The following is a 54,729-nucleotide window of genomic DNA, read 5'->3' as shown; positions in this document are numbered from 1 at the left end:
GTTGAGCCGGATGTGGATGTGGAGGAGGTATGGGACGATCACGATCATGAGGGTGCGAATGCGAGAGAGATCGTGCCGATCCTGATATCCGGTTTGCTCTTTGTCGCTGGCCTGCTCCTTGGAGAGTCCCTCCACTCAACTCCCGTCCTTGAGTATGGGCTCTTCCTGACCGCATACCTCGTGGCCGGGTGGAGGGTGCTCAGGAAGGCTGCCGGCAATCTGGCAAGGGGGAAGGTGTTCGACGAGAACTTCCTGATGACCATCGCGACCTTAGGTGCGATAGCGATACACGAGATGCCCGAAGCTGTGGGTGTTATGCTCTTCTTCAGGGTCGGAGAGTTCTTTCAGGATCTGGCCGTCGGAAGGTCGAGGAGATCCATCAAGGCTCTGCTGGAGATAAAGCCCACCTACGCGAACCTCAAGGTGAACGGGGAGGTTGTGAGGGTCAGACCGGAGGATGTAAGCGTTGGAGACGTCATAGTCGTGAAGCCCGGTGAGAGGATCCCTCTGGACGGTGTGATCGTCAAGGGCTCGACGGTCGTTGACGCCTCGGCTTTAACGGGAGAGTCCGTGCCAAGGAGCGTTGAGGAGGGCAGCGAGGTTCTGTCGGGAATGGTGAACTTAAGCGGGCTGATAGAGGTCAGGGTGACGAGGCCCTTCAGGGACTCAGCGGTCTCGAAGATTCTCCAGCTCGTGGAGGAGGCATCCGGCAGGAAGGCCAAGGCTGAGAGGTTCATCACGAGGTTCGCCCGCTACTACACTCCTGCTGTAATCGCTCTCGCCGGTATGGTGGCAGTACTGCCGCCGGTTCTCACGGGCTCGCCGTTCGAGCCCTGGATCTACCGTGCCCTTGTTCTGCTTGTCATCTCGTGCCCGTGTGCGCTCGTCCTCTCAGTCCCCCTGAGCTACTTCGCCTCAATCGGGCGTTCCGCGAGGGAGGAGGTGCTGATCAAGGGTGCAAACTTCGTTGACGTCTTGAACTCAACGGAGATCGTGGCGTTCGACAAGACAGGAACCCTGACAAAGGGAAAGTTCAGCGTCTCAAAGATCGTGCCAAAGAACGGGTTCAGCGAGGACGAGGTTCTGATGCTTGCCGCTGTTGCTGAGGTTAACTCCAACCACCCGATCGCGAGGTCAATTGTGGAGGCGCTTGGGGAGAGAATGGAGGCCATGGAACCGGAGAGCTACAGGGAGATCTCGGGGAGGGGTGTCATCGCCAAGGTTGACGGGAAGGAGATTGTGGTGGGCAACGACGCGCTCATGCACGAGCTCGGAATAGAGCACGACTCGTGCGACGTTGGTGGTACTGCTGTCCACGTGGGCGTGGATGGGAGATATGCGGGCTACATAGTCGTTGAGGACGAGGTCAAGGAGGATGCGGAGAGGGCTGTGAGGGAGCTGAAGGAGCTCGGCTGCAGGGTCGTCATGGTTACCGGAGACAGCGAGGAGGTGGCGAGAAGGGTTGCGGAGAGGCTCGGGATTGACGAGTATCACGCGGAACTCCTACCCGAGGGGAAGGTTTCGGTCGTCGAGGGGCTGAAGAAGAATGGCAAAGTCGCATTTGCCGGAGATGGGATAAACGACGCTCCTGTAATAGCGGCAGCAGACGTTGGAATTGCTATGGGCGGACTTGGCAGCGACGCGAGCATAGACGTTGCCGATGTGGTGATAATGGACGACATGCCCTCGAAGGTTCCGCGCTCGATAGCGTTCGCCAGAAGAACCCAGAGGATCGTCTGGCAGAACATAGGGTTTGCACTCGCAGTCAAGGGGTTCTTCATAGCCCTCGGGTCTGTCGGAATTGCGACGATGTGGGAGGCGGTCATCGCGGATGTTGGGGTTACTCTCATCGCCGTTCTCAACGCCATGAGGCTTCTGAGGTGAACGCTTTCTACTTCTCCACAGTTAACCACGTTAATTTTATAAAGTGACAGCTGTTGTAATGAACATGCCTTACAGGTTCAATTTCACAGAGTTCAAGAAAAAAAAGCTCGAGGAGAGGGACGAGGCCTACGACTACTACTGCAAGTGCGATTTTGAGGGAGAGATGGAGCTGTATACCGAAGGCGAGCTGAAGGATCACTCACACTTTCTGAAAATTCTCGGCAACCCGCTCAGGCTTCAGATTCTGAAGATACTCTCCCATGCCGAGTTCTGCGTCTGTGCGATTTCCGAGATCCTCGGGCAGCAGCAGACCCTCGTAAGCCACCACCTCAGCAAGCTCAAGTCTGCAGGAATAGTTGAGGAGAGGCAGGAGGGGAAGTACAGGATATACTCGATCAGGGACAAAAGAGTAAAACAGATTCTCGCAACTCTTGTTGATGGAAGCTGATCACTTTTTCTGCTCCAAGTGCAGGAGGCTGAAGAGCAGGTGCATCTGCTCGAGGAAGAGCGTAAGGCAGAGGAACCTTGAGCTTTTTGAGGAGAGGTGCAGGGATGAGGAGCTCAGACCTCTGTTCGAGATAGACCACGAGGTCGTCTTCTTCCTGAGGAACAGGTATGGTGGGGGAGATTTAGCCGAAATTCCATCCGAAATCCCTGAGCCCCTCAAGAGGGCTTTGGCTGAGAGGGGCATCGAGAGGCTGTACGGCTTTCAGAGGGAGGCCATTCTCCAGATATTGAGCGGGAAGGATGTGGTCATCGTCGCTCCGACGGGTGCGGGGAAAACAGAGGCCTTTCTGATTCCAGCCATCCAGATCCTTCAGAATGGTGGAAAGGGGGCGATAGTGTACCCGACAAAGGCCCTCGCGAGGGATCAGCTGGAAAAGATCAGGTTCTACGCGAGCAGAGCCGGAATCAGGGTTGCGAAGTTTGACGGGGACTCGGACTTCAGGGAAAGGAGGGAGGTGCTCTCCGGAAGGGCAGACCTGATCCTCACCAACCCCGACATGCTCGACTACCACCTGCGAAACACGCCGGAGTTCAGAGAGTTCGTTGAGCATCTCAGGGTCATGGTTTTTGACGAGCTCCACAGCTACTCGGGACTGCTCGGCACCAACATCTACTGGCTCATGAGAAGGATTGAAAGGTTCTCCAGCCCACAAATAGTCGCGTGCTCTGCCACAATAGCAAACCCCGGCGAGTTTGCCGGGCAGCTATTCGAGAGAGAGTTTAGGGTCGTCAGCTACGGCGAATCCTTGGGAGAGAGGAACGTGGTCATGGTTTACGGAAACCTCTACTCTGCGATTAGAGACCTCGTGATGAGGCTTAAGGACAGGAAGGTGCTTGTGTTCGGGAACAGCTACAGGACTGTCGAAACGCTCGCGTGGATTCTTGAGAGAGAGGGTGTGAGGGTAGGGGTGCACAAAGCCGGCCTGCCGAGGAGTGTGAGGGAGAGGGTTGAGAGGGACTTCAGGGAGGGGAGGCTGAGGGTCCTCGTATCCACGTCAACCCTCGAGCTCGGGATAGACATAGGTGATGTGGACGTCGTGATAAGCGAGCTCGTCCCCTACCCATACTTCGTCCAGAGGATGGGGAGATCTGGAAGGAGGAAGGGGAAGAGCGTCGGCGTTGTGGTGATGAGGGATGAGGACTCGATAGCGAACTACTACAGGAGGCACCCCGAGGAGTACTTCAGCGAGAGGCTCTACTGCTACGTGGAGAGGGACAATGAGGTTGTTAAGAGGCACCACATACTTTCGATGGCAAGGGAGATGCCGATAGTCAAGGGCGAGATTGAGGATGAGGAGGTCGAGAGGCTTGCGGAGGAGGGGAGCCTCATTGACGCGGGGGACTTCTACATAGCCGGCGATATTCAGACGAGGTTCAGCATGAGGGGCATAGGTGGGAGGGTCAGGATGATCCATCAGGACAGGGTTATCGGGGAGCGCAGCCTGCCTGTTGCAGTGAAAGAGCTTCACCCCGGTGCCATCGTCATCCACAACCGCAGGAAGTACAGGGTCAAGAACCTCGACCTTGATGAGATGGTGGCTCACCTCGAGGAGGTGGGTGGGGAGGAGTTCACGACCCCCCTCTACACGGCCATTCCATCAATCAGGAGGGTGATCGAGCGGAAAAGCAGCCCGGTGGAGATGGCGTACTGCGACATGGACATAACGATCTTCGTGACGGGTTATGTGGTGAGAAATCCGTTTGACGAGAAGTTCAGGAAGGTGAACTATCTCGACAGGCCGGTAAGCTACACCTTCAGGACGAAGGGCTTCGTGCTCGCCAGCCCGTTTCCGGACGAGGGTGATGGGGAGGAATACTACGCGGGCTCGTTTCACGCCCTCGAGCACGTCATAATCGAGGCGAGCGATGGCATAACAGGCGGGGGGAGCATGCACATGGGGGGCATATCCACGCCCGACGGCTACATATTCGTCTACGACTCAACAGAGGGAGGAAACGGGTTGAGCAGACTCCTCTTCGGCAGGATAGAGAGGGCCGTGGAGATTGCCCTCGACGTCATGGAGAACTGCGAGTGTGGTAGGGAGGACGGGTGCCCCAAGTGCACGTACAGCTACCAGTGCGGCAACAACAACCAGCCTCTGAACAGGACTGGCGCGATTGACGTTGCGAGAAAGACTCTTTCGAGAAGGGTCAGGAAGGCGGAGCTGTCAGCCTTCGAGGAAACGAGGGACTTCGTCTACTACCCGTAAAAAGAAATTGAAAGAAGGGTTTATGCCTCGACCTCTTCTGAACCGAAGGCCGACTCGTAAACGAGCTCTATCACGTCCATCACTGACATCCTGTCGTCCAGCTTCTCCATCTTCACTCCGTCCTCGAGCATAATCATGCAGAACGGGCATGCAACAGCCAGAACATCTGCTCCAGTCTCCCCAGCCTCTCTCGCCCTGATGTTGTTTGGCCTGTCCTCTCCGGGGTACTCCCTGACCAGATTTCCTCCACCGCCACCGCAGCAGAAGGCCCTCTCCCTGTTCCTCGGCATCTCCACGAGCTCAAGTCCCGGAATTGCCCTGAGTATCTCCCTCGGTAGCTCGTACATGCCGTTGTACCTCCCGAGGTAGCACGGGTCATGAAACGTGACCTTCCTGTTCACGGGGTTCTTCAGCTTGAGCCTCCCGTCCTTAATTGCTTCGTAGATTATCTCGAGGATGAACTTCGCCTCTATCTCCTTGTACTCGTTCTTGAACGTGTTGTAGCAGTGCGGCGAGGTGGCGAAGACTTTCTCAACCCCGTACTTTTCGAATGTTGCAACGTTCTCCTCCTTGAGAACCTGGAACAGGCCCTCTTCTCCGACCCTCCTGACATCGTTTCCGCAGCAGCCCTCCTCCCTGCCGAGTATCGCGTAGCTCACGCCGATCTCGTTGAGGATCCTGACGAGCTTCTTCGCGACCTCCTTGTTCCTGTTGTCGAACGCGTGGCCACAGCCAACCCACCAGAGCCACTCGAACTCCGAATCCTTCGCCCTCGGCACATCAACGTCCTTGGCCCACGCATCCCTCTTGTACTTCGCCTCGCCCCACGGGTTCTTCTGCTTCTGCACGTTGGTCAGAAAGTCCCTGATGTCCGGCGGCGCTTCTCCGCTCTCGACTATGCCCCTCCTCATCTCTCCGATTATCTCCATCTGCTCAACGTAAACAGGGCACATCTCCATGCACGCCCTGCAGGTTGTGCACGCCCAGACAGCCTCCATGTCGAGAACTGTGTCGAGGAGCAGCACGTCCTCGCTCTTTGGCCTTCCGAGCATGTCGAAATTCTCGTCCAAGGTCTTCCTGATGTTCTGCATGAGGTACATTGGCGAAAGGGTTGTGCCCGAGTTTGCTGCTGGACACATGTCTTGGCACCTTCCGCACCTCATGCACGCGAGGCTCGAGAGCATGTCCCTCCACTGCAGATCCTTTGGCTCAATCACCCCCATGTACTCCTCATCCTCAACGCTCCTCGCAGCAGCCCCTCTCTCGCTCCTCGTGAGTATGTTGAGCGGCGCTGCAATAACGTGCGCGAGCTTCGTGTAGGGTATCAGGGCAATGAACATGAGCGCGAGCAGCGAGTGCAGGCTCCAGAGCGTTCTGTAGGCTGCGAGGTCAAAGGGGAGCAGCTTGGATATTGCCTCGCCTATTATGGCGGTGTAGGCGGGCATGCCGCTTGCGAGCCTGAAACCCTCAACCAGAAATCCGAGCACGGTGATGGTCAGCAGTAGCGCGAGAACTCCACCATCATCCTTGGCATACGGCCACGGCTTCGAGAACCTGCTCGGCTTCGCGACATACCTGTTGAGAACCGCCATTATCAGACCGATGAGCAGTGCCAGACCGGCGAGATCCATCAGCGCCTCGTGGATCAGGTAGAACGTGCCCCTGAAGAACGAGGAGTTTATGTCTGCGGCAATCGTCAGAATGAGCGTACCTATTGTGAGGACTATGAAGCCCCAAAGAATGAGCACGTGCATTACTCCCATCTGCGCCTCTCTCAGGTAGAGCCTCACGAAGAGTATTCCGTCCCTGATCAGGTACCACATCCTTTTTCCGAAGTTGTCGAACCTGTCCTCGTCGTTTCTGCCCGTCTTCAGTATCCTGTACCACCTGTACGCCCCTATCAGGAAGATTATCGTCGCTATCAGGAACAGTCCGTAATGGAGGTAGTAAGGCAGTGATTTCCCAATTCCCCACAGCAATTCCCTCGTTGGAGTCGCCAAAGCAATCACCTCCAGCAAATTGACTAAACCGGAAATTTACTGAAAGGTGATTCAACAAATATTAATAATTTTCTCTTTAAATTGGCCAAAAAGCCCGGAAAAGGGAAATTTTTTAAAAACGGAGAAATTTGTAAGGATTTTTAATAAAAAATCACTCCTCGACAAGAACGGCGTTAATTATGCCCTCCTGCCCGGGGCGGTTGGTAACGATCGCCTTCCCAAGAGAGGTCTCGATGACAGCGCCCTTGGTTATCACGTTCCTTCTGGCGAAGTGGATGTGAGCCTTGTTCTCAACGACCGTCTTTATCTCAGCCCTGACGACCTTCTTCTGTGAGGGTATGTACACGTTGGCGTACTGATCCCTGAAGAGCCTTATCTTGTAGTTTCCGCCCCTGACCCTGATCTTCTTTATCTTCCTCTCTCCGATGAGCGTCTCGATGTACTCCCTGCCGAGCTCATACTTCCTCTTCTTCCTGAATCTCCTGTAGAGCTTTCCGGTGTACTTCCTCTTACTCCTTCCCTGCCAGATCACAGTGACACCTCCTGTTAGTCTGGAGAGTCCAGTCTATTTAAATAGTTTATGCCCTACACGTACTTTCTGACGAATATCTCCGGATACGCAAGCGGGGTTATGTGGTACTGCATCAGCACGCCTATCATGTCCCCTCTGAGTATTTCTCCGTCGAAGGGGGAGAGGATTACTGCCGAGTCAATCACCCTGTCCTCCTCGACGAAGCCCTGCCTCTCGAACTCGACGTCTATTGTTATCCCGTAGGCATGTCCCTTCCCGCTCATTGGCTGGATTATTGAGCCAGCGGGAACGTCTATCTTCTCTATCTCTATTTTCTCGGGCTTGTTGGTCTGAACCCTCTTCGTCTCCGCCGCGATTATGGGCTTCAGGTATCCAACGGAGCTCCTCCTGAAGACGAAGGGCCTGTGCTCGAACTCGACCCTCCTTATTCCCTCTCCGCTCCTCAGGACAACATTGCCCCTGCTCCTCTCGGTCAGGAACGGCGTTAGCCTCGCGACCATCTCCCCAACTCCAACAGCGTAGATGTTCAGCACACCTATGACATCTCCCTTCCTGACCTCTCCCTCCTCCGTTGGCATCAGCAGGGCGTGGGTGACGAGCTTCTTCTCCTCAATCTTCCTCGGCCTTCCCGGGGCGTATATGTCGAGGACCGTTCCAAATGGAGTGCGGTATCCGTAGAGGGGGACAGGAATAGTGTTTGGCGGAAGCTCTATGGCCCTTATCTTGACAAGCCTCGCATCTCCGGGGATGAGCTTCACGTCCTCGTCGGCAACCATCATCCTCCACTCTCCGAGGTTCCAGCGGGAGTACCACGTCTCCTTAACCCTCACTTTCTCCCTGACTATCTCATCCCCCTCCCTGAAAACGACGTTACCCTCAACATCCTCAAGCCTCGGCTTCACGTCAGGAGCCCTTATGAACTCCTGCTCATCCGGACTTCCGACGTTTATCGGGTAGACCTTTATCACGCCGATTATGTCCCCCCTCTCCACGAATCCGTCGTCAATCGAGTAGAAGAGGACGTGCGTCACCTCTCTCGTCTCCTCAACTTTCTTGATCTCCGAGGGAACTATGTCGAGGGTCGTTCCGAGAGCGTGCCTCATGATTGAGAGCGGGGCGATTGTGCTTTTCGGAGGGAGGTGCAGCTTTCTGACCCTTATGATTTCCAGAGTGTTTTTCCTGACCTCCACACTTTCATCGGCTATGAGCACTTTCCAGTAAGCCTGACCGGCGCTCTTGAAAATCGCGTTCTTGAATGACAGCTCCCCTCTTTCCGGAATCTTTTTGTCAATGTCTCTGAAGTAGGCAATTCCGCATCGCATGATGTATTCATAACAATTAAATGTTATAAATTTTTCTGGCTTTTGACGGCATCTTTTAAATAGCCATGCTCAGAAGATTCTGGTGGCGATGATGAAAGGGCCCCGCTGAAAGCGATGATGAGGGTCTTGAGTGCTGAGCCATCTTAAATGCTTAATAGTTATGAAAAAGCTTTATATTGACAGTAACACAGTAAATACCATGGACAAAAGCGGCAAAATAAAGCTCCTTATCGGCGTATCGCTGATTGCGTTTTCCATACTCGTTATAGTGTCTTTCAACCAAGGCATAAGCCCCTATCTCACGGTAACCCAGGTGATGGAAAAGGGATACGCTGAAAACGTTCAGGTCAACGGCACGATAGTTCCCAACTCGACCGTGTATTTCTTTGAGAACAACACGAGGGTGTTCAAGCTCACCGACGGTAAAAACACGATCGTCGTCAAGTACACGGGCGCGGTCTCAAACTATCAGGAGGGGATTCCTGCTGTTGTTAAGGGCGATTACAGGGACGGTGTGTTTTACGCCGAAGAGCTTTTGCTCAAGTGTCCGAGCAAGTACCAGGTGGGTGAGAACAAAGAGGTGAGCTGATGGACATCGGCTACCTGCTCGCAGTTCTCGCCTTCGTTGCCAGCGTGTACTCTGCCTACAGCTTTTACGGTTCCATCACCTCGAAGGGAAAGCGAGCGAGAAGGCTCGCGCTGAACGGTGAGAGGACGGTTTACGCGTACACAGTCCTCGTCGCGCTGGCCTACCTCCTCCTCACCTACTACTTCATCGTCAGGGACTTCAACGTCAAGTACGTCTACAGCTACTCAGACACACACCTGAACCTCGCCTATACGATAAGCGCCGTCTGGGCCGGCAGGGAAGGTTCCCTCCTCCTCTGGATCCTCTTCCTCTCGATACTCAACGTCCTCTTTCTGAAGGTCGAAAAAAAGGACAGGCTCTCCGCCATGACGCTCGCGATCTCAAGCGGAGTCGCCTCGTTTTTCCTCCTTGTTCTCCTGACGTTTTCAAACCCCTTTTACAGGTGGGAGTACTTCCCGCATGAGGGTTACGGGCTCAACCCGCTGCTGAGAACTCCTGAGATGGCCCTGCACCCGCCCACGGTCTTTCTCGGTTATGCTGGAGCAACTCTTCCATTCGCCCTCGCCATCGCCTCCGCGTACCTGAAGTCTGAGGGGTGGCACCTGAGGGCGAGGCTCTGGGCGCTGATTTCATGGCTTTTCCTGACGATCGGAATCTTCCTCGGGGCGTGGTGGGCATACAAAACCCTCGGGTGGGGTGGGTTCTGGGCGTGGGATCCCGTGGAGAACGCCTCGCTTCTCCCGTGGCTCACGGTCACTGGGCTGCTCCACGGCATAATGAGGCAGCGCCAGTTCTCGAGGTGGAACTACTGGCTCGCCTACGTCTCGTTTGCGCTCGTCGTCCTCGCAACTTTCATAACGAGGAGCGGCGTGATAGAGAGCGTCCACGCGTTCGGTGAGAACCCGGAGGGGTGGCTGTACCTGATCCTGATCGCCGCTGCCGGGCTGCTCGCTCTCTACGTGTACTCGAAGCGCAAGGACTTCTTCAGCGAGGAGGGTTACGAGCTGCTGAGCAGGGACTTCGCGGTCTTCCTGAACATCCTCCTGCTGATCCTCTCAACCGTGACCGTCCTCATTGGGACGCTCACCCCATCGGTGTTCGAGGGAGTGTCGATTGACAGGGCGTACTATGACAGGGTGGAAACGCCGCTCGCGGCAATTCTCACGCTTCTTCTCGGCATCTGCATATCGCTGGGCTGGGTCTACAGTCCGGAGAGGACAAAGAGGATTCTGATCGTCGCAACTCCTGTTGGCCTTGCATCTCTTGCCGCAACGTATCTTGTCCTCGGAATGCCTCTCGTCGCACTCGCCGCTGGAATTGCCGCGTTCTCCATAACCAGCCACCTGATGACGTTCAAGCCTGCAGACGCAAGAAATCCGAGAAAGCTTGGAGGCTACCTCGTGCACATCGGGGTGCTCCTGATCTCTGTTGGTGTTGCAGGCTCGTGGATGTACGACGAGGTGTACCAGAACGTCCATCTCGGCATACACGACGAGAGCGCCGTCATACACTCAAAGCACTTTGGAGACATAAGGCTCGAGCTCGTCTCACTCGACCAGGTGTCAACACCGGAGAGCGTGGACATCGTTGCCAGGATAGACATCTACGAGAACGGGGTTTACAAGGGCACGGTAACCCCGACGACGAAGTTCTACAACCTGATGCGTGAGGACAGGGTAGTGAACGGTGTTGACATACTCAGCACGCCCTTTAAGGACTACTACGTTGCCATGAGCGGGTTCTCGCAGAACCAGATATTCCTCGAGGTGCACCTCATTCCGCTGATCTTCCTTGTGTGGATCGGATCTGCGATGATGATCGTCGGAGGCTTTGTTTCCGCTGCAGTGAGGATGAGGAATAATTAGAAATTTTCTATACCATTTTACATGCTATTTTTCGCCAAAAAGTATTTTAACGCGGCATTTTAACCACCAAGCATGAAGCCTGATGGCTTGCTTATGATTCCGGGCCCGGTAAAGCTGCACGAGAGGATAATAAACGCGATGGCCAAGCAGATGATAGGCCACAGGAGCAAGGACTTCGAGGAGGTTTTTGAGTACTGCATAAACGCAATAAAGCCACTCTTCGGCACTCACGGAGATGTCGCGATCATCTCTGGCAGCGGTACAGCCGGGATGGAGGCCGCCATAGCTTCATTCTCCAAAGTGAGGAGGATCACCTGCATAGACAACGGGAAGTTCGGCGAGAGGTTTGCAAAGATAGCAAGGAGGTACACTGAGGTAGATCACCTGAGGTTCGAGTGGGGGGAGAGCGTAGATCTGGAGAGGGTCGAGCAGTCCCTCGCCAATGGGAGCGAGGCGGTTGCATTCGTCCACAACGAGACCTCCACGGGCATACTCAATCCAGCTGAGGAGATCTCGAGAATAGCGAAGAAGTACGACGCACTCGTCATAATGGACGGAATCACAAGCGTTGGTGGAGATGAGGTTAGGATGGACGACTGGGGCGTGGATGTGGCCGTGGTGGGGTCGCAGAAATGCCTCGGAGCTCCTCCCGGACTCGCGGCTGTAGCGGTTAACGACAGGGCGTGGGACTTCTACAACGAGAACGTGCCGTTCTATCTCGACCTGAAGGCCTACGTGAAGAAGGCGAAGGACAACCAGACCCCGTACACTCCAGCCGTCCCGCTCTTCCTCGCCTTGGCAGAGGCTCTCAGGATAATCGAGGAGGAGGGGCTTGAGAACAGGATCGCGAGGCACAGAAAGCTCGCAAACGCCACGAGGAAGTGGGCAGAAGAGGCTGGATTGGAGCTGTTCCCGAAGCTGAATGAGCACTCGCGGTACTCCAACACCGTCACGGCCATAAGGATGCCTGAAGGGGTGAGTGACAAGGAGCTCAGGGGTACGCTCAGGGAGGAGTACGGGATAACGATCTCCGGAGGTCAGGAGCACCTTAAGGGCAAGATCTTCAGGATAGGGCACATGGGCAACGTCAACAAGAGAGATCTCCTCGCAACCCTCGCCGCGGTTGAGGAGATCCTCCTCAGGAAAGGTGCCGTAAAACCCGCAATTCACGCGGCCATGGAGGCTCTGAGATGAAGATCGGCATCGTGGACACAACCTTCTCGAGGATAAACATGGGTGCGATAGCCATAGACGAACTCAGGAACTACGCGGGAGTGAAGTATGTAAGGAGAACAGTCCCGGGAATAAAGGACTTGCCGGTGGAGGCGAAGAGGCTCATAGAGGAGGAGGAGTGCGACATAGTCATAACCCTCGGATGGGTCGGGAAGGCTGAGAAGGACGCGCTGAGCTACATCGCCCTCTCGGTTGGGAAGATAATCGCCGAGCTGATGACGAACAAACACATAATCGACGTCACCATCCACGAGGATGAGGCGGAGGATGAGAAGACGTTACTCATGGTCGCCGAGAACAGGGTCAGAGAGCACGTGAGAAACGCTGTAGACCTGATCAGGAATCCTGAGAGGCTCGTGAAGCAGGCGGGAACCGGGCAGAGGCAGGGTTACGAGGACGTTGGCCCCATACAGAGGTAGCCCAACCTTTTTCTATTTTCAAGCCACAGCATTTTTGTGGAGTGCATCATCTGCTCCGGCCCGAGGCCCTCAAGGACAATTCCAGTCTGCCAGAGGTGTGCCAAGACGAGCGGCTGGGTGGCGAAAGAGATCCACGAGGGCCTTGACGCGATTGGAGGAAACAAGTGCAGCCTCTGCTCCAACAGGTGCGGGACGGATGAGGGGCTGTGCGGTGTTAGGGGAAGGGTGAGCCCAGAAACTGCCCGCTGCCAACAAACTGCTGCAACTCCTGGTTCTGCAACGGCTCGAGGCTTGAGGGCTACAACCTCGCGGTCTTCTACTACGGCTGCAACTTCGACTGCCTGTACTGCCAGAACTGGGAGCACAAGCACGTTGAGAGAGCTCCAGCCGTGAAACTTGAGGACGCGGTTAAGGCGGCGCTGGACCCGAGAGTCAGGTGTATATGCCACTTTGGCGGGTCTCCTGAGCCCCAGATGCCCTTCGCGCTGAGGTTCAGCGAGGAGGTTCTGGAGAGGAAGCCCGACACAATGATCTGCTGGGAGTGGAACGGAGACGGCAGCAGGAGGCTGGCCATGAGGGCGGGAGAGATCAGCAGCCTGAGCAAAGGCACAGTGAAGTTCGACCTGAAGGCGTGGAGCGAAGACCTGCACCTCATTCTCACAGGATGGAGCAACAGGAACGTTCTGAAGAACTTCGAGGCTCTGGCCGAAAGGTACCCTGAGGTGATCTCGGCAACCACCCTCCTCGTACCCTACTACGTTGATGCGGAGGAGGTGGAGGGCATAGCGAAACTCATCGCCAGCATAAACGACGAGATCCCCTACTCGCTACTCGTCTTCCATCCTGACTACAGGCTCTCAGACCTTCCTGTGACGCTGAGGGAGCAGGTCCTCGAGTGCCTGAGGGCTGCGAAAAGGCACCTGAAGAACGTTCACCTGGGCAACAGGCACCTTCTGGGGTGGTAGGGTGGAGAAATTTTTGAGGGCCCTCGAGGTGCTTTGTGAGAGGTTAGGAGGTAAAGGGATCAGGTGGGTCGTTGGCGGTAGCCTGAGCCTCGCCCTGCAGGGTGTTGATGTCCAGCCGGAAGACATTGATCTGATAACCGACGAAGAGGGCGCGTACAGAATTCAGGAGATCCTGAGCGATTTTCTGGTCAAACCTGTGAGATATAGCTCGATCGGAGCGTTTTCCTCCCACTACAGTATTTTCGAGGTTGAGGGTGTGAGGGTCGAGGTGATGGGTGGCCTGAGAGTGCATGCGAAGGGCAGGGCTGTGGATCTCACGGAAAGGCTTGACAGGCCAGTTTACGTCAAAATCGGTGACCTTACAGTCCCACTCTCAAGGCTCGATGACCATCTTGAGTCATACAGGCTGCTCGACAGACCAAAGGATAGGGAAAAGATCCAGAAAATTCTCGAGCAACTGAAAAATCAGTCCCTGAAGTAAACCGTAGCGGTTTGGGGAGTTTTACCCTTCTTCAGATAGTGGTAGTCCGCGTACGTAAGAGGCTCTCCCCCGCCAAGCACCTCCGCCTCGACAACCTCTCCGACGAACAGCGTGTGGCTTCTGACATCCATCCTGTCCACAACCCTCGCCTCGATGTAAGCTATCGCATGCTCCCTCACAACCGGAGCACCGCTCTTTCCCCAGAAGAAGTCCACTCCATCGAACTTGTCGAGGTCCCTCCCGCTCCTGAACCCGAACCTGCCTATGAACGCCATGGGCGTCTGCTTCTCGAGAACCGAGACTGAGAACACTCCCGATTTTGAGACATACTCGTGCGTGAGGTTCTGCTTGTTAAGACAGGCTGCAACCATGACCGGGTCTGAGGTTACCTGAAAGACCGTGTTGGCGATCTGGCCGTTCGGCCTGCCATCGAGGTGGCTTGAAACAACGTAGAGGCCGTAGCTTATCCTGTACAGGGCCTCGGGGTTCATGAGAATAAAAGGGAAAGGAGGTATAAAAATGGTGCCTCAGTACGGCAGGGAGTCTATGAACCTCAGCCTCTTCGGGATTGGCGGGTGTGTGGACATGAACTCCTGCAGCGGGGATACCTCCATCCTCTTGAGCGCCTCGATGTCCCTCATCGAAACGTACGGGTTCGCCACCGCATTAACGAACGCGTAGATGAAGAGGGTCTTGAAGCTGCTGTCCTGTATGTCCGCATACGCCCTCGGAGCCCTGAAGTAGAACGCGTGGATCTTGGCGAGTGAGCTCTGCATCGGGAGCTTTCCTGCAACCCTCACGCCTTCTGTGTCCGCGTAGTACTCCCTCAGCCTGCTGAACGCGAGCACGAGTATCTGAACGACGAAGCTTGCTATCACTGCTGCGATCCCGATTATGGCCAGCTGCTTTCCGTTCCTGTCATCCCTGAGGGCGGAGTGAACCATCGCGTAGCCAAGGTAGAAAATCACCGACGGCAGCAAACCGAGGAGGAGCATCACCGCAGAGTCTCTGTGTCTGTGGTGGCCGATCTCGTGGCCAACGACTGCAAGAAGCTCGTCCCTCGACAGCATGCTCACGAGAGAGTCCGAGACCGCGACGAATTTTCCGGTCAGGAAGTTTCCGTAGGCAAAGGCGTTGGGCGGTGAGTGGACGAGCATGGCCTTGAACCTTCTCCTCTCACCAAGCCTCATTGCCGCCTCATCGACGATGGCCTGAAGCTCCGGACTGTGCTTTGCACCGTACATCATGTTGATGATGTACGGGGAGGCGAGGTACATCAGGAAGTTTATGATCACGAGGAACGCGATGAGTCCTGTAAAGCCTGCAGAGATGCCAGCGTAAACCAGAATCACGTAGAGTATTGTCGCGCTTATGCTGAGTATCAGCAGGGCGAGCAGGAGCATCGAGGTGTACAGGGAAAACCTCCCTGCGACCCTGCCCGCTACCTTCGGCGCTATGAAGCCTGCGAGCAGGAACATTACCATGTATCCCGCCACGGCCAGCACCATGTATATCGGATCCAGTATCAGGAACATGTTTACATCTAATGTCGAATGGGTTTAAAATCATTATCCCACAGAATTTCGGATTTTGCAGCCCTTTAGCAGCATTTTTAAGTTTGGCTGAGAAATGGTGGGTGTGAAGGTTGGCGGGATAGATGTGGGGCTGAAGCGATCGGTCTCAGCCCTGATTTCCGGCAGGAGTGTGAGGGTTTTTCACGACCCTTACCGGCTGATAGATGAGGGTGTTGAGGCGGTGGGAATCGACTCTCCCCTCTCTTTTCCCGAGAATGGCCCCTTCAGGGAGTGCGAGAGGAAGCTGATTGAGATGGGCATCAGGCTCTTCCCGTCTGGTGCAGGGTTCTTCAGGAAGGTTGCTCTGAAAGGCATGGAGCTTGCAAAAGCCTTTGAGAGCGCGGGTGTGGAGGTCTACGAGGTGTACCCGTACGCCACGAGGGTCATACTGAACTTAGCCCCTCACGCAAACAAAAGGAGGAGAGAGGGTTTGGAGGAAATAAAAAGAGAACTGGAAAGGTATGTTGATGCTATGCTGCTAAGGGATCACGATGAGGTGGATGCTGCGATATCCGCCCTGACCGTCCTGCTCTACAGGAGCGGTCACGGGACTGTTGTTGATGGCACTGACGGAGCAATAGTGGTGCCAAAAAATGTGGATTAAATCTCGAAGTTCAGGGTGTTAAGTTCCTGAGTTATCTTCTCGAGCTCCTGAATCTGGTTTATCTCCGAGATGAGGTCCTTGAACGTGTCGTTTATCCCTGTGCTCGCGCTCTCAGTTCCGCTCTGCGTTCCGGTCGTGTGGGTGGGGGTGGTTTCGGGAGTAGTCTCTGTCGTAACCTTCACCGCCTCCTTCTGAGTGCACCCGAACAGCGCCACCGCAGCCAGAACCAGCATCACGATCGCAATCTTCCTCATTCACACCACCCCCATCACGACTCGCTGGCCGTGCTGTTCTCGCTCAGGTACCTCATCCTCTCGGCGTACTCCTTGAAGACGTCCCTGAGCTCGTCCATGGTGTCCTTGAACTTGTCAATGGCCTCGTGATATGCATCCTTGCCCTCCTCATACTCCTCCTTCGCAACGCTGTAGGTGTTGGCGTTTATCGCGTTCTCAAAGTGCTGAAGGGCCTCGGTTATCTTCCCCTTCGCCTCGGCCAGACCGCTCAGGTACTCGTGGTATGCCTCCTCTATCTCGCTCGTGTCCACGCCGAGCTCCTTGAGCGCCGCTATTTTGTCCTCGATCATCCACGTCCTGTTCTCTGCCTTCTCGATGACCTCCTCGAACTTAAGTGCGACCACCTTGGACGTCACAGCGTTTATCTTGATCCTTATCAGCTGCCACTCCTCTCTGAACTCCTTCACGTTCTCCCTGAGCTCCTCCGGAGTTGTGGAGTTGTTTATAACCGCCTTCCACTCCTCCAGCGTCACCTTCAGCGCGTCGATGTCCCCGAGAATCTCCGCAGTCCTGTCGTCGCTGAGGTTCATCGCGATAACCCTGTTCTCCAGAGAGTCGAGGTGGGCTATGGCGAACCCGATTCCGTTCACAACGAAGCCCCTGGCGTAGTTGAAGACCTCAGGATCGTCGAGCCCCCTGTGCTTGAGCTGCTCGTACTTCTCCCTCTCCTCCATGTACTTCTCCTTGTACCTCTCCTTCATCTCCCTGATGTGCTCGTTCCTCTCCTTTATCCTCTCTCTGTACTCCTTTATCTCCTCAAGCCTCTCCTTCCACCTCTCCTGCAGCTCCTTTCTCTTCTCAGCGAACTCCTTGCCGTGGGCGTACATCATCATGGACGTGTTGTTCATGCTCTCATTGCCCATCATCACCGGTGAGTGTCCGCGCTCCCTCTCCTCGAAAGCCGCTGTCAGTGCTGGAGTTATTGCCAGCAGCAACACAACCCCGAATACCACATACCACTTCATCTCACATCACCACTCGAATCCTCGACCCCGGAAAATATATCGATTCTTTCAACACCGCACGTGAAAAACGGCCGAGATCGTTTACGATTCTTTAAAAAGGTTTATCTGTCTTTAAATCCAACGTTTCCCCAGAACGGATGCAAATTTGAGGAAATTAGTCGGTATCGTCTCTCTTTGGCCTGAACTTCCCACCGAACCCCTTGCCTATGAAGTAGATCTCGGAGCTCCTCTTTCTCGAAGCGGGGGGAGAGTGAAGCTTCTTGAACCTGAAGTGCTTTTTGAACTCAGAGTAAAGTCTGGGTGTCTCCTGCCCCTGAAACATCTTAACGACGAAGCTCCCTCCGGGCTTCAGGAACTCCCTCGCCATGCTGAACGCGGCCTCCACAAGCTCGACGGAGCGGTAGTGGTCTATGTCCCAGTGACCCGTGATCTTTGGCGATGCATCGCATATAACGACGTCGAACTTCTCCCTGACACCTCTGATCATCTCCCTCGTCTCCTTCGAGGTTATGTCACCCTGAATGAACACCACGCCGTCTATAGGCTTCATTGGAGCTAAGTCCACAGCAACAACGCTTGCCCCAAGCTCTACTGCAACCTGACTCCACCCTCCGGGCGACGCGCCAAGATCGAGAACCCAGTAGCCCTTCCTGATTATCCCGAACTTCCTGTCCATCTGCAGCAGCTTGTAGGCCGCCCTGCTCCTGTAGCCCTCCTTCTTTGCCTTCCAGTAGTAGTGATCCTGCCTGTCCTCAACCCTTCTCGGCTTCATAGACAATCACGTGCACCTTCCTTCTCCTCGGGCCGTCAAGCTCGACGAACAGTATCCTCTGCCACGTCCCGAGAAGCAGCCTTCCGTCCTCTACAGGTATGATGACCGAATTCCCAAGCAGGCTCGCCTTGATGTGTGCATCCGCGTTGCTGTCAATCATGTCATGCCTGTACCCCGCCCTGTAGGGCACGAGGTTTGAGAGGTGGGCGATGATGTCCTCCATCAGCCCAGCCTCGGCCTCGTTTATTATCAGGCCTGTTGTGGTGTGGGTGGAGTAAACCACCGCAATTCCGCTCTTCCCCCTAACAGCCTCCCTGATCCTCTCGGTTATGTCAACAACCTCCTCCCTCTTCCTCGTCTCTACCTCTATCACGACCATGGCTACGGCACCCTGACCAGAACCTCTCTCCTCTCCTCATCAAGCCTGAAGTTGCCGAACTCGATTATCTCCGCATCTCTCCTTCCAAGGATTTTAATCTTTCTGCCCTCGAGGTCAACATCCAGAAGCTTGCCCGGGGAGAGGTATTTCCCTCCCCTCCTCAGCCCCAGTATGAGGCCGGTAAGCTCGTCGGGATTTACAACGTTGACCTCAGCCACCCCGAAATACTCCCTGAGGAACCTGATCGCCTCCACCCCGGCATCAAAGCTTCTCGAGTAGATCGTCAGGAAGTCGAACCCCCTCTCCGCGTAGAGCACCTCCCCGAAGCTCTCCAGAACATCGTCGCTCACAGGAGTGCCGGAGAACATGGTCGTGTTCCTGAGCCTTACTCTATCCACATCCACCTCCACCTCCTCCAGACCCCTGAACCACTCCTCGTACCTCCTCCCCCTGATGGCCACCCTCATCTCCCTGTCCCTCTTCTTGACCACAAAGCTGTCAAGCCTCGCGGTTTCGTAGTCTGAGAGATAGTCAGGCACGTCTCCAAAGCACGCAATCACGTCCGGCTCGAATATCTCGATCTTCGCGAGCTTGTACTCCCTCGCCCTCCTGCCCCTAATCCACCCGGTCGTGTCCACCACAGCCCTGTCTACAGCGAGCTTAGCGAGGTGGCTGAACCCCCTGAGGCACCGGGACTCGAAGCCGGATGGTGAGATCACTCCCACAAAAGCCACATCAACGATTTTGAGCTGTGAGAGGGAGAAAACATTGCCTCTTGCCTCTCCAAGACCCATTGCCCCGGGATGTGCGACATCGCTCTGCCCGACATCCGCATCTATCGCCCGCCCGATTTCCGTGGAGTTCAGCAGGTAGACACAGAAGCTGCTCTTACCGCTGTCGGTGTCTCCGAACGTGAACACCCTCTCATATCCTCTCTCGGCGAACCTCTTCCAGCTCTCCGGAGTTGTGTCTCCGTTCACGAGTATGTATGTCCCCTCGACCTGAACTTCAGCATCGTTCTGAAAAAAGAAGGGGTAGACCTTTCCCTCAGGCACCTCGGCCTCTCTCACACTGGCCCCGAACACTTTAGCAGGCTCGCTGCTCCTGAGTTTTCCCGGGCCTATGAGGAGGAGGGTCGTGTTACCCTCGACTCTCATTTCCGGTCTCGACCGGCTGGATTATCACAGCCCTCATCTCGGGCTTCGCCGTGAGGATCTTGGTGAAGTTGGTGTCATGCATGAAGGCGATGTTGAGCGTGTCATACCTCGTGACGTTGTAGTACTGGGTCACGTTCTCAGCTTCTACGAAGAACACGTTCTGGAGGAAGTTTATGGCCACGACCTTGTCATATCCCCCACTGCTGTTCACCACTATTCCCTCAAAGTAGAAGTCGGCCACCATCCCTCCGGTTCCGTTCATCCTTATGCTCTGGTTGGCAGCCTCTCCGAAAAGCACTATCGCGAAGTCGTACTGCATGTCCGGCAGCCTGTCAATGTACTGGGCGTAGCTGCTGTTCTCCTTCCTTTCTCCGGAGATGAGGTCGATGTAGTTCATCACAGCATCGAGGGTTCCAACGGCAACGGGGTTCGTGTTCTCCGTGAACCCGTACCCCCTCTTCACCTTTATCGTCACTCCGTTGTACTCCTGCTTGGTGTCGTAGCTGAAGAAGACCTTTGAGCTGCCCACATCGAACAGGTACATGTAAGGGCTGTACCCGAGGGCCGTCTGGGGATAGAGGACGTAATACATCGAGCTGAGGCTTGTAAACCTCAGGTAAGCGAATAGCGGATCCGTGGCAAGACTCCTCCAGTAGGCGTCTATCAGGTTCACCATGTTCTGGTCGGTGGTGTTGAAGTTCAGGTAGTAAACCTGAAGGGCACCCGTCAGAAGCTTCAGGGTCTCCTTAAACCCGCCGGTGTCATACGCAACCTCTCTCGTTGGAGTCGTGTAAGTTCCCTTCAGCGCATACACAAGAACGGAGCCGAGCATGATCAGTGCGAGAATGAACGCGAGAATCTTCGCTGACTTCTTTTCGAGAGGTTTTGCCATGCAATCCCATCGACAGGGGGTTTTTAAAATTTTGTCCCCTCTGAATGGGTCAGGCTTGAACCAATGAAAAACTTTTAATTCATTCCAACTGTCTGCTCTCAAAGGTGGTTTGATTGAAGAAAATACTCGTTGTTGATGATGAGACGGCAATCAGGGAGATTGTCAACCTCATGCTGTCTGGAAGGTACAAGATTATAACCGCCAAGGATGGAAGAGAAGCTGTGGAGAAGTTCAAGATTTTCAAGCCGGATTTCGTCATAATGGACGTGATGATGCCCGTCATGAACGGGATCGAGGCGATAAGGATAATGAAGTCGATAAACCCGGACGTGAAGATAATCGCCCTGACAGCCTACGCCGAAAAGAAGGAGGCAGAGCTCAGGGAGGCCGGGGTTGTGGAGGTTATAAGCAAGCCCTTCAGGAGAAAAGACCTCGTTGGGGCGATTCAGAAGCACCTGTGAGCTAACCCTTCGTTATTATCTCGGGATCTATCTCGACAACCTTCAGTTCCGGCACATCTCCTGCCATCACCATTATGTCGTCCTTCACGACGAGGATTCCGTCCACGTAACTCCTCTTCTCCCTCCAGAACTCCTCGACCACCTCTTCAACCTCTCTCCTTCCGAAGTCCTCCTTTATCTCGTTCCCGAGTGCGGTTGCGCACGCATCGGCTATGGCGGGGTCGTCCGAGAAGACTGTGGCAGCATCAGCGAAGCCGAAGCTTATCGATGGGCCTATCTTCCCGCTGGACGTGCATATTGCCTTCAGCTTCCCGTCTCCCTCGACCTCGAACCCTATGGTTCGCTTTTTTCCGGCATACACTCCGACGGTGAGCGGCTCGTCCACCCTCATCACTATGTCCCCACCGTTGTCTATCACCATGAACTCTGACTCGGAGAACTCAACGCCGTACCATGCAACCGTGGCCGCGACGGCAGCCATCGGCCCGACGTTGGCTACTCGTGCCGCTCTGCACATTCTTGAGATCACATCCCTGTCGTCACACTCTATCGGCTCGAGGGCGGTTAAAAAAAGGGGGTTCAGGGCTATGTACTCTTCAATCCTCTCCCTCGCGTAGAGCATTCCCTTAACCGCTCTCCTGTAGTCCTCTTCGCTTCTCGCAAGGACTGTGGTTATCGTCTGCTTGTACTGGAACCTGAACCTTCTGTAGCTCACTCTGGAAGGCTCAGAGCGTTTACCGGACATACTCCTATGCAGATTCTGCACCTCACGCACTTCGACGAGTCGGCCTGAACCTTCTCATCCTCATCCTTGTAGAACACTCCAACGGGGCATACGCTCAGACACGCGCCGCAGTGAACGCAGCTCTCGCTCTTCTCAATCCCCCTGTCGAGGATCCTCACTCCAACCCCGTGCTCCTTTAACCTCTCGACGATCCTCTCCGCCACGTCATCCGCGATCTCCACTACTATCCTTCCCTCTCTCGGCCCCACGCTCGCCTCGATGATGTTCATCGTAACTCCCTCATCTATCGCGACCCTCGTGAGTATTGGCTCTCTGACGACCTTGGAGTCGTAAACAAGCTCAACCATCATCTTCATCACCTCGCAAGCAGCTTGCTCAGATCCTCGCTGCTAACAACTCCCAGAACCTTCCCCTTGGCATCGACAACGGGCAGCGCTGAGATCTTGTTGGCATCCATCTTCCTCGCGGCAATCTCTATCGGGTCGTCGGGTGAGGCGGTGATGACCTTCCTCGTCATTATCTCCTCCACCGTTCTGGCCTTTCCTACAGCGACTGCCTTGGCTATGTCCCAGCTCGTCACTATTCCAACGAGCCTGCCCTGCTCATCAACCACGGGCAGGTGGTTTATCCCGTTCTCTATGAGTATCCTCGAGGCGCTCTCTATCGTCTCATTAGGCTTCACGGTTATTGCGGGGGAGCTCATAACGCTCTTGACGACCTTTATTTCCTTCTGCCTCATCGGCTTGAACACCTGCTTTGTGGGGATGCTCTCGGCTGGCATCGAGAGGAAGAACTCGCCCCTCTCGATCTGCCTCTTGAGCTCCTCGGCGATCTTTCTGGCCATGTAGTAGCTGGAGAGCGGAGACACCCTGACCTCCTCTCCGTTTATCTCCACCTTTCCGCTCTTGAGCTCCGCGTACGTGACCTTCCTGATTACGGGCCTGTCCCTCCTCGGAACCCCGAAGTCAATTATGACCGTGTCGATCTGATCGTCCGTAACGGCTGTGGCTTTCGCCATCTCAGCGTCAAGGATTGGTATCGGGATTCCCATTCCCACGAAAAGCGTTGTTCCGTATCCCGGAAACGTCGCGGCTCTCATGTACTCGGCGTCCATCTCCTTCAGGTTGCCCTGAACCATGAGCGTCCCGAATGGCGGTGCGTGCTGCGTGCCCTCGCCAATGACGTACCCCTTCGCTCCACCAAGGAATATGCGCGTCCCTATTCCTATCGTCCTGTACTCGGGGTCGTTGTTGAGCGGTGATAGCTCTCCAACTCCCGCATAGGTGACGTTTCCGAAGTTTGGAAGAAGCGTACCCATGTATGTCTTGAGAATCCTGTCGGATGAGTTGGTCGCTGCCCTGTACCTCTGGTAAGCGTTCCTCGGATTGACCATTATTGCCTGATTCACGTCGTCCAGACTTATCTCCGTCACGATCTCCTTCCTCGGGTAGCAGTCAGTTCCGTAAGCTGTTGCCCTCAGCTCGACCTCCTTGCCCCTCAGCAGGTCCTCTATCACGTGTCCTCCGCCGTACTCCATCCCGAGCGTCTCGGAGAGCTGCGTGACTCCGAGATAAGCATCCACAGCAGCCACGCCCGTATACGCCTCAACATCGTTCAGCCAGACCCTCTGCATCTTTATCGGCGGGTCGGAGTGGCCGAAGTTGAAGAACACTCCAGAGGAGCACATGGCACCAAAAGTCCCTGTGGTTACCACATCCACCTCTTCAGCGGCCTTTTCAGGTCCAAGCTCTCTGACGATCTCCTTCATCTCGAGGGCTGTGACGATGTTTGCTGAACCCTCGGCAATTTTTTTATTGATCTCCTCAACAGTCTTCACGCTCTCAGGGCTGCCTGTTCAGTATATAAACGTATCGAATTATACACGGTGTTAATATTACCAACGTTAATTTTGGGTCATGTGTGGGAAGCCCTGCAGGGCGCTTAGAGCTCTGCAGAAAGTATTGTAATGATTTTTTGTTTAGTTTGGGTCACGCCATAAAAGCGTTTTTTCGGAAAGGTTATATAATGGTTGATTTTGGAAAATAGTGATTTTAACGAGAGGTGAAACTATGAGGCTCGAGTCACATCCGATCGTTGATTTTGAGAGGGGAAAAGAGGTAACCATCTACTTCAACGGCAAACCGATCAAGGCTTATGAGGGCGAGACCGTAGCAGCCGCCCTGTATGCTGCTGGGGTCAGAGTTTTCAGCAGGTCGTTCAGATTCCACAGGCCGAGGGGCTTCTTCTGTGCGATAGGCAAGTGCTCACAGTGCATGATGGAGGTTGACGGGGTTCCGAACATCAGGACGTGCAAGGTCTACGTCAGGGACGGGATGCAGATAAGAACCCAGAACTCAAAGCCAGATGCGGAGAATGACGCGCTTGCAATCTTCGACAAGATAATCGACACGGTATTCCCGCACGGCTCCCACTACAAGAAGTTCAACAAGTCGAGGAAGGTCAGGGAGTTCGCGACAAAGCAGATGAGGAAGCTCGCCGGATTCGGAAACCCGCCGAAAAGCATACCGGACATCGAAACGTCCTATGAAGAGATAGAGACTGACGTCGCGATCATTGGTGGTGGTCCTGCTGGTCTTTCAGCGGCAATTCACGCAGCAAAGTACGGGGCCAAAGTGGTGCTGATGGACGAGAACAACTACCTCGGAGGTCAGCTGATCAAGCAGACCCACAGGTTCTTCGGAAGCGCGAGGCACAGGGCTGGAACGAGGGGAATAAGGATCGCGCAGATACTCGAGGAGGAGCTGAGGCAGTACGAGAACGTGGACATAAGGAAGGAGACGAAGGTGTTCGGAATCTACGGAAAGGACGTTGCTGCTGTGCAGAAGGACTCCAAGCTGCTGAGGGTGAAGGCCAAGAAGATCGTAATCGCAACGGGCGCATACGAAAGGACGCTCATATTCGAGAACAACGACCTGCCCGGCGTTTACGGGGCGGGAGGTGTGCAGACGCTGATGAACGTTTACGGCATAAAGCCCGGAAACAAGGGGCTCATAGTTGGCTCCGGCAATGTCGGTCTCATTCTCACCTACCAGCTCATGCAGGCCGGAGTTGATGTTGCCGCGATAGTTGAGGCGATGCCGAGGATTGGAGGCTATTTTGTCCACGCCGCGAAGGTCAGGAGGCTCGGAGTGCCGATCTACACCAGACACACGATCGTGAAGGCGTTTGGAGAGAAGAAGGTTGAGGGAGCAGTTATAGCCCAGCTGGACGACAGGTGGCAGGTCATACCAGGGAGCGAGAAGGAGATTGAGTGCGACTTCATATGCGTCGCGGTTGGCCTATCACCTGCCCACGAGCTCCTTTACCACGTCAACGCTCAGATGAAGTTCGTTCCCGAGCTTGGAGGGCTTGTTCCGCTGAGAACGAGGTACAACGAGACCAGCGTTGATGGTGTATATGTGGCCGGAGACGTCGCGGGAATTGAGGAGGCTACCGCTGCGATAATGGAGGGCAGAATAGCAGGAATTCACGCGGCAATCACGCTCGGGTATGGCGGAGATGAGGCAAAGAAGGAGCTTGAGGAGGCGGTGAAGGATCTGGAGGACTTCAGAGCCGGTCCGTTCGGTGAGAGGATAGTTTGCGGTCTTGAAAAGTGCGTTCTGGAGAAAGAGGTGATGATATGAAGTACCTCGAAAGGGGATACCTTGAAGCTGACGAGCTTCCACCGTTCCCGCCTGAGGAGAGGATCAACTCCAAAAAGCCTGTTGCGTACATAGAATGTCCCCAATCAATCCCTTGCTCACCCTGTTACGAGTCCTGCAGGTTCAACGCGATAGAGATGGAGAACATAAATGACCCGCCGAAGGTTGACTACGAGAAGTGCACCGGATGCATGGCATGCATCAGGGTCTGCCCCGGTCTGGCCATATTCATGCTTCAGGTCAAGGAGGGCAGGGGTTACGTGACGCTCCAGTACGAGTTCCTGCCATGGCTTGAGAAGGGTGACAGGGTCAGGCTGTACAACAGAAGGGGCGAGGAGGTCGGAGAGGGAGTCGTAACGTGGGCACTGAAGCCAGAGAGGAACGACAGAACCCAGCTCGTCACGATCGAGATGGACAAGGACCTTATTTTTGAGGTTAGGGCAGTCAGGAAGAGGTGATATTATGGTTAAGGAGAGGAAGATAGTCTGCAGGTGTGAGGACCTCACCGAAGAGGAGATCATCCACGCCATCGAGGAGGGCTACGACAACCTTGAGAGCCTGAAGAGGTACACCGGCGCCACCACTGGTGCGTGTCAGGGCAAGGGCTGCCTGATGCACATAATCAGGATTCTCTCCCAGAAGACCGGCAAGAGTCCGGAAGAGATTGGCGTCACGACCCAGAGACCTCCGGTCAACCCCGTGCCGCTTTACGTCCTCTCAGAGGGTGATGCGGAATGAGGGTCGCGATCATCGGTGGAGGAGTGATGGGCCTTTCAACCGCATACTACCTCGCTAAGATGGGTGCGGACGTGACGGTTTTCGAGCAGAAGTACCTGCTCTACGGTGCGAGCGGCAGGAATTCAGGAGGCATAACCCCAATGATTGACAAGAAGGAGCTAATTCCGTTTGCCGTCAAGAGCCTCGAGCTCTACGACACCCTTCCTGCTGAGGTTGACTTCAACTTCCTGTTCAGGAAGGACGGCTACATAAAGGTGGCCGCAAGCGAGGAGGATGCCGAGAAGCTCAAGAAGGACGTGAGGATGCAGAATGAGCTCGGTGTGAGGTCTAAGATCATCGAGCCGGATGAGGTCAGGGAGTTCGTTCCCGACTTCAACACGTCCGCGATAACCCTCGCCTCTTACTGCGAGGATTCAGGCGTTATATTCCCCTGGCCGGTCGTCTGGGGGCTTGCAAAGGGCTGCAGGGAGCTTGGAGTGAAGATCCTCGACCAGACGAGGGTTGAGGAGGTTGTCGTTGAGGGTGGAGTCAAGGGTGTGAAGACCAATGGAGAGCTTCACAAGGCAGATGTTGTTGTGAACGCAGCAGGAGCGTGGAGCAACGAGATCAGTAAGATGGCAGGGGCCAAGCTGAACAACAGGGTGGTCAAGGAGGAGATCTGCGTCACTGAGAGCATCAAGCCGTACCTCGACCCGTACATATTCGACGTCACTTACGGTGTTTACCTCAGCCAGTCAGCGAGAGGAGAGATTGTAGGTGGAATAGTGGGCTCGGAGGTCGAGGAGATAGATACCAGAAGCTCACTGGAGTTCGCGGTGAGGTATGCTAAGAGGGCCACGCAGCTCATACCCATGCTCAAGGGACTTGCGATGCTCAGGCAGTGGGCAGGTGTTTACGACGAGGGCAGAGATGGGCTGCCGGTAGTGGGCTTCACCGAGGTGGAGGGGTTCGTTCAGGCCAACGGTCTTGGAAGGCACACCGGAATGATCGTTGCTCCGGCGATGGGCAGGGAGCTGGCGAAGCTGATAATAAAAGGGGAAAATCCGAACCTGAAACCATTCAGCCCCTCGAGACCAACGATAGCGTAAAAATTTTATTCTTTTTATTTCCTCTTCTTTCTGATTACCTCCTCAAGCCTCTTGCCGATCGGCTCCTCATGGGTGTACGGGCACACCAGGTAATGCTCAACTGCCTTCGCCAGAGCATCCTTGGTCGCAAGCTCACCCGTCTTCCTCTTCAACTCCTCAAGGACCTCCTCGGGAAGCACGGTCTGGGCGTGAATTATCTTCACCATTACACACTCACCTCATGATAATTATGCCAATGTGTAGTATTTAAGCTTTTTGAAAAATTGATGAAGTTTTGCCAGAAGTCGTGGAAAACTCAGGAAATCTTAAATAATGGTTCCTGAGATGTTTAACTGCAATGGCCGAAGATGTGAATGGAAACTACGAGTATGTGATACTCGGTTGCGGCGGTCTCGGCTCGTCAGTCGTTAAGGATCTGATATCCGCAGGAAAGAAGGTTTTGGCAGTGGACATAAACCCGGAGAAGGTGGAGGTTCTCAAGGATCAGGAGATCGACGCTATTGTTGGTGATATAAGGGACGACGAGACTCTGGACAAGATTGACTTCGACAAGATAACGGGCGTTCTCATTCTCACATCCGACGATCAGGTGAACAGGGAGGTGGCGCTGAAGATCAGGAAGAGGAGCAGTGACGTGCTGATAGTAACGAGGGCGAGTTCACCGAAGGCGAGGGACGAGATGGAAGAGATTGGAGTTGACGTGGTCATAACACCAATCGAGAGCATGAAGCAGCAGCTTCTCTCGAGCATAAAGAAGGTTGAGTCGCTGAGAAAGCTCAAGCTCCTGAGAAACGTGATACAGAATACCAACGGGAAGCTCGGCATATTCACCCACGACAACCCAGATCCTGACTCAATCGCCTCCGCACTCGCGCTCAGAGAGATTGCGAAGCACTTCGGAGTTGAGGCGGACATCCTCTACTACGGTGAGATCCAGCACCAGCAGAACAAGGCCATGGTCAACCTGCTCAACATACCGATGCTCAAGGCGAATGAGGTCAACCTGAGCGAGTACTCCAAGTTCGCCCTCGTGGACTCTGCCGGACCGGGAGTCAACAACTCCATTCCGAACGATGTGAAGATCAGCATAATAATCGACCACCATCCTGCCGAAAACGTTGAGGCGGAGTTTGCCGACGTCAGGGGAGATGTGGGAGCCACAGCGACAATCCTGACCCTCTACCTTCAGGATCTGAAGATAGTCCCGACCAAAACCCTTGCCACGGCGCTCTTCTTTGGAATTCAGACTGAGACGGAGGAGTTCAGGAGAAACGCGAGGACAAACGACTTTCTTGCTTCAGCCTACCTTTACCCGTTCGTCGACAACGAGCTGCTCGAGAAGATGGAGGGGCCGGCGCTGTCAACGGAAACCCTCGACGTGCTTGGAACGGCGATCAAGAACAGGGAAATCTTTTCGTCCTTCCTCATCTCGTTCGCGGGCTTCATAACCGACAAGGACACCCTCCCGCAGGCAGCAGACTTCCTGCTGAAGCTTGAGGGAATCTCGACCGTCCTCGTGTTCGGGATAATCAAGGACAACGTATACCTCTCGGCGAGGAACACAGATGTGAGGATCAACATCGGAGACGTGCTAAAGAAGGCGTTCAAGGATGTTGGAAGCGCTGGCGGTCACGCACACGCGGCTGGCGGAAAGATACCCCTCGGCATATTCGGAGACGTGAGCGACAAAGAGACGCTTGCGAAGCTCGTGACGCAGGCGGTCAAGAAGAGGTTCCTGAGCGCGCTCGGAATCGAGATCGAGGACTGATCATTTCCCAACTATTTTATCGTAGGTCGTCCTGAGCCTCTTCTTTCCCTCAGCGCATACGTGTATCGTCGCGTACTCAACCTCCGGCACCTCGGATGAGAGCCTGTCGAATATCCTCTCCGTAAGGTCGTCCGCCTCTCTGACGCTCATACTCCCATCCACGGTCACGTGCATGTCGAGGTGAACCTTGTCTGGGGCCATGTAGGTCGCTATGATGTCGTGCACGTCTTTAACCTCCTCGAACTCAGACGCGACGCTCGCCACCCTCCTGTAGAACTCCTCATCCGGGCTGTATCCGAGCAGAACCTTCGCGTTCTCGTTTATCAGCCTTAGGCCGCTGTAGGCAATTATCACAGCCACGACTATCGCTGCTAACGCGTCTATCTGCGGGAGAACTCCCGAAAACGAGAGCGCCGCCACCGCTGCCAGGCCGGAGAGCATGTCGTTCCTGAGCTCGTACCTGAGAGCTACCTCCTCGGGCCTGAGCTTCTTCCTCCCAGTGTAAACCACGACGACGAAAAGCGGCACGAGGCTGAGCAGCATGAGCAGAATTGCGTTGGTCGGGTCGTGGTAAACCTCGTGGTGGTAGAGCCTCGAAACTCCCTCCTTGAAGAGCTCGTAGGAGAGAATGGAGATGAACGCCACACCGGCAATAAGTGCTCCGACGTTTCCGGCAAGGCCATGGCCAAGAGGATGATGCATGTCTGCAGGCTTCTCTGACACCTTCGAGGAGATCTTCAGGATCGCGAGAACGAGAATGTCGGTGAGGGAGTGGAGTGCCTCGGCTATGAGCACGAGGTAGCCGTACATGAAATAACCGATGAACCTTATGGTGAGGGAGATCGCATAGGCGAGATAAGCGTATATCATGACTTCTTCTTTCTCTTCAAAAGAGATGGGAGGTGGACGGCGTACTTGCCATCCTCCTGAAGGGCTATCACTACCTCTCCACCCTCAAGCAGCTTCTCTATGTTGAGCTCGTACATGCCCGGGGCGAGTATTCTGACGCTCTCTATCCTCTCGAACTGCTCCTTTATCTCCTCTACCTCCTTGCCCTTCTTCTTGGGAATGTAGAGGAACTTGTTGTTGCCGCACTCGCACCCCTGAAGTATCGCCATGTCCCCGTCAGCATACTCCTTCCCGCAGTTGGTGCATCTGTGGGGCATCACCTATCACCAAGCTGAACCATGGCGGTTATGAGATCCTCCTGCTTGGACAGCGTCTTTACCCTGTTAGCAGGCCCTATCAGGGTGAGCCTTCCGGACTTCTTGCCGAAGAGCTTGGAGAAGAAGCTCTCCTTTGGCGGATAGCTCTCCACCTCTATGCCCACGAAGTTCTCGTGGTCGATTTCGAGCATCGTCAGCTCTATGAGCTTCGCCTCCTCCTCCGGAGAGAGGCCGCTCTCCAGAACAACTATCTTGCCCTCCTTCACGCTGTCGAGGATCATTCTGAGCTTCTCCATCGAGCTCATTCTGTCGAGCTTCTCCTTCGATATCAGGTTGAGCTGGACACCCTCCATAACCATCACCCGAACTTCTCGGCCATCGTCCTGTACAGCGTGTCTATGTTCAGACCCTTGAGAGCGGATATGGGCACGACCGTGTGCTGGGGGAACGCGGCCTTGATCCTTGCGGGAGATGCGGTTGGCAGGTCAATCTTGTTGGCCACTATCAGCAAAGGCAGTCCTCTCGCCTCTATGTTGCCCACGATCGTGACGTTAACTTGGGTGTAGGGGTCCTCTGTCGAGTCCATCACGAGAAGCACACCGTCAAGGTCGTCGAGCCACTTTATCGCCTCTATAACGCCTTCAGTTGCCTCCTTGGCCCTCCTCTTCGCCTCCTCCTCGCTCATACCGAACTTCAGAAAGTCGTGGAAGTCTATCTTCGTTGCTATTCCCGGGGTGTCCACGATGTCTATGGTGAGGGTTTTTCCGTCAACCTCTATCTTCACACCCTCCCTGAGCTTGGCCCTCCTCGTCTCGTGGGGCACCTCGCTCTCGGAGCCCATCACGTCTCCAGTCCAGTCCCTGAGGATCCTGTTGGCAAGGGTCGTCTTCCCCGCATTCGGCGGGCCGTAAATCCCTATCCTCATCTTGTCTTTTTTGAAGAACCACCTGAATATGCTCCTGAACCTCGTCTTCAAACTGGTTATCAGCCCCATATCAATCACGTTTTTTTAAACGAACGAATAAATTAAAAGCTTTATGCCAAAAAATAATAAAAACTGGTGGAACGAATTACTGGAGGCTTATTGCCCCGTTGGGGCATGCATCAACACAGCTTCCGCACTCGGTGCAGAGGTCAGCGTTTACCTCCGCTACATCGTTCAGCTCAATTGCCCCCACAGGGCACTCATCAACGCACGTCCCACAGGCGGTGCAGAGTTCAGCATCAACCACAGCTGGCATTTTTCATCACCTCAACGCAGTGGACAAGGTAACCGAATATAACCTTTTTCCTTTTCTCCGGAAATTAACGCAGCTTCGCTCAACAGAGTTTTTGACTCTCAGATATTCAGACAGATAATTTAACTTTTCATGTAGCTAAATCGTATTACATTCAGGGCACGGCCAAACGGTATATATGGGCTGGTGCGAGATGAGAGCATGAACTACATAGCAGGTGTGGTCGAGAGGGCGAAGAGCTTTGAGGACGAGGAGCTCTACAGGGCCCTGCTTTATGGGGACTTCTGAACCCACTCATTTTTTTAATCCCTGCAGGCATACTCTCTCCGGTGGGTAAGAAGAAGATCAGATTGACCAGAGAGGGAGCGTTGATTATAGGCTCCACAGGAGTCATCGCCGATCTCCATCTCGGAATAGAGGGCACGCTCGAGGAGAGGGGCGTGGCAATACCGTCAATGCAGCTGGACGAGCTTGTGGAGAGGAGTGTGGCGTTAGTTGAAGAGTTCAGCCTCCAGGAGCTCGTGATTGCCGGAGACCTGAAGCACGAGTTCAGCAGGAACGTCCCGGGAGAGTGGAGGGATGTCAGAAGGTACGTCGAATCGCTGAAAGACGTGGTTAAGCTCAGGGTGGTTAGGGGAAACCACGACAACTACCTCGCCGCGATACTTGCCGACTACAGCGTTGAATTCGCGGATGCTGTGGAGGTTGAGGGCTACGCTGTCGTCCACGGCCACAGGGACTGGAAGGGCGACAGGATAATCATGGGTCACGAGCACCCGTCGATCAAGGTCAGACACAGCGGAGCGGTGTATTCCTTCAGGTGCTTTCTTCACGCCAGAAACAATGATAGGGAGGTGTGGGTCCTCCCCGCGTTCTCCACCTTCTTCCCCGGAAGCAACGTTCTGGAGGGCGAGTTTCTGTCCCCCATTCTGAGGGGGTTCAGGAGCGAGGAGATTGATGTGTACGCAATTGAGGATGACGTCTACTACATGGGAAACTTAAAAGTCCTGAGCGACCTGCTTTAGCCGGATGCTCTTCATCCTGATGCTCACCGGGAGGTGCAACCTGAGCTGCAGGTACTGCGGTGGGAGCATAGACGAGAGCGTTATGCCTGCCGAGATAACCTACGACATCTCCCAGCTCATCGACTTTCTCAATTCGTGGAAAGATGTGAGCGTCGCATTCTACGGTGGAGAACCGCTTCTCAAGGCTGAGCTGGTAAGGAGGATCATGGACGAGGTTAATGCAAAGCACTTCATAATCCAGACGAACGGTCTCCTGCTCCGGAGGCTCGGTGAGGAGTACGTTAAAAGATTTTCCACGGTGCTTGTGTCCATAGATGGGAGGAAAGAGGTCACGGAGCACTACAGAGGGAGGATCTACGAGAGGGTGCTCGAGAACGTCAGGTGGGTGAGGGAGTTCTTCGACGGAGAGCTGATCGCGAGGATGACGGCATCGCAGAGGACCGAAATCTTTGCAGACGTTCTGCACCTGCTCGAGCTGGATCTCTTCACCCATGTCCACTGGCAGATTGACGCCGTGTGGAGTGCGGAGGGAATATGGCGGGACTTTGAAGGGTGGATTGAGGACTACAAGACAGGAATCACGAAGCTCGCAAGGCTGTTCGAGGAGGAGATGGCTCACGGCAGAGTGCTCGGGATAGTCCCATTCCTCGGAGTGCTGAGCGCGATGATTTTTGACAAAAACCCGTCACCCCCTTGCGGCAGCGGGAGCGAGAGCTTCGCGATAACCACCGATGGGAGAATCGTCGCATGCCCTGTAGTCGCGGATCTTCCTTGGAATACTGCCGGTAACTTGGAGGACGGGATCGTCAGGAGGGTTGAAGTGGTTGAACCCTGCCCGAGCTGCGAGCACTTTCACATCTGCGGTGGTAGGTGTCTGTTCTCAAACAGGGAGCGGCTGTGGGGGGAGAGAGGGTTCAGAATGCTGTGCGACGCGACGAGGCACCTGATATGGGAGATGGAGAGGGTCAAGGAAAGGGCAATTTCCCTTGCTGAGACGGGTGTGATAGACCTTGACCAGCTCAGGTATCCCCGATTCCTGAATACAACCGAGATCATTCCTTAGACAGCTTTTTAAACAGCCCGAAACCATCGACAACCTATGCTTCTGCAGGAGTTCGTTGCGTGGACACTGGTGACACTCGCGGCAGTGACCCTCACCATAGCAGTGGCCAGAAGGTTCGGAGTTGAGGTGATTATTGGAGTCTACGCGGTGCTTACGGTCGTGGCGAACATAGTGGCAGTGAAGCTCATCTCCGTCGCATCGGTTGTTGCTCCGGCGGGAGTGATAGTCTACGCGATAACCTTCCTGATCACCGACTTCATAAGCGAGGTCTATGGAAAGGAGGCGGCCAAGAAGGCGGTGATCACAGGGCTTACGGCCAACATCGTCTACCTCCTCTCGATATACGCAGTCCTACAGTGGACTCCGGCACCGTTCGTGGGAGAGGAGTTCGAGAGAGCCTTCAACCAGATCTTCGGGCTAACACCAAGAATCGTCTTCGCCTCCTTACTTGCCTTCGCCATCAGCCAGACCAACGACGTCTACGTCTTCCACCTGATAAGGGAGAGGACGTCCGGAAAGCACCTGTGGATCAGGAACAACGCCTCCACTGCGATGTCACAGCTGATAGACACGGCGGTGTTCATAACCGTGGCGTTCTACGGGATTGCACCTGTCTGGGAGCTAATAGTCGGGCAGTACCTGCTGAAGCTGCTCATAGCCCTGCTCGACACACCATTCCTCTACGCAGGAGTGATGGTTTACAGGGCGTTAAAGCCAAACGTCAATGTCGGAGAGGGTTAAAACCTTTCTTCCACTCCTCTCTATCTCGCTCACAAGCCTCTTTGTCGGGTTGCCGTGGTAGAAGAGGACGTAGTCGGGATTGCAGTGCTCCACCAGACCGATTATCCCCCTGTAGTCCACGTGGTCGCTTACCGTGATCCTGTTCCTGTAGAAGTTCTGGGCTGAGAGCACGTAGCCGTTGGTGACGCTCTTCGGAGGCAAAAGCATGGCGTCACCATCCTGATAATCAATCCCGAGCGCCCTGCAGATTCTCTCAATCTTATCCACAGTTCTGAAGCCTATCTCGTGCTGGGAGAGAAGAGTGGCTATCCTCTGGGCCTTCCCTATTGGATACACCCCGAGCTCGTATCCGTTCTCCGCAACCTCTATGACCCTGTCTATCTCGTCATCGAAGACGTAGTTCGGGTGCCCGTAGGTCGCCTCTGCGATTAGGAACTCACACTCCGGAAGGTCAGAGAAGTCCTTAACATCCCCCGTGATCAGGATGCCGCTGTCCCTGAAGTGGTAGGCGGTGGAGCCGTGCATGTGGTGGGTTGGATACGTTGCTACAGACACCCCTCCCAGCTTCAGCCTCTCCCCCACCTCGTGCACGCTGCCCCTGAACCTCTCCCCGCTCACGGCCTCCAGAATCTTGGCAGTCTCGGTCGATGCTATGGCTTTGTGGTTTTTCATGTTCCTCTGGCCGAAGTGATCCGAGTGGGCGTGGGTGATTATGTTGTAGCCTTTCCCAGGAGAAGAGTCGATGTGAAAGTCAACACCGTTAACTCTGATCGAGAAGTGGGGACGGAATCCCCTTCCGTACTTCCTCCTGAATATGAGCGTCCCGAAGCTCTCGGCGATGTCGAGAATGCTCATTCACTTATCCCTCTTCTTCCTGTAGCATATCATGCAGTCCTTGCACTTCTCGGGTATGTTTGTCATGGTCGCTCATAGCTCGCAGGTTTATTTTAAGCTTTTCTCCTGACTTGGGTGTGGTCAATATTACGTAACAAAATTTAAGAAAAAATACACAGACCGTTAATATCCTGCCCAAATCTGGTTAAAGCTCTCCCGCATCTTTCAAAATCTGCTCAACGACTTCCTTGCTCAGCCTGAAACCCTTTTTCAGAAGATTGTTGACAACGGGTTTGATTTCAGCATAATATCCTCTTTTCTTTCCCAGAAGAATTAGCCCAACAGTTCCGATAACCCTCAATCCGAGAGAAGAAGCTGTATTTCTTGCGGATTTGTCATCTATAATCATCAGGTCTGCTTTAAGCTCGACTGCCAGAGCTATAGCTTCAGCCTCGCCTGTATGAAGCTTTTCTTTGAGCAAGTCTACAACAATCCTGTTCTGCACATCCCTGACCTCGATCCATTCTGGAGTGACTTCTCCGAATTCTTCAGCAACACCTCTTGGTATTATAATTCTTTCAAACAGAAATTTCAGGAGGTCTAACTCCCCAATATTTGATAGAACTACCAGAGGGCTTGTGTTCGAGACTACTATCACTGCAACCCCTCGATAGTCTTCAAGTCCCTTCTGAACTCCTTTAAATCATAATTTATCTCTACACCTCTTTTTCTCAATTCGTACAGAAATTCTCTAATGCTCAGCTCAGCTATCTCTGCAGCCTTTCCAAGGCTTACTTTCTCTTCTCGGTAAAGTTCTATGGCTGTAAGAAGCTTCACCTCACTGTCAAAGTTCTTGATTCCAATGGTTTTTACCACATCAAAAGGAAACTCGACCCTCACTTTTTCACCCATATTACTCCCCAATTTACAATCATACTGAGAACTATTAAAGGTTTTATCTCTCAACTGTGAGGTTTTATGTAGTCCCGCTGGCAAAACTTATGTGGTAAGCTTAGACCTGTTCACATTAACACAAACTCCAGCAGAAATAATATCGATTATGTGAAATGCCTGAAAAATCTCTGTTATCTGTTGTTTGAAAGTATCGCTTACCTCATTCTTTCTATGAACTCTCTCGCGGGGATTATTTTAATTCCTTCAAATTCTCCGGCTCTCAGCAGGTGTTTGTCCCCACTCACTATGTACTCTGCCCCGCATTCGAGTGCACACTCCAAGAACTTGTTATCTTCGGGATCTTCCCGTATGATTTTCAGTTTTCTCTTTGGATTCACGACCTTGGACAATCCTGAGATTTCTCTTAGAACTTCTTTTGAGCTTATTCCTGCTTTTTCCAGTACGGTCTTTATTTTTGGGTACTCGAGAACTCGAGCTATTTCTCTTAAAATCTCTTCTGAAACAAAAACCTCTATTTCCCCACTATTGAACAGATCGTCAAATTCCTTGCCCAAGGTTTTGTTGAAGAATATCGAGACCCAGATGTTTGTGTCCAGAACTACCTTTGTTTTCTTGCCCACTCAACGGCCTCCGTTACAAGTCTATCTACGTCAATATTCTCTTTTTCAGCCACTGATGAGATTCTGGAACTCATTTCCAAAAAATTTAGTCGTTCCACCTTTCTCAGAACTATTTCGTCATTTCTCACAATAACTGCCAGCTTTTCACCGGATTTTATGCCCAGCGCGTCTCTCACATCCTTGGGTATTACTACCTGTCCTTTTCCGGAAACTTTCACGATGCTTTCCAACTTTTCCATAATGTTGGATTAGTTGGAATCGTATAAATAGTTTAATCTACACTCTCCCGCACCTTCAGCCTGACCGAAAAATTTAAATACTATTAGCTAAAAATTACTAACCAGATGTTAGTAAACAACAGTAAGGACAAGGGCTGGGAGGAAATAATCGAGCTGCTCGCAAACGAGAGCAGGCGCAGGATACTCCAGCTGCTCACAAAAAAGCCATGCTACGTCAGCGAGATATCATATGCCCTCAGAATGGCTCCCAAGGTCGTGCTCGAGCACCTTGAGAAGCTCGAGAGGGCCGGGATAATAAGGAGCTACGAGGAGGGCAGGAGGAGGTACTATTACATCGACAGGACGTTCAACATATCCATAACGATCTCTCCCCACAGATTCGCGATAGAGGTCATCGGAGAGCAGGATGGAGATCTGCAGAAGACTTTCAGCGAGGTTGCAGCGCTGATGAACAGGAGAGCAGGGAGGGAGCTCAGCGAGGTATTTGAAAGGCTTAGAGACATGGAGAGAGCCTTCAGGATGCTCCAGAAGGACATATCCGACAGGATAGACGAGCTCATAGACAGGATGATAGTCGAGCTTGACAGGATGAGGCTCGACGAGATCAGCAAGGTCGTGCTCTACGCCCTGATCAAGGGGCTGGACACACCGGAGAAGATCTCCCAGACCTTCGGAATTCCTTACGAGGAGGTCAATCTCGCGCTCACGAGGCTCGAGAAGAGCGGACTCGTGTCGAAGGTTGAGGATGGTGGTGTTGTGAGGTTAAAACTCAGATGGAGAGGTGATGTGAATGAGTGAGGATGTGTATTTGAGGGTTGCTGAGGCTTACCACAGGGATGTTGGAAGGGGAATAGCGAGAGTGGATCCCGAGGTAATGGCCCAGCTCGGACTGCAGAGCGGGGACATAATAGAGATCACAGGAAAGAACAAGGTCCCCGCCATAGTGTGGCCCGGTTACCCAGAGGACAGGGGGAAGAGGATAATCAGGATTGACGGCAACATCAGGAGCAACGCAGGCGTGAGCATCGACGACAAGGTGAAGATAAGAAAGGTCGAGGCGAAGCCTGCGGAGAAGATAACCCTCGCCCCGACAGAGCCAGTGAGGCTGATGGGTGGCGAAGCATACCTCCAGAGGCTTCTCGAAGGCAGACCGGTGATAAGGGGTCAGAAGATCAGGGTGGAGGTTTTCGGCCACGTACTGACGTTCGTGATAACGTCCACCAAGCCGTCGGGCGTTGTGATAGTCTCGAGGAACACGCAGGTCGAGCTCAAGGAGAAGCCCGTCGAAGAGGTGAAGAGGCAAGTGCCTAACGTAACCTACGAGGACATCGGTGGTCTGAAGAGGGAGCTCAGGCTTGTTAGAGAGATGATAGAGCTTCCGCTGAAGCACCCAGAGCTGTTCCAGAGGCTCGGAATAGAGCCGCCCAAGGGAGTGCTGCTCCACGGACCTCCGGGCACTGGAAAGACCCTGATCGCTAAAGCGGTTGCGAACGAGGTTGACGCGCACTTCATCTCGATCAGCGGGCCAGAGATAATGAGCAAGTACTATGGCGAGTCAGAGCAGAGGCTGAGGGAGATTTTTGAGGAAGCGAAGGAGAACGCTCCGAGCATAATATTCATAGACGAGATAGACAGCATCGCTCCGAAGAGGGAAGAGGTCACTGGTGAGGTCGAGAGGAGGGTCGTGGCCCAGCTTCTCACCCTGATGGACGGCCTCGAGGCGAGGGGACAGGTGATAGTCATAGGTGCAACCAACAGGCCTGACGCGGTTGATCCAGCGTTGAGGAGGCCGGGCAGGTTCGACAGGGAGATTGAGATTGGTGTGCCTGACAAGGAGGGCAGGAAGGAGATACTCCAGATACACACAAGGGGAATGCCCATCGAGCCTGACTACAGCAGGAGCGAGGTTCTCAGGATACTCGAGGAGTTCAAGAGCTCAGAAAGGTTCGACAGGGAGAAGGTCGAGAGGATAATCGAGAAAGTCGAGAAGGCCGGCAGCGAGGACGAGGTCATCTCAGCTCTCAAGGAGGACGAGGAGATCTTCAGCGAGGTCAAGGCGAGGCTCATAGACGAGATGTTTGATTACATAGCCGAGCTCACCAACGGATTTGTCGGTGCAGACCTCGCAGCGCTCGCGAAGGAGGCGGCGATGCATGCGCTCAGGAAGAGGATGGAGAAGGGAGAGATAGACATCGAGGCTGAGGAGATACCGGCTGAGGTGCTCGAGAGCCTGAAGGTGACCATGGACGACTTCCTTGAGGCTCTGAAGAACATCGAGCCATCGGCGATGAGAGAGGTACTGGTTGAGGTTCCTAACGTCAAGTGGGACGACATAGGCGGGCTCGAGAAGGCCAAGCAGGAGCTAAGAGAGGCAGTGGAGTGGCCGATGAAGTACCCTGAGCTCTTCAGGGAAGTCGGAATAAAGCCGCCAAAGGGTATACTGCTCTACGGCCCTCCGGGCACAGGAAAGACGCTGCTCGCAAAGGCTGTTGCGAATGAGAGCAACGCCAACTTCATAAGCGTCAAGGGGCCTGAGCTGCTGTCCAAGTGGGTCGGAGAGAGCGAGAAGCACGTGAGAGAGATGTTCAGGAAGGCAAGACAGGTGGCGCCGTGCATAATCTTCTTCGACGAGATAGACAGCCTCGCCCCAAGGAGAGGAGGAATAGGAGACTCGCACGTCACCGAGAGGGTGGTTAGCCAGCTGCTCACCGAGCTCGACGGTCTCGAGGAGCTCAAGGACGTGGTGGTGATCGCAGCGACCAACAGACCGGACATGGTGGATCCGGCACTGCTGAGACCGGGCAGGATAGAGAGGCACATATACATCCCGCCACCGGACAAGGAGGCGAGGAAGGAGATATTCAGGATCCACACGAGGAACATGCCACTCGCGGAGGATGTAAACCTTGAGGAGCTTGCGGAGAAGACCGAGGGCTACAGCGGTGCTGACATCGAAGCCGTTTGCAGGGAGGCTGGCCTGACTGCCATCAGGGAGGCGATATCGAAGTACAGCGAGGACGAGGTAAAGAGGGCAGTGAAGGAGATCAGGGTCACGAGAGACCACTTCATGAAGGCGATAGAGAAGGTGAAGCCGAGCCTCACCGAGGAGGACATAAAGAAGTACGAGGAGATCGTGAAAGATTTCCACAAGATGTACTCCTAATTTTTTAATCTCGAAAAAAGTTTGGGAGGTGATGTGTCATGCCATGGAGGAGGAAGAAGAGAGACTGGGATGAAGAGGACTGGTTTGACGAGTTCTTCAGGTTCCCGTTCGAGGAGTTTGACGAGCTGTTCAGGAGAATGATGAGGGAGTTCGACGAGCTCATAAGGACTGCCGAGCTCTCAGAGGGTAGGCCGATAGTCAGGGGCTTCAGCATAAGGATCGGCCCTGACGGCAAGCCGGAGATCAGGGAGTTCGGTACGAAGCCGACCATAAAGGAGGACATCGACCAGAGGAAGCCGCTCGTTGACGTCATCGAGACCGACGAGGAGATTCAGGTCATAGCGGAGATGCCAGGTGTCAACAAAGAGGACATTGAGCTAAGCGCGAGCGAGACCAAGCTGGAGATAAAGGCCGAGGGAGAGAACAGGAAGTACTACGAGGTCGTTGACCTGCCCGACGAGGTCGATCCGGACTCAGCGAAGGCCAGATACAACAATGGCGTGCTCGAGGTCGTGCTGAAGAAGAAGCACCCGAAGAAGGAGAGCAAGAAGAGGATAAACATCGAGTAACCCTTTTTTATTTTTAAACTCTTTTTTCACAGCCCCGCAACAAGGGGGGTTATGTAGGTCTCCACCAGCGCGGCAATCAGCAGCATTGGAAGGGGAAGCATCACGAACCTCTTTATGTACGCCATGAGAACGCTGTTGAGGTCAACATCCTCTCCCCTGAACCTTCTCAAGGCCTGATACCCGATTTCAAGCCCGTAGGCGCAGCTCAGAAGGACTGCCGGGATCTCGAGGATGCCGTGGGGTACGAGCATCATCGCCGTTTTGAGCACTCCAAACTCCACACCAATCACGCCGACGACCAGACCTATGATCACTCCGTTGAGGATGACGAAGAGCACCGGAACGATTCCGAAAGCTATGCCGAGCACCATTGCCATGAACGACTTCAGGGAGTTGTTCATGAAGATAAACAGGAAGATCTCGTAGTGCTCGAGGTTCCTGACGAAGTCGAAGCTCGAGAATGTGCTGTTCACGACCTCCTCTGAACCCTTTGCGTCAAGCATGGTATACGCGTATCCAGCAAGCAGGGAAATGACAAAGAGGAGGGTTACGATGGCCAGACTCCTCATGCTCACACCCCGAAGGTCATCCTGAGACCGTTCCTAATTCCCGGAGCGAATCCGAGGGTGAAAAGGACGAACTTTATGAAGCCCGCGAGGCTCTCTTCCTCCTCTTCCCTGTCCAGAATGTAGAGGATCGGGATGATGACAGCAAGCTTCAGGGGCACCATTATCCACGGGCCGAAGAGGGATATGAAGTACCTCGGAACGACGTGGAGCTCCCAGTACCCGAGGAACTGGATTCCAAGGAAGCTCGTCGATCCGTCCATGAGCTGGGCAAACACTACGGCCTTGCTGAAGCTATCTGCTTCAATCTTGGTGGAAATCAGGTGGTAGGCTGCCGTGATGGTTGCGGCTATTGTGAGGGCAGTTGGAATCACCCACCAGTTCTCCACCTCGAGGTGGGTGAAGAGGAATGCGAGGACGATGAGGGAGAGGACGATTCCCGGGTAAGGGTAGCGCCTGTAGTCCGTTCTGAGGGAGATTATTAGGGCCGCGAACGTGATGATGAAAGTCAGGATGTATATGAAGGGTGTCATGAGGAGGTATGAGTAGGGGGGCTGGACGAAGCCCGCGTCCTCAACAATCCTTGTGGATGAACCGAGAAGGATGTACGGAAAAGTGTAGAGGGCGAACCTGAGGTCGAACCTGACCCTCGGGCTGAGGTACCTGTAGAGGAGATATATGGCGACGATAAGTATCGCCGCGAATGTCATCGTGTTGACAGGGTTGTACCCCTCCTTGTAGACGATCGAGTCTATGAAGTACTCCTTTATGAAGCCGTAAACGTCCATTGAGACATCGTTTAAAAAGGGCTATTTAAATCTACTGCATTCTGCGACCGAAAAGTTAAAATTCGGATTATTTTACTAATCTCAAAAACCGGAAGGAGGTTATAGAGAAAAATGGGCTTGGACATATGTAATGTTTGCGGTCTGCCGAAAGACCTCTGCGTTTGCGAAGAGGTGGCAAAGGAGCAGCAGCAGATAACGATAAAGGTGACCAAGAGGAGGTACGGCAAGGAGGTCACCGTGATAGAGGGCATCGACAAGGGAGAGATCAACCTTGAGGAGCTGGCGAAGTACCTGAAGTCTAAGCTTGCGTGCGGTGGGACGGTAAAGAACGGAGCCATAGAGCTCCAAGGAAATCATGTGGCTCGCGTAAAAGAGCTACTCGTAAAGAAGGGGTTCAATCCAGACAGGATCAAAACCTGAGGAGCCCCCTCACTATATCCCAAATCACCTCTTTTATATTTATCCCGTAGTGGGTTGAAAGGTACCACAGCCCGTAGAACGTTCCGATCATGCTCCCCACGTTTGTCAGGGCTGCCACCATTATAACCCTGAACGCCCTATTCCTGTAGAGGTCTCTGAGGGAGTCCGAGCTCAGCATATCCTCAAGATCATGCTGGGTTGGTTTCCTCACGAAGAACTCCACAAGGCCAGAGAACCACCCTGCAGCAAGCAACGGGGAGAGTGAGGTGAGCCATGCGACGAAAAAGGCGGTGAGGATCGAAAGAGGGTGAGCCCCGGCAAGTGCCGCGAGAACTGCCGCGGGAATCCCGTTTGCCAGAAACCAGACCATGAATGCAGATAGAAACTCGGACGTGCCGAGCTTCAGCAACACTGAGACGAGCAGCAGAGCCACAATCGCCGTTACAGCAAATCCGGCAGCCTTTGCGACGCTAAACCTCCTTTCTTTCACATGCATGAGCTCCGAGATGTCTGGGAGGCTCTCCGGATTCGCGAGCAGCTTTTCTATCCCCTCTCTGTGACCTGCCCCCACAACCGCCACGATCCTGTCGTACCTCTTCAGGGCGTGAAGCAGGTTTATAGCCATGAACGCGTCCCTCTCATCCACGAGTATCTTCGCCGTCTTCGGAGATATTCTCCTGAACTCCTCGACGAGCATCTCGAGAACGTCCTTTTCGAGTATTTCATCCACCTCAACGTCGTCAGACTCAAAAAGCCCCCTCAGCATGTGGTAGAAAAGCTTGAGCTTCTCAACGATGCCGAGCTCGCTCCACAGCCTGCGCATGGTTATGGCCAGATCCCTGTCTATGAGCAGAACGTCTGCCCCGACCTCCTTGGCCTTCTCTATCGCTCTGAGCATCTCCTCCCCCGGGGTCACTCCAGTTTCCCTGCCAATCCTCCTCTGGAAGTTCGAGAGGATCAGCTGAAAGAGGAAGAGGAAGACGTTGCCCTTTCTAATAACCTCGGCGAGGTTCACGTTCTCCCTCTCCCCGATGAGCGCCCTGTACCTCCTGACGTCGAGCTCAACAGCAACCGCGTCCGGCCTCTCCTCCTCGATTACCCTCTCGACCTCCTCAATGCTCTTCCTCGAAACGTGGGCAGTCCCGACTATCACGAGCCTCTTCTGCTCGCCCTCATCCAACCCTGAGCACCTCCTGAATCTGCATCAGTCTCACGAGGTCGGTCTTCGAGACTATGCCCACAACCGTTCCATCCTCAACAACCGGGATCCTGCCAACTCCCGTCTCGTTCATTATCCTGAACGCCTCCGTTGCAGGGTCGTCTGGAGAGAGGACGATGACGTCCCTGCTCATCAAATCGCCTATCCTCTCATCACCCCTCCTCCCCGTCACGTCGTGCAGCGTGATTATTCCCACGAGCCTACCGTCATCCACCACCGGATAGCCGAGGTGCTTGTTCTTGAAGACGAACTGCACGAACTCCTCAACCGTCATGTCCGGCGTGACCACCTTCACGTCCGGCGTCATTATGTCTCTGACTCTCAGCCTCCCAAGAATCGCCTCTATCCTCGACATCTTCTCCTCCTCACTCGCCCCAAGGTAGATGAAGATTGCAATCAGCGTGAGCCAGAGGTTATAGACTATCCCGAAGACCGCCATGAAGACTGCGATCCCCTTCCCTATCTCCGCTGCGAGGAATGTTGCTCTCTCAAAGCCGAATCGCTCAGAGAGCAATCCTCTGAGAACCCTGCCGCCATCGAGCGGGAATGCGGGGATGAGGTTGAAGACGGCTATCAGCAGGTTTATCCTGTAGAACACGCCGAAGAACTCCCAGACCACCGGGATTCCTGTTTTTGATAGCGCGTAGGAAACCAGAGCTATTGCCACGCTGACCGCAGGCCCTGAGAGCGAGACGAGGACCTCCTTGAACCCTCTGGGTTGCCTCTCGAGGACGGCAATTCCACCGAACACGAAGAGAACAATCTCCCTCACGCTGTACCCGAGCCTCCTGCTGACTACCGAGTGGCCGAACTCGTGGAGGAATACTGCAACGAAGAGGGAGAGCGACGCAAGAGCTGAGAGGAGGATGGCGTTTTCCTGCCCTTTGAAACCGTACGGATACTCCTGAACGCTGAAGACCCATGTGAGGAAGACGAGGATTATGAAGAGGGAGTAGTGAACCCTCACGCTTATTCCAGAAACGCTGAACAGCCTTATAGCGGACATTAAAAAATTGAGTTGCGGAGAGGGTTATAACGTTTCCGCATCAGGGGAAAATTCCCCTCTTCCTCAGAGCCTCCACAACCCTGTCGAGAGCCACGACCATGGCAGCATCTCTCCAGAGGATGTCCCCGTACTCCTGCTTCGTCCTCAGCAGGTCGTTGAAGGCCCTCACGAGGATCTTCTCAAGCTCTGCATTGACCTTCTCGAGATCCCAGAAGTACCTCTCCAGATCCTGAACCCACTCGAAGTAGCTGACTATGACACCTCCAGAGTTGGCGAGGATGTCAGGAACGACGAGCTCGCACTTCTTGTCCAGATATTCCTCAGCTTCAGGAGTTATCGGGCCGTTCGCACCCTCCACAACAAGCCTCGCCTTTATGTTCCTCATGTTGCTCTCGTTTATGACGTTCTCTATCGCTGCGGGAACGAGCACGTCCACGTCGAGCTCGAGGAGCTCCTCATTGGTTATCTGCTCCCCCTCATACCCAACCACCGTACCCGTCTTCCTCTTGAACTCGAGAACCTCATCTGGATCGAGACCCTCGGGGTTGAACACTCCTCCTCTTGAGTCCGAGACTGCGACTATCGTTGCACCCATCTCGTGCAGCGTCTTGGCCGCCCAGTAGCCCACGTTCCCATAACCCTGAACTGCGACCGTCATCTCGCTTATGTCCATACCTATGGCCTTCGCAGACTCCCTCGCGATTATCGCCACACCCCTGCCGGTTGCAGAGTTTCTTCCGAGAGACCCGCCCAGTGAGACGGGCTTTCCGGTGACTATCCCCGGGACAGCGTATCCCTTGTAGACGCTGTAGGTGTCCATCATCCACGCCATCGTCTGCTCGTCCGTGTACATGTCCGGAGCTGGGATGTCCCTCTCTGGCCCTATGAAGGGTATGAGCATCGTCGTGAATCTTCTCGTGAGCCTCTCAAGCTCTCCTCTGCTCAGCTCCTTCGCGTTAACCCTGACTCCGCCCTTTCCCCCTCCAAACGGGATGTTCACGAGGGCGCACTTCCAGGTCATCCACATCGCAAGGGCCTTCACCTCATCCATCGTGACGTTGGGGTGGTACCTTATCCCCCCCTTGTAGGGCCCCCTGATGCCGCAGTGCTGAACCCTGTAGCCGGTGAAGATCCTGAGGCTGCCATCGTCCATCTTCACCGGAACCTTCACCTCAACAGCCCTGTCGGGAACCTTGAGGTACTCGACTATGCCCTCATCCACTCCCGCTATCTCCGCGGCCCTTTCAAGCTGATAACAGGCCATCTCATACGGATTCACTCTCTCACCTCCAGAAAACCAAAATCCCGGCCAATTTCCAGCCAGGCCCACGCCCACACAACACACTCAAACGCCCTGACGAGATCTCCTTTCTCAAGAAAGTAGTGCGAATCACTGATATAAGCCTTTATGTTCTCCACGAACCTCCTGTCACCCTCAAAGCTGAGTCTCTCGATCCTCTCGAGCCACTTAACCGTCTCGCTCCTCAGCTCGCTCTCGAGGCTCATACTTCTTCACCTTCAGGGTGAGTCCGTCCCTCCCAACGACAACGATCTCATCTCCTCTCGAAAGCTCCTCCTCGCTCTCGATCCTCCACAGCTCCCCGTGCACCTTCGCCATTCCCTTTCCACCGGAGAAGATTACGACCTCTCCCCTCTCGCCTATGAGCGCCTCTGCCCCGACCTTCTTCCTCATCTTCCTCAGCTGCACCACCTTGACTATCGCGTAGGTCATGATTATCCCCAGCCCGCTCGCAATGCCGCCAACGAGCATGGGAAAGCTCGTGTAGAAGTCTCTGGGCATCAGGGGCTCGTCGTAGAGCATCAGCGTGCCGAGGACAATGCAGACTATCGAGGCGACACCGAGAACTCCATACGTGGGGGTGAGGAGCTCGGCTATCAGGAATGCTATCCCCAGAAGTATCAGGAGGATCCCCATGTAGTTCACTCCGATTATCCCGAGCCCGAAAAGTGCGAGCAGCAGGCATATTGCTCCGAGCACCTCGGCCCCCATTCCCGGCGACGTGAGGCCGAATATCAGCCCGTAAATTCCGATGATGAGCAGTATGGACGCAAGCTCCGGAGACGTCAGAAGCTCAAGCACCTTCGCCTTCAGCGGCTTCTCGGCGACCACTATCTCGGCATCCTTTGTGTTCAGCACCCTCTCGCCCGTTGACGTCTCAACGACCATCCCGTCGACCTTCCTCAGGAACTCGAGCTTGCTGTCCGCGAGGACGTCTATTATCCCGTACCTGTAAGCCTCCTTTGCAGAGGCGCTGTAGGCTTCTGTCACAAACCTCTCGATTGCAGTCTCGTTTCTCCCCCTCTTCTCCGCTATGGCCTTTGCGTAGCTCGCCAGATACTTCACGGCCTTCTCCCCTACCCTTGGCTCTCCAACACCCACGGAAATTGGGGTGGCGGCGCCTATGGACGTGCCGTTTGCCATTCCGGCAACGTTGGCGGAGACGACTATCAAAGACCCTGCCGAGGCAGAAAAGGAGCCTGGAGGCACGTAGGTCAGCACGGGAATCTCGCTGTTCAGTATAAGGGAGATTATCTTCTCCGTGGAGGATACAAGCCCTCCCGGAGTGTTGACCACTATCAGCAGCGCGTCCGCGTTCCTCTCCTTCGCAAGCTCCATCGCGTTTTCGAGCGTGACGTATGTGCCCTCGTTTATGGTTCCCTCGATTTTCACCTCGACAATTGCTCCTGAGGCTAAGGGCGTGAAAGCGAGGATGCAGAGGATGGCTAAAATCGGAGCAAGGAGTTTTTCCATGAAAAAAGTTTGCGAGGATGGATAAAAAGGTTACTCAATGTAGATCGCCGGCTTACCCGGCATTGCGACCCTCCTCTTCTCCTCAGGAACCCTGTCAGCGTCGAAGGACACCTCAAGCCCGGTCTCCCTCTCTATGAAGTCCTTTGCACCTCTGACGATCCTCTCCTCGTCGAGAGATGCGAACTCTGCACCCTCTCTGAATATCCTCTTGAGGAAGCTCTGCACCTCCTTGGCCATCCCCCTCAGCCTCTCGTCCTTCATGAGCTCCTTCATAGCCACCTTCATGTTGCCCTTGCTGCTCGCAACCCTCACAACGTCCCTCTTCCAATCCTCTGCAAAAACTATGTAGACTCTCCTCGCATCCCTGACGAACTTCCTGACCTCGTTTATGTCGTCTATCAGCACCTTCAGGTACTCCTCCGCCATCTCAAGCTCCTCGTCCACCTTGCTCTCGTCGTATTCGGGGTACCTCTCGAGGCTGATGAAGGTGTCGTGCTTCCAGTGCCAGATCTCCTCGCAGATATGTGGTGTGAATGGGGCAAGCAGCCTGAGCCAGTCGTCGAATATGACCGCGAGGTTCTCCCCGCCCCTCCTCAGGTACCACCTGATGTCGCTCATCACCTCGAAGAAGGCCGTGTTTATCGCCCTCCTCGTCTGCAGCCTGTCCATAGCGTCTCTCGTATTCTTTATTGCCTTCTGGAACCTGCTCACCAGCCACCTGTCGAGATCTGTCAGCTCTTCGACCTCCTTCAGGTAGTACTTCTCGGCGAGGCTGTAGAGCCTTGATAGATGAGCCGAGAGGTTCTCCACGTCCCTCCTCTTCCAGTCAGCGTCGCTGTCGTACTCTGATGCATGGAGTATGTACATCCTCGTCACGTCTGCCCCAAACTCCGAAACGGCCCTCTTGAGGGTCAGAAGCGGGCCCTTGCTCTTGCTCATCTTCTTTCCTTCAAGGCTCACAAAACCGTTCACGGCTATTGCCCTCGGCCAGTACTTCTTCGGGAAGAGCGCGATATGGTGGAAGAGGAAGAACAGCAGGTGGTTGGCCACGAGATCCTTCCCGCTGCTCCTGAGATCCACTGGGTACCAGTACTCGAAGTCCCTCCTTATCCTTTCCAGAAGGTCGACATCAACCCCAGACCTCTCAGAGACCTCCGCCACATCACCCTTCCCGAGGAAAACGAAGTCGAAGAACTCGGGAACGAGGTTCTCTGCCTTCAGCACCCCCTCATTCACGTACCTCGCTATTATGTAGTAGGCCATGTATATCGTCGAGTCCGAGAGGCTCTCTATCAGCCACTCCCTGTCCCAAGGTATCCTCGTCCCCAGACCCTTTCTCCTCGCACACGCCTTGTCCTTGAGCCACTCTATCTTGTTCCTGAACTCCTCCTTGTAGTACTCCGGGATTATCGTCATCTCCTCGAGCCACTCCAGAACCTTCTCCTTCCACTCGGGATTCGAGTAGTTCAGGAACCACTGATCCTTGACGACCTTCACCACGCACTTTGTTCCGCACCTGCATATCACGGGCTTCTCGCTGAACTCGTAGAAGACGTCTCCCTTCCCCTCCCTGATCAGATCCTCGTGAACCCTGTCCTTTGCAACGCTGACCTTCATCCCCGCGTACTTTCCAGTGTTCTCGAGCATCACTCCCTTGTGGAACTCCTTCTTGTAAACGGTCTTCGTCGCCTTCTCCAGAAGGTCAGCGTCGCTCTGACTCTTCACCCCGAGCTCTTCAACGATGTCCTTGGCCGGGATCTCGTACTCCTCCCCCTCAATTCTTATCAGCACGATGGGCTTTATTCTGGAGAGCAGGTCTCTCGGGATTCCGTACTTCTCGAGCACATCGCTCTTCTCGAGATCTTTCAGAGCCACGTAGTCGAACGGGGCGTGGGCCGGGACAGACATCACGACACCGGTCGCGTTGTCGGTGTCGACGAAGTCCGCAGGGAGGACAGGAACTCTGTCACCCGTTACGGGATTTATCGCGAACTTTCCAAAGAATTTTGAGGTGTCCACTTCCTCAACAAGCCTGACATTCTTGTCCGTGTAGGTGAGCTTCTCGTAAGCCTCCCTGCTAACCAGCCACCTCTCACCATCGACCTCCGCTATCACGTACTTGGCAGGCTTCAGCCAGATGTTCGTGACCCCAAAAACCGTCTCGGGCCTGAGGGTTGCGCAGGGGAGAATCAGGTCATCATCCTCGAGCCTGAACTTTATGACCGTGAACTCGACAATCGTCGCCTCCTCTCCGGCAAGCAGGTCGTGATCCTCAACTGGGTTGTCATCGTTGGGGCAGTACCTCACTGGATGGCTCCCCTTGACTATCAGACCCTTCTCCTTCAGCTTCCAGTACTGCCACTCGATGAACTTCTGGTAGGTCTCGTCCATCGTCGTGAACTTTCTCCTCCAGTCTATGGAGAACCCTATCATCTTCAGGGCGTTCTCAGCCTCCCTCGAGAAGTACTCCACTATCCTCTCCGGGGTCGTCAGCTTTATCAGCTCGTCGTAGGGCACGTCATGGTACTTGGTGTAGACCTCTATCGTCCTTTCATCCCTCTTGGCTATCAGCTCAGCCAGACCGATGATCGGCGTGCCCGTGACGTGAAAGCCCATCGGGAAGAGCACGTTATAGCCCAGCATCCTCTTGTATCTCGCAACCGCATCCCCAATCGTGAAAGTCCTCGTGTGACCGGCATGCAGGTTGCCGTTCAGGTAAGGATAGGGAATCGTGATGAAGAACTTCTCCTTATCAGAAACTTCCGGCTGGAAAATTGCATTTGCCTCCCACTCCCTCTGCCACTTCTCCTCGATCTCCCTGAAGTTCATGGAGTGGAATTCAATTGCAGATTAAAAATATTTACCCAATTTTCTGGAGAAGGGTGGCGAGAGGAGGTAGAGGGTGCTCAGGAGCAGAATCGCATAGACGAACTCAATGCGGAACAGCCCGCCCACCAGACAGGCGGCGAAAATGAGGAGAAGCACGGGATTCCTGAGCTTTCTGTACTCTATGTCGCTGATCATGAAAAATGCAATGGCCACGCTCACGATACCTGCTATCAAGTCTCCTGCGAGTATTCTTGTAGAGATGACGAGGAGGGAGGCCGAGGTTATCGGGAACCCAACGAAGTTCTCGTGGTGCTCGGCCGTAAATCTGGCGAGCCTGTACATGCCCGCGAGCAGGTATGCGAGGGAGAACGTGGGGAAGAAGAAGGCGGTTGCCACTCCGAATGATGCGAAGTCTGCGAGAGAGTCAACATACTTCCCGTACTTCCCGGAATACCCCTTCCTCGCAAGATACCCGTCGAAGCCATCCATCAATGCGGCGAGGAACAGATAGCGCGGGTCTCTCATCACGATGGCCATGAAGCCGAAGAGCACGTTGAAGAACGAGAAGTAGTCGGCAACGTCAATGTGCTTCTTCATCCTCTCACCGCCACGGTCTGCCCGGCCTTTACCCTCTCTCCTTCCCTGATCACGAACCTGTACCCCTCAGGCACCTCCAGCGTAACCCTCGAGCCGAACACTATCATCCCTATCCTCTGCCCCTTTTTAACCCTCTCGCCCTCTTTCACGTAGCAGATTATCCTTCTCGCAAAGAAGCCCGCGATCTGCTCCACCACGTATGTTCCATCCTCACCCTCTATGGTTATCCTGTTGGTCTCGTTCCTGATCCCCTTAAGGAAAGCGGGGCTGAACTTCCCCGGGATGTGCTCAACGCTCACAACAACTCCGTCGCATGGGGAGCGGTTAACGTGGCAGTCCAGCAGGCCCATGAATATCTCCAGCCTTCTACCTTCAACAACATCAACCCTGCCGTCAGCCGGGGAGACAACGCCATCCCCAATCTCCCTGTCAGGATCCCTGAAGAAGAAGGCAGTGAAGGCTGCGAATAAGACGAGCATGATGGAGAGTGCAGGCAGGTGAGGTGCGAGCAGGGCGGAGATGATGAGGGAGAGGAGGATTATCCTCACTCCTGCCGCTTCCATGTTCTCACCATCTCATCCTTGAGGTTGAATATGAGGTCTGCAAACTCGGGAAGGAACCTGAAGACTGCAACAGATATTGCTATGAGCGCGAGCGTGGCGAGGATCTTGGAGATCACGTGGTGGGCTATGTAGAAGCTGTCCGGGCCAAACCACTGCTCGCCGAAAGCGGCGGTTATGAAGACGTTTCTGAGAAGGTTGAGGACGTAGATGACCGGCACGGAAACGAGGAACGCATAAACTCTCCTCTTCAGGTCTGCTTTCGTAGAGACGGCTATCCCGGCAAACAGGGCCATGCTCTCTATGCCCGTGCACGCGAGTATGATCTCCACATACCTTCCCCCGTACTCTATGATGTTCCAGTCGTACCTCGTGAAGTTGAAGCCGAGCGTTTTTCCAAGGATGACGGTCATGTCGGCGGTGTGGGTTATTAGAAGGGTCTTCAGCTCGGTCAGTGCGAAGGAGAAGTAGATAAGGGACGAGACGAACGCCACGGATGTTGCCGAGACGAAAACGTCCTGATTCTCCGATCTCAGGATTGTTAAACCCATAAAGGTGAAGAGGGAAAATGCGAGAACCATTATCACGGTGTTGTAGTAGTCGGAGATCTGAAGGTAGTGGGGGATCTTGAGCAGCCAGCTAACACCGAAGATGAACCACGCGAAGAAGCCGAGGGGTTTTTTCCTCAGGACAGCATACAGGAACATGAGCGCGATCGAGAGGAATTCCAGCATACCACGAAAGTTTATCAACTGAATTTAAGATATTCGGATGTGGACCTACACATACACAGCGTGTACTCGGATGGAACCGCGACAATTGACGAGATTGCGAGGAAGGCAAGGGAGAGGGGAATGAGGATAATCGCCGTGGTCGATCACTCCGCCGAGCACCCGAGAGGCCTGAACGAGAGCAAGGCGAGGAGAAGGAGAGTGGAGATAGAACAGGCGGAGCAGAAGTACGGGATCAGGATCCTCGACGGTGTTGAGTGCGGGATACTGGAGGACGGAAAGATAATCCTGCCAAAGCATGACTTTGACCTCATAATTGCCTCCCTTCACACCCCCGTCAGGAGAGACGAGCTATACAGGAGAATAAAGAGGTGCATTCTGGAGCAGGACTTCCACGTTCTCGGCCACCTGCATGCGGGCATGTTCTCCCTCGACGGCAGGAGCGAGGAAGAGGACATGGAGATCCTCGACCTTCTTGAGGAGAGCGGAAAAGCGCTGGAGATCAACTCCAACCACATGGCTCCTCCGGAAAGCACGCTCGAGCTGTGCAGGGGCAGGAGGATCCTGTACTCCTTCGGCAGCGACGCCCACACCCTCGCCAGAGTTGGTGAGATATCATATTCAAAAAAGATGGCAAAGCTTTATCTCGACAGGGGTAGAAACATAATCCATGAAATGTATAACGCTCACCGTTGACGCCATAGTGCCTTACAAGGGCGGGATAGTTCTGATAAAGAGGAGAAACGACCCCTACAGGGGATACTACGCCCTCCCAGGCGGGATAGTGGAGTACGGGGAGAGGGTCGAGGATGCGGTCGTGAGAGAGGTGAGGGAAGAGACGGGGCTCGAATGCAGGGTGAGGAAGCTGGTTGGAGTCTACTCAGACCCTGAAAGAGATCCGAGGGGGCACTTTGTAAGCGTGTGCTTCCTCGTTGAGGTTACCGGTGGTGAGCTCAAAGCAGATAGCGATGCAGCGGAGGTAAAGGTATTTAAGCTGGGAGAGCTTCCAGAACTTGCATTCGATCATGAGAAGATGATCAGGGACGCTGAGGTGGTGCTGAATGGAGTTCTGTCCAAAGTGTAAGAGCATAATGATATATCAGGGAGACAAGGCGGTCTGCAGGAAGTGCGGATACGAGAAGGATGCTGGAGACGCGCCAACCCTCGTCACCGTCGCCAAAAGAAACGAGGAAGAGATACCGGTGATTGAGGGTGAGAATGTCAAGACCCTGCCAACCACGAACGCAATATGCCCGGCATGCGGCCACAGAGAGGCTTACTGGTGGCTCAGGCAGCTGAGGGCCGCAGACGAGAGCGAGGTGAGGTTCTTCAGGTGCACCAAGTGCGGGAAGACTTGGAGAGAGTACGATTAAATTAATATATTATTCTCAGGATTACAGAAACGCGTGTACGATGTTGTTATTGTTGGCGCCGGTTACGCTGGATCAAGTCTCTCAGGGCAGCTGGAAAAGCTGAAAGACGTGCTGGTTATTGACGAACGGGGTGTTGGTGAAAAGAGCACGAGCATATCGTCTTTTCTGAAGATCCTCGATGACGAGGTTGTGCTGAACGAGTACGACGAGTACACGATAATGACAGTTGACGGAGAGTCCTACACCTACGAATTCGATGAGCCGGTACTCGGTCTGGTAGATTACAAGAAGCTGTGTGAGAGGGCGGTCTCGCATGATGTCCACAGCGCCCGGGTTGAGGAGTATGGCGACGGATACGTCAGGCTGAGCGACGGAGAGGTTATAAGGGCAAAGGTCGTCGTGGACTGCACAGGTGTTTACGGCCAGAAACTGAGAGCAAGGTTCGGCCTGCCATCACCACCGTTCAGGGTGTCCCTGTCATTTGCAGAGATCAAAAACGGGGGCTCAGGCATCAGGAGCAACAGCCTGTACCTCATTGTCGGTCACGCGAATCTCGGCGGGTGGATTTACCCCGTTGACAATACGAAGTCTGAATTCGGATTCGCCCAAGGGAGCAGAAAAGGTGAGGCAGAATTTCCTGAGCTGAGACAGGTTGCCGAGACGATGGGCTTCAGGATGCACAAAGATACGACAATTAAAAGAAGCGAGTACGCATTTGGTTTTGTAAAACAGGTTGTTAGGGGGAGCGTAGTACTGTTCGGAGACTCGTGCGGACTCGTTCATCCCACATACATCATGGGAATCCATTACATTCATCGATTTGCTCCGATCCTTGCAGAGCATGTGGCAGGTTACCTGAGGGGGGAGAAAACATCGCTCGAAAAATACCAGAGGCTGTGGAGAGAAGCGTTAAAGAGGGCAGCGGACAACATCGCAAGAGGGTATGCAATATGGGATCTGCCAGTAGACGAGCAGATAAAGGTAACAAAAGTCCAGATCAGGGCAGGAATTAAGCCGGAGTCCATTCTCGACCACATGTGGGCATTTGACGAAAAGTTTCAGGTATTCGCGAAAAACCCCCCGAAGCTGTGGGACTTTCCGCTTAGGCTATACCTGAACTACATAAGATACAGGCTGAGCTTCATGTTCCGCTAAACCCGCCGGATATCACTATCTTCATCGCCTCCTC

64 protein-coding genes (2 of these 64 only partly in view) are annotated in these 54,729 nt (G+C 54.2%); 27 read left to right on the top strand and 37 right to left on the bottom strand.

All coding sequences use genetic code 11. From position 1 onward, the window contains the following. The 3 genes from GAH_RS09810 to GAH_RS09800 all read left to right on the top strand — a co-directional run. A protein-coding gene (locus GAH_RS09810) for a heavy metal translocating P-type ATPase (RefSeq protein ID WP_048096457.1) crosses the window boundary here: on the top strand, positions 1–1,884 show its 3' portion. The gene continues 168 nt to the left of window position 1, outside the view; 1,884 of the gene's 2,052 nt are visible here — the last part of the coding sequence; the start codon falls outside the window, past its left edge; the stop codon is at positions 1,882–1,884. 64 nt (positions 1,885–1,948) lie between these two features. Further along, positions 1,949–2,332, top strand: a complete 384-nt coding sequence (locus GAH_RS09805) for an ArsR/SmtB family transcription factor (protein WP_052747846.1) — start codon at positions 1,949–1,951, stop codon at positions 2,330–2,332. After that, complete coding sequence (locus tag GAH_RS09800) at positions 2,322–4,601, top strand: DEAD/DEAH box helicase (RefSeq protein WP_048096455.1); 2,280 nt, start codon at positions 2,322–2,324, stop codon at positions 4,599–4,601. The genes GAH_RS09805 and GAH_RS09800 overlap by 11 nt, the downstream gene beginning before the upstream one ends. Positions 4,602–4,621: 20 nt before the next feature. Here GAH_RS09800 and GAH_RS09795 read toward each other — a convergent pair whose 3' ends face one another. The 3 genes from GAH_RS09795 to GAH_RS09785 all read right to left on the bottom strand — a co-directional run bounded on the left by GAH_RS09795 (position 4,622) and on the right by GAH_RS09785 (position 8,455). Next, positions 4,622–6,601: a heterodisulfide reductase-related iron-sulfur binding cluster gene (locus GAH_RS09795; protein WP_048096454.1), complete on the bottom strand. Its 1,980-nt coding sequence runs from the start codon at positions 6,599–6,601 to the stop codon at positions 4,622–4,624. Positions 6,602–6,752: 151 nt separating this feature from the next. Continuing rightward, complete coding sequence (locus GAH_RS09790) at positions 6,753–7,133, bottom strand: 30S ribosomal protein S8e (protein ID WP_048096453.1); 381 nt, start codon at positions 7,131–7,133, stop codon at positions 6,753–6,755. 53 nt (positions 7,134–7,186) lie between these two features. After that, on the bottom strand, positions 7,187–8,455 hold the full coding sequence (locus tag GAH_RS09785; RefSeq protein WP_048096452.1) for a DUF22 domain-containing protein: 1,269 nt from the start codon (positions 8,453–8,455) through the stop codon (positions 7,187–7,189). A 199-nt stretch (positions 8,456–8,654) separates the two neighbouring features. Between GAH_RS09785 and GAH_RS09780 the strand changes: the two genes are divergently transcribed. From GAH_RS09780 to GAH_RS10480, 6 genes are all read left to right on the top strand, one after another. Beyond that, on the top strand, positions 8,655–9,044 hold the full coding sequence (locus GAH_RS09780) for a cytochrome c maturation protein CcmE (RefSeq protein WP_048096451.1): 390 nt from the start codon (positions 8,655–8,657) through the stop codon (positions 9,042–9,044). Further along, entirely contained in the window at positions 9,044–10,909 is a 1,866-nt protein-coding gene (locus tag GAH_RS09775; RefSeq protein WP_048096449.1) for a heme lyase CcmF/NrfE family subunit, read from the top strand. The genes GAH_RS09780 and GAH_RS09775 overlap by 1 nt, the downstream gene beginning before the upstream one ends. 72 nt (positions 10,910–10,981) lie before the next feature. Beyond that, positions 10,982–12,103: a pyridoxal-phosphate-dependent aminotransferase family protein gene (locus GAH_RS09770; RefSeq protein WP_048096448.1), complete on the top strand. Its 1,122-nt coding sequence runs from the start codon at positions 10,982–10,984 to the stop codon at positions 12,101–12,103. Next, positions 12,100–12,561, top strand: a complete 462-nt coding sequence (gene ribC / locus GAH_RS09765; protein WP_048096446.1) for a riboflavin synthase — start codon at positions 12,100–12,102, stop codon at positions 12,559–12,561. The genes GAH_RS09770 and ribC overlap by 4 nt, the downstream gene beginning before the upstream one ends. A 245-nt stretch (positions 12,562–12,806) precedes the next feature. After that, positions 12,807–13,526 carry a radical SAM protein gene (locus tag GAH_RS09760; protein WP_342667808.1) on the top strand — a complete coding sequence of 240 codons (720 nt, stop codon included), beginning with the start codon at positions 12,807–12,809 and terminating at the stop codon, positions 13,524–13,526. A gap of 1 nt (position 13,527) precedes the next feature. Continuing rightward, the gene (locus tag GAH_RS10480; RefSeq protein ID WP_156967457.1) at positions 13,528–14,007 is read left to right on the top strand and encodes a nucleotidyltransferase domain-containing protein; all 480 of its coding nucleotides are present in this window, start codon (positions 13,528–13,530) and stop codon (positions 14,005–14,007) included. On the opposite strand, the gene GAH_RS09750 is transcribed toward GAH_RS10480, so the two are convergent. Then, complete coding sequence (locus GAH_RS09750) at positions 13,992–14,498, bottom strand: flavin reductase family protein (protein ID WP_048096445.1); 507 nt, start codon at positions 14,496–14,498, stop codon at positions 13,992–13,994. The genes GAH_RS10480 and GAH_RS09750 overlap by 16 nt on opposite strands. 36 nt (positions 14,499–14,534) lie before the next feature. Next, positions 14,535–15,542 (bottom strand): zinc metalloprotease HtpX, encoded by a 1,008-nt coding sequence (locus GAH_RS09745; protein ID WP_048096444.1) that lies wholly within the window; start codon positions 15,540–15,542, stop codon positions 14,535–14,537. Between the two features lie 103 nt (positions 15,543–15,645). On the opposite strand from GAH_RS09745, the gene GAH_RS09740 reads away from it, so the two are divergent. Further along, complete coding sequence (locus GAH_RS09740; protein WP_245604023.1) at positions 15,646–16,185, top strand: DUF429 domain-containing protein; 540 nt, start codon at positions 15,646–15,648, stop codon at positions 16,183–16,185. Here the strand turns inward: GAH_RS09740 and GAH_RS09735 are convergent. From GAH_RS09735 to GAH_RS09710, 6 genes are all read right to left on the bottom strand, one after another. Further along, positions 16,182–16,439 (bottom strand): hypothetical protein, encoded by a 258-nt coding sequence (locus GAH_RS09735; protein WP_048096442.1) that lies wholly within the window; start codon positions 16,437–16,439, stop codon positions 16,182–16,184. The genes GAH_RS09740 and GAH_RS09735 overlap by 4 nt on opposite strands. A gap of 14 nt (positions 16,440–16,453) precedes the next feature. Next, positions 16,454–17,443 carry a coiled-coil domain-containing protein gene (locus GAH_RS09730; RefSeq protein WP_048096441.1) on the bottom strand — a complete coding sequence of 330 codons (990 nt, stop codon included), beginning with the start codon at positions 17,441–17,443 and terminating at the stop codon, positions 16,454–16,456. Between the two features lie 154 nt (positions 17,444–17,597). Then, positions 17,598–18,215 carry an RlmE family RNA methyltransferase gene (locus GAH_RS09725; protein WP_048096440.1) on the bottom strand — a complete coding sequence of 206 codons (618 nt, stop codon included), beginning with the start codon at positions 18,213–18,215 and terminating at the stop codon, positions 17,598–17,600. Continuing rightward, complete coding sequence (locus GAH_RS09720; protein ID WP_048096438.1) at positions 18,196–18,594, bottom strand: secondary thiamine-phosphate synthase enzyme YjbQ; 399 nt, start codon at positions 18,592–18,594, stop codon at positions 18,196–18,198. Before GAH_RS09720 ends, GAH_RS09725 begins: the two co-directional genes overlap by 20 nt. A 2-nt stretch (positions 18,595–18,596) precedes the next feature. Next, on the bottom strand, positions 18,597–19,751 hold the full coding sequence (locus GAH_RS09715) for a Clp1/GlmU family protein (protein ID WP_048096437.1): 1,155 nt from the start codon (positions 19,749–19,751) through the stop codon (positions 18,597–18,599). Further along, positions 19,735–20,643, bottom strand: coding sequence for a hypothetical protein (locus tag GAH_RS09710; RefSeq protein ID WP_048096435.1), 909 nt, complete (start codon positions 20,641–20,643; stop codon positions 19,735–19,737). Before GAH_RS09710 ends, GAH_RS09715 begins: the two co-directional genes overlap by 17 nt. Positions 20,644–20,756: 113 nt before the next feature. Between GAH_RS09710 and GAH_RS09705 the strand changes: the two genes are divergently transcribed. Continuing rightward, complete coding sequence (locus GAH_RS09705) at positions 20,757–21,104, top strand: response regulator (protein WP_048096434.1); 348 nt, start codon at positions 20,757–20,759, stop codon at positions 21,102–21,104. 1 nt (position 21,105) lies between these two features. On the opposite strand, the gene GAH_RS09700 is transcribed toward GAH_RS09705, so the two are convergent. From GAH_RS09700 to GAH_RS09690, 3 genes are read right to left on the bottom strand one after another with little or no spacing between them, the layout of a single operon-like run. Then, the gene (locus GAH_RS09700; protein ID WP_245604022.1) at positions 21,106–21,819 is read right to left on the bottom strand and encodes a UPF0280 family protein; all 714 of its coding nucleotides are present in this window, start codon (positions 21,817–21,819) and stop codon (positions 21,106–21,108) included. Beyond that, complete coding sequence (locus tag GAH_RS09695; protein ID WP_048096886.1) at positions 21,816–22,199, bottom strand: 4Fe-4S binding protein; 384 nt, start codon at positions 22,197–22,199, stop codon at positions 21,816–21,818. Before GAH_RS09695 ends, GAH_RS09700 begins: the two co-directional genes overlap by 4 nt. Before the next feature lie 5 nt (positions 22,200–22,204). Then, positions 22,205–23,686 carry a homocysteine biosynthesis protein gene (locus tag GAH_RS09690; protein ID WP_048096432.1) on the bottom strand — a complete coding sequence of 494 codons (1,482 nt, stop codon included), beginning with the start codon at positions 23,684–23,686 and terminating at the stop codon, positions 22,205–22,207. Between the two features lie 232 nt (positions 23,687–23,918). Between GAH_RS09690 and GAH_RS09685 the strand changes: the two genes are divergently transcribed. The 4 genes from GAH_RS09685 to GAH_RS09670 are packed head-to-tail and all read left to right on the top strand — an operon-like array spanning position 23,919 to position 27,337. Further along, the gene (locus GAH_RS09685) at positions 23,919–25,493 is read left to right on the top strand and encodes an FAD-dependent oxidoreductase (protein ID WP_048096430.1); all 1,575 of its coding nucleotides are present in this window, start codon (positions 23,919–23,921) and stop codon (positions 25,491–25,493) included. After that, positions 25,490–25,969: a 4Fe-4S binding protein gene (locus tag GAH_RS09680; protein ID WP_048096428.1), complete on the top strand. Its 480-nt coding sequence runs from the start codon at positions 25,490–25,492 to the stop codon at positions 25,967–25,969. Before GAH_RS09685 ends, GAH_RS09680 begins: the two co-directional genes overlap by 4 nt. A 4-nt stretch (positions 25,970–25,973) precedes the next feature. Continuing rightward, complete coding sequence (locus tag GAH_RS09675; protein WP_048096426.1) at positions 25,974–26,249, top strand: (2Fe-2S)-binding protein; 276 nt, start codon at positions 25,974–25,976, stop codon at positions 26,247–26,249. Beyond that, complete coding sequence (locus tag GAH_RS09670; RefSeq protein WP_048096425.1) at positions 26,246–27,337, top strand: NAD(P)/FAD-dependent oxidoreductase; 1,092 nt, start codon at positions 26,246–26,248, stop codon at positions 27,335–27,337. The genes GAH_RS09675 and GAH_RS09670 overlap by 4 nt, the downstream gene beginning before the upstream one ends. A gap of 14 nt (positions 27,338–27,351) precedes the next feature. Here GAH_RS09670 and GAH_RS09665 read toward each other — a convergent pair whose 3' ends face one another. Then, positions 27,352–27,543 carry a DUF5371 family protein gene (locus GAH_RS09665; RefSeq protein ID WP_048096423.1) on the bottom strand — a complete coding sequence of 64 codons (192 nt, stop codon included), beginning with the start codon at positions 27,541–27,543 and terminating at the stop codon, positions 27,352–27,354. A 131-nt stretch (positions 27,544–27,674) separates the two neighbouring features. Between GAH_RS09665 and GAH_RS09660 the strand changes: the two genes are divergently transcribed. Beyond that, positions 27,675–29,105, top strand: a complete 1,431-nt coding sequence (locus GAH_RS09660) for a DHH family phosphoesterase (RefSeq protein WP_048096422.1) — start codon at positions 27,675–27,677, stop codon at positions 29,103–29,105. Here the strand turns inward: GAH_RS09660 and GAH_RS09655 are convergent, their stop codons facing one another. The 5 genes from GAH_RS09655 to GAH_RS09635 form a co-directional block, all read right to left on the bottom strand. Continuing rightward, positions 29,106–29,975, bottom strand: coding sequence for a cation diffusion facilitator family transporter (locus tag GAH_RS09655; protein WP_048096421.1), 870 nt, complete (start codon positions 29,973–29,975; stop codon positions 29,106–29,108). It lies immediately after the preceding gene. Beyond that, complete coding sequence (locus tag GAH_RS09650; RefSeq protein ID WP_048096420.1) at positions 29,972–30,271, bottom strand: Zn-ribbon domain-containing protein; 300 nt, start codon at positions 30,269–30,271, stop codon at positions 29,972–29,974. The genes GAH_RS09655 and GAH_RS09650 overlap by 4 nt, the downstream gene beginning before the upstream one ends. Then, complete coding sequence (locus GAH_RS09645) at positions 30,271–30,624, bottom strand: DUF2073 domain-containing protein (RefSeq protein ID WP_048096885.1); 354 nt, start codon at positions 30,622–30,624, stop codon at positions 30,271–30,273. Before GAH_RS09645 ends, GAH_RS09650 begins: the two co-directional genes overlap by 1 nt. A gap of 5 nt (positions 30,625–30,629) precedes the next feature. Continuing rightward, positions 30,630–31,265 carry an Era-like GTP-binding protein gene (locus tag GAH_RS09640; RefSeq protein WP_048096419.1) on the bottom strand — a complete coding sequence of 212 codons (636 nt, stop codon included), beginning with the start codon at positions 31,263–31,265 and terminating at the stop codon, positions 30,630–30,632. A 76-nt stretch (positions 31,266–31,341) separates the two neighbouring features. Continuing rightward, complete coding sequence (locus tag GAH_RS09635) at positions 31,342–31,512, bottom strand: 4Fe-4S binding protein (protein WP_048096418.1); 171 nt, start codon at positions 31,510–31,512, stop codon at positions 31,342–31,344. Between the two features lie 326 nt (positions 31,513–31,838). Between GAH_RS09635 and GAH_RS09630 the strand changes: the two genes are divergently transcribed. The 3 genes from GAH_RS09630 to GAH_RS09620 are packed head-to-tail and all read left to right on the top strand — an operon-like array spanning position 31,839 to position 34,338. Continuing rightward, positions 31,839–32,534 (top strand): metallophosphoesterase, encoded by a 696-nt coding sequence (locus tag GAH_RS09630; protein ID WP_048096417.1) that lies wholly within the window; start codon positions 31,839–31,841, stop codon positions 32,532–32,534. Between the two features lie 4 nt (positions 32,535–32,538). Then, positions 32,539–33,597 (top strand): TIGR04084 family radical SAM/SPASM domain-containing protein, encoded by a 1,059-nt coding sequence (locus tag GAH_RS09625; RefSeq protein WP_048096416.1) that lies wholly within the window; start codon positions 32,539–32,541, stop codon positions 33,595–33,597. A 36-nt stretch (positions 33,598–33,633) separates the two neighbouring features. Further along, entirely contained in the window at positions 33,634–34,338 is a 705-nt protein-coding gene (locus tag GAH_RS09620) for a queuosine precursor transporter (protein ID WP_048096414.1), read from the top strand. Here the strand turns inward: GAH_RS09620 and GAH_RS09615 are convergent. The 5 genes from GAH_RS09615 to GAH_RS09595 form a co-directional block, all read right to left on the bottom strand. Then, positions 34,306–35,193, bottom strand: a complete 888-nt coding sequence (locus tag GAH_RS09615) for an MBL fold metallo-hydrolase (RefSeq protein ID WP_048096412.1) — start codon at positions 35,191–35,193, stop codon at positions 34,306–34,308. The genes GAH_RS09620 and GAH_RS09615 overlap by 33 nt on opposite strands. A gap of 184 nt (positions 35,194–35,377) precedes the next feature. Next, positions 35,378–35,830, bottom strand: coding sequence for a DUF3368 domain-containing protein (locus GAH_RS09610; RefSeq protein ID WP_048096411.1), 453 nt, complete (start codon positions 35,828–35,830; stop codon positions 35,378–35,380). Then, positions 35,827–36,084: a UPF0175 family protein gene (locus GAH_RS09605; RefSeq protein ID WP_048096410.1), complete on the bottom strand. Its 258-nt coding sequence runs from the start codon at positions 36,082–36,084 to the stop codon at positions 35,827–35,829. Before GAH_RS09605 ends, GAH_RS09610 begins: the two co-directional genes overlap by 4 nt. A 197-nt stretch (positions 36,085–36,281) precedes the next feature. Further along, positions 36,282–36,707 carry a putative toxin-antitoxin system toxin component, PIN family gene (locus GAH_RS09600; protein WP_048096409.1) on the bottom strand — a complete coding sequence of 142 codons (426 nt, stop codon included), beginning with the start codon at positions 36,705–36,707 and terminating at the stop codon, positions 36,282–36,284. Further along, complete coding sequence (locus GAH_RS09595; protein ID WP_048096407.1) at positions 36,686–36,946, bottom strand: AbrB/MazE/SpoVT family DNA-binding domain-containing protein; 261 nt, start codon at positions 36,944–36,946, stop codon at positions 36,686–36,688. Before GAH_RS09595 ends, GAH_RS09600 begins: the two co-directional genes overlap by 22 nt. 105 nt (positions 36,947–37,051) lie before the next feature. On the opposite strand from GAH_RS09595, the gene GAH_RS09590 reads away from it, so the two are divergent. From GAH_RS09590 to hsp20, 3 genes are read left to right on the top strand one after another with little or no spacing between them, the layout of a single operon-like run. Continuing rightward, complete coding sequence (locus tag GAH_RS09590; protein WP_048096405.1) at positions 37,052–37,744, top strand: ArsR/SmtB family transcription factor; 693 nt, start codon at positions 37,052–37,054, stop codon at positions 37,742–37,744. After that, complete coding sequence (locus GAH_RS09585) at positions 37,737–40,109, top strand: CDC48 family AAA ATPase (RefSeq protein ID WP_048096404.1); 2,373 nt, start codon at positions 37,737–37,739, stop codon at positions 40,107–40,109. The genes GAH_RS09590 and GAH_RS09585 overlap by 8 nt, the downstream gene beginning before the upstream one ends. A gap of 38 nt (positions 40,110–40,147) precedes the next feature. Then, positions 40,148–40,678 carry an archaeal heat shock protein Hsp20 gene (gene hsp20 / locus GAH_RS09580; RefSeq protein WP_048096401.1) on the top strand — a complete coding sequence of 177 codons (531 nt, stop codon included), beginning with the start codon at positions 40,148–40,150 and terminating at the stop codon, positions 40,676–40,678. Between the two features lie 26 nt (positions 40,679–40,704). Here the strand turns inward: hsp20 and GAH_RS09575 are convergent, their stop codons facing one another. Then, positions 40,705–41,247 carry a stage II sporulation protein M gene (locus tag GAH_RS09575; RefSeq protein ID WP_052747844.1) on the bottom strand — a complete coding sequence of 181 codons (543 nt, stop codon included), beginning with the start codon at positions 41,245–41,247 and terminating at the stop codon, positions 40,705–40,707. Between the two features lie 2 nt (positions 41,248–41,249). Next, positions 41,250–42,032, bottom strand: a complete 783-nt coding sequence (locus GAH_RS09570) for a DUF63 family protein (protein ID WP_048096399.1) — start codon at positions 42,030–42,032, stop codon at positions 41,250–41,252. Between the two features lie 111 nt (positions 42,033–42,143). Between GAH_RS09570 and yciH the strand changes: the two genes are divergently transcribed. Further along, positions 42,144–42,452, top strand: a complete 309-nt coding sequence (gene yciH / locus GAH_RS09565) for a stress response translation initiation inhibitor YciH (RefSeq protein WP_048096397.1) — start codon at positions 42,144–42,146, stop codon at positions 42,450–42,452. On the opposite strand, the gene GAH_RS09560 is transcribed toward yciH, so the two are convergent. The 9 genes from GAH_RS09560 to artA are packed head-to-tail and all read right to left on the bottom strand — an operon-like array spanning position 42,442 to position 52,170. After that, positions 42,442–43,632, bottom strand: a complete 1,191-nt coding sequence (locus GAH_RS09560; RefSeq protein WP_048096395.1) for a TraB/GumN family protein — start codon at positions 43,630–43,632, stop codon at positions 42,442–42,444. The genes yciH and GAH_RS09560 overlap by 11 nt on opposite strands. Then, positions 43,625–44,677, bottom strand: a complete 1,053-nt coding sequence (locus GAH_RS09555) for a M50 family metallopeptidase (RefSeq protein WP_048096394.1) — start codon at positions 44,675–44,677, stop codon at positions 43,625–43,627. Before GAH_RS09555 ends, GAH_RS09560 begins: the two co-directional genes overlap by 8 nt. A gap of 40 nt (positions 44,678–44,717) precedes the next feature. After that, a complete protein-coding gene (locus tag GAH_RS09550; protein WP_048096392.1) occupies positions 44,718–45,941 on the bottom strand; it encodes a Glu/Leu/Phe/Val dehydrogenase dimerization domain-containing protein in 1,224 nt (407 codons plus the stop codon). A gap of 11 nt (positions 45,942–45,952) precedes the next feature. Next, a complete protein-coding gene (locus GAH_RS09545; protein WP_048096391.1) occupies positions 45,953–46,183 on the bottom strand; it encodes a DUF357 domain-containing protein in 231 nt (76 codons plus the stop codon). Continuing rightward, positions 46,146–47,450 (bottom strand): NfeD family protein, encoded by a 1,305-nt coding sequence (locus tag GAH_RS09540; RefSeq protein ID WP_048096390.1) that lies wholly within the window; start codon positions 47,448–47,450, stop codon positions 46,146–46,148. Before GAH_RS09540 ends, GAH_RS09545 begins: the two co-directional genes overlap by 38 nt. A gap of 30 nt (positions 47,451–47,480) precedes the next feature. Further along, positions 47,481–50,279: a leucine--tRNA ligase gene (gene leuS, locus GAH_RS09535; protein ID WP_048096388.1), complete on the bottom strand. Its 2,799-nt coding sequence runs from the start codon at positions 50,277–50,279 to the stop codon at positions 47,481–47,483. Positions 50,280–50,300: 21 nt separating this feature from the next. Beyond that, positions 50,301–50,876, bottom strand: coding sequence for a CDP-alcohol phosphatidyltransferase family protein (locus GAH_RS09530; RefSeq protein ID WP_048096387.1), 576 nt, complete (start codon positions 50,874–50,876; stop codon positions 50,301–50,303). Then, entirely contained in the window at positions 50,873–51,439 is a 567-nt protein-coding gene (locus tag GAH_RS09525; protein ID WP_048096385.1) for a phosphatidylserine decarboxylase, read from the bottom strand. The genes GAH_RS09530 and GAH_RS09525 overlap by 4 nt, the downstream gene beginning before the upstream one ends. After that, positions 51,421–52,170, bottom strand: a complete 750-nt coding sequence (gene artA, locus GAH_RS09520; protein WP_048096384.1) for an archaeosortase A — start codon at positions 52,168–52,170, stop codon at positions 51,421–51,423. The genes GAH_RS09525 and artA overlap by 19 nt, the downstream gene beginning before the upstream one ends. A 39-nt stretch (positions 52,171–52,209) precedes the next feature. Between artA and GAH_RS09515 the strand changes: the two genes are divergently transcribed. From GAH_RS09515 to GAH_RS09500, 4 genes are read left to right on the top strand one after another with little or no spacing between them, the layout of a single operon-like run. Further along, positions 52,210–52,863, top strand: a complete 654-nt coding sequence (locus GAH_RS09515; protein WP_048096382.1) for a PHP domain-containing protein — start codon at positions 52,210–52,212, stop codon at positions 52,861–52,863. Continuing rightward, entirely contained in the window at positions 52,838–53,251 is a 414-nt protein-coding gene (locus tag GAH_RS09510) for an NUDIX domain-containing protein (protein ID WP_048096381.1), read from the top strand. Before GAH_RS09515 ends, GAH_RS09510 begins: the two co-directional genes overlap by 26 nt. Next, complete coding sequence (locus tag GAH_RS09505; RefSeq protein WP_048096379.1) at positions 53,229–53,540, top strand: transcription factor S; 312 nt, start codon at positions 53,229–53,231, stop codon at positions 53,538–53,540. Before GAH_RS09510 ends, GAH_RS09505 begins: the two co-directional genes overlap by 23 nt. A gap of 33 nt (positions 53,541–53,573) precedes the next feature. Then, positions 53,574–54,695: an NAD(P)/FAD-dependent oxidoreductase gene (locus GAH_RS09500; protein ID WP_048096378.1), complete on the top strand. Its 1,122-nt coding sequence runs from the start codon at positions 53,574–53,576 to the stop codon at positions 54,693–54,695. Here GAH_RS09500 and GAH_RS09495 read toward each other — a convergent pair. Beyond that, on the bottom strand, positions 54,682–54,729 hold the end of the coding sequence (locus GAH_RS09495; RefSeq protein WP_048096377.1) for a DUF502 domain-containing protein. It continues 531 nt past the right edge of the window; 48 of the gene's 579 nt are visible here — the last part of the coding sequence; its start codon lies beyond the right edge, outside the window; its stop codon occupies positions 54,682–54,684. The genes GAH_RS09500 and GAH_RS09495 overlap by 14 nt on opposite strands.

Source organism: Geoglobus ahangari (assembly GCF_001006045.1).
GTDB lineage: Archaea > Halobacteriota > Archaeoglobi > Archaeoglobales > Archaeoglobaceae > Geoglobus > Geoglobus ahangari.
The sequence above is the reverse complement of the archived record's forward strand: the minus strand, read 5'-3'. Positions and strand labels throughout refer to the sequence as shown.

Bases quoted from the DNA above. Each gene is read 5' to 3' on its own strand.
- GAH_RS09805 (WP_052747846.1), top strand. From the start codon at position 1,949: ATGCCTTACAGGTTCAATTTCACAGAGTTCAAGAAAAAAAAGCTCGAG.
- GAH_RS09800 (WP_048096455.1), top strand. From the start codon at position 2,322: ATGGAAGCTGATCACTTTTTCTGCTCCAAGTGCAGGAGGCTGAAGAGC.
- GAH_RS09785 (WP_048096452.1), bottom strand. From the start codon at position 8,455: ATGCGATGCGGAATTGCCTACTTCAGAGACATTGACAAAAAGATTCCG.
- GAH_RS09780 (WP_048096451.1), top strand. From the start codon at position 8,655: ATGGACAAAAGCGGCAAAATAAAGCTCCTTATCGGCGTATCGCTGATT.
- GAH_RS09775 (WP_048096449.1), top strand. From the start codon at position 9,044: ATGGACATCGGCTACCTGCTCGCAGTTCTCGCCTTCGTTGCCAGCGTG.
- GAH_RS09770 (WP_048096448.1), top strand. From the start codon at position 10,982: ATGAAGCCTGATGGCTTGCTTATGATTCCGGGCCCGGTAAAGCTGCAC.
- ribC (WP_048096446.1), top strand. From the start codon at position 12,100: ATGAAGATCGGCATCGTGGACACAACCTTCTCGAGGATAAACATGGGT.
- GAH_RS09750 (WP_048096445.1), bottom strand. From the start codon at position 14,498: ATGAACCCCGAGGCCCTGTACAGGATAAGCTACGGCCTCTACGTTGTT.
- GAH_RS09745 (WP_048096444.1), bottom strand. From the start codon at position 15,542: ATGTTCCTGATACTGGATCCGATATACATGGTGCTGGCCGTGGCGGGA.
- GAH_RS09735 (WP_048096442.1), bottom strand. From the start codon at position 16,439: ATGAGGAAGATTGCGATCGTGATGCTGGTTCTGGCTGCGGTGGCGCTG.
- GAH_RS09730 (WP_048096441.1), bottom strand. From the start codon at position 17,443: ATGAAGTGGTATGTGGTATTCGGGGTTGTGTTGCTGCTGGCAATAACT.
- GAH_RS09725 (WP_048096440.1), bottom strand. From the start codon at position 18,215: ATGAAGCCGAGAAGGGTTGAGGACAGGCAGGATCACTACTACTGGAAG.
- GAH_RS09720 (WP_048096438.1), bottom strand. From the start codon at position 18,594: ATGGTCGTGATAGAGGTAGAGACGAGGAAGAGGGAGGAGGTTGTTGAC.
- GAH_RS09715 (WP_048096437.1), bottom strand. From the start codon at position 19,751: ATGAGAGTCGAGGGTAACACGACCCTCCTCCTCATAGGCCCGGGAAAA.
- GAH_RS09710 (WP_048096435.1), bottom strand. From the start codon at position 20,643: ATGGCAAAACCTCTCGAAAAGAAGTCAGCGAAGATTCTCGCGTTCATT.
- GAH_RS09695 (WP_048096886.1), bottom strand. From the start codon at position 22,199: ATGATGGTTGAGCTTGTTTACGACTCCAAGGTCGTCAGAGAGCCAATA.
- GAH_RS09685 (WP_048096430.1), top strand. From the start codon at position 23,919: ATGAGGCTCGAGTCACATCCGATCGTTGATTTTGAGAGGGGAAAAGAG.
- GAH_RS09680 (WP_048096428.1), top strand. From the start codon at position 25,490: ATGAAGTACCTCGAAAGGGGATACCTTGAAGCTGACGAGCTTCCACCG.
- GAH_RS09675 (WP_048096426.1), top strand. From the start codon at position 25,974: ATGGTTAAGGAGAGGAAGATAGTCTGCAGGTGTGAGGACCTCACCGAA.
- GAH_RS09670 (WP_048096425.1), top strand. From the start codon at position 26,246: ATGAGGGTCGCGATCATCGGTGGAGGAGTGATGGGCCTTTCAACCGCA.
- GAH_RS09665 (WP_048096423.1), bottom strand. From the start codon at position 27,543: ATGGTGAAGATAATTCACGCCCAGACCGTGCTTCCCGAGGAGGTCCTT.
- GAH_RS09660 (WP_048096422.1), top strand. From the start codon at position 27,675: ATGGCCGAAGATGTGAATGGAAACTACGAGTATGTGATACTCGGTTGC.
- GAH_RS09655 (WP_048096421.1), bottom strand. From the start codon at position 29,975: ATGATATACGCTTATCTCGCCTATGCGATCTCCCTCACCATAAGGTTC.
- GAH_RS09650 (WP_048096420.1), bottom strand. From the start codon at position 30,271: ATGCCCCACAGATGCACCAACTGCGGGAAGGAGTATGCTGACGGGGAC.
- GAH_RS09645 (WP_048096885.1), bottom strand. From the start codon at position 30,624: ATGGAGGGTGTCCAGCTCAACCTGATATCGAAGGAGAAGCTCGACAGA.
- GAH_RS09640 (WP_048096419.1), bottom strand. From the start codon at position 31,265: ATGGGGCTGATAACCAGTTTGAAGACGAGGTTCAGGAGCATATTCAGG.
- GAH_RS09635 (WP_048096418.1), bottom strand. From the start codon at position 31,512: ATGCCAGCTGTGGTTGATGCTGAACTCTGCACCGCCTGTGGGACGTGC.
- GAH_RS09625 (WP_048096416.1), top strand. From the start codon at position 32,539: ATGCTCTTCATCCTGATGCTCACCGGGAGGTGCAACCTGAGCTGCAGG.
- GAH_RS09620 (WP_048096414.1), top strand. From the start codon at position 33,634: ATGCTTCTGCAGGAGTTCGTTGCGTGGACACTGGTGACACTCGCGGCA.
- GAH_RS09615 (WP_048096412.1), bottom strand. From the start codon at position 35,193: ATGAGCATTCTCGACATCGCCGAGAGCTTCGGGACGCTCATATTCAGG.
- GAH_RS09605 (WP_048096410.1), bottom strand. From the start codon at position 36,084: ATGGGTGAAAAAGTGAGGGTCGAGTTTCCTTTTGATGTGGTAAAAACC.
- GAH_RS09595 (WP_048096407.1), bottom strand. From the start codon at position 36,946: ATGGAAAAGTTGGAAAGCATCGTGAAAGTTTCCGGAAAAGGACAGGTA.
- GAH_RS09590 (WP_048096405.1), top strand. From the start codon at position 37,052: ATGTTAGTAAACAACAGTAAGGACAAGGGCTGGGAGGAAATAATCGAG.
- GAH_RS09585 (WP_048096404.1), top strand. From the start codon at position 37,737: ATGAGTGAGGATGTGTATTTGAGGGTTGCTGAGGCTTACCACAGGGAT.
- hsp20 (WP_048096401.1), top strand. From the start codon at position 40,148: ATGCCATGGAGGAGGAAGAAGAGAGACTGGGATGAAGAGGACTGGTTT.
- GAH_RS09575 (WP_052747844.1), bottom strand. From the start codon at position 41,247: ATGAGGAGTCTGGCCATCGTAACCCTCCTCTTTGTCATTTCCCTGCTT.
- GAH_RS09570 (WP_048096399.1), bottom strand. From the start codon at position 42,032: ATGGACGTTTACGGCTTCATAAAGGAGTACTTCATAGACTCGATCGTC.
- yciH (WP_048096397.1), top strand. From the start codon at position 42,144: ATGGGCTTGGACATATGTAATGTTTGCGGTCTGCCGAAAGACCTCTGC.
- GAH_RS09555 (WP_048096394.1), bottom strand. From the start codon at position 44,677: ATGTCCGCTATAAGGCTGTTCAGCGTTTCTGGAATAAGCGTGAGGGTT.
- GAH_RS09550 (WP_048096392.1), bottom strand. From the start codon at position 45,941: ATGGCCTGTTATCAGCTTGAAAGGGCCGCGGAGATAGCGGGAGTGGAT.
- GAH_RS09545 (WP_048096391.1), bottom strand. From the start codon at position 46,183: ATGAGCCTCGAGAGCGAGCTGAGGAGCGAGACGGTTAAGTGGCTCGAG.
- GAH_RS09540 (WP_048096390.1), bottom strand. From the start codon at position 47,450: ATGGAAAAACTCCTTGCTCCGATTTTAGCCATCCTCTGCATCCTCGCT.
- leuS (WP_048096388.1), bottom strand. From the start codon at position 50,279: ATGAACTTCAGGGAGATCGAGGAGAAGTGGCAGAGGGAGTGGGAGGCA.
- GAH_RS09530 (WP_048096387.1), bottom strand. From the start codon at position 50,876: ATGAAGAAGCACATTGACGTTGCCGACTACTTCTCGTTCTTCAACGTG.
- GAH_RS09525 (WP_048096385.1), bottom strand. From the start codon at position 51,439: ATGGAAGCGGCAGGAGTGAGGATAATCCTCCTCTCCCTCATCATCTCC.
- artA (WP_048096384.1), bottom strand. From the start codon at position 52,170: ATGCTGGAATTCCTCTCGATCGCGCTCATGTTCCTGTATGCTGTCCTG.
- GAH_RS09510 (WP_048096381.1), top strand. From the start codon at position 52,838: ATGAAATGTATAACGCTCACCGTTGACGCCATAGTGCCTTACAAGGGC.
- GAH_RS09505 (WP_048096379.1), top strand. From the start codon at position 53,229: ATGGAGTTCTGTCCAAAGTGTAAGAGCATAATGATATATCAGGGAGAC.